The organism is Flammeovirga sp. EKP202, from assembly GCF_014534745.1.
In the GTDB taxonomy this organism is placed as follows: Bacteria; Bacteroidota; Bacteroidia; order Cytophagales; family Flammeovirgaceae; genus Flammeovirga.
In genome coordinates, this window is the sequence record NZ_JACVVP010000001.1 from 57,672 (window position 1) to 115,342 (window position 57,671).

The 57,671-nt window shown below is 34.8% G+C and carries 49 protein-coding genes (2 of these 49 cut by a window edge); 36 read left to right on the plus strand and 13 right to left on the minus strand.

Going from position 1 to position 57,671, the window contains the following annotated elements:
• From IC221_RS00260 to IC221_RS00320, 13 genes are all read left to right on the plus strand, one after another.
• Nucleotides 1–775, plus strand: the 3' portion of a protein-coding gene (locus IC221_RS00260; protein WP_188167055.1) for a M48 family metalloprotease. It extends 683 nt beyond the left edge of the window; 775 of the gene's 1,458 nt are visible here — the last part of the coding sequence; the start codon falls outside the window, past its left edge; it ends in the stop codon at nucleotides 773–775.
• A gap of 410 nt (nucleotides 776–1,185) precedes the next feature.
• The gene (locus IC221_RS00265; protein ID WP_188167056.1) at nucleotides 1,186–1,647 is read left to right on the plus strand and encodes a hypothetical protein; all 462 of its coding nucleotides are present in this window, start codon (nucleotides 1,186–1,188) and stop codon (nucleotides 1,645–1,647) included.
• Between the two features lie 62 nt (nucleotides 1,648–1,709).
• Nucleotides 1,710–2,303 carry an HdeD family acid-resistance protein gene (locus IC221_RS00270; RefSeq protein WP_188167057.1) on the plus strand — a complete coding sequence of 198 codons (594 nt, stop codon included), beginning with the start codon at nucleotides 1,710–1,712 and terminating at the stop codon, nucleotides 2,301–2,303.
• A 129-nt stretch (nucleotides 2,304–2,432) separates the two neighbouring features.
• On the plus strand, nucleotides 2,433–5,894 hold the full coding sequence (locus IC221_RS00275; RefSeq protein WP_188167058.1) for a two-component regulator propeller domain-containing protein: 3,462 nt from the start codon (nucleotides 2,433–2,435) through the stop codon (nucleotides 5,892–5,894).
• 1 nt (nucleotide 5,895) lies between these two features.
• Entirely contained in the window at nucleotides 5,896–8,544 is a 2,649-nt protein-coding gene (locus tag IC221_RS00280; protein WP_188167059.1) for a tetratricopeptide repeat protein, read from the plus strand.
• A 15-nt stretch (nucleotides 8,545–8,559) separates the two neighbouring features.
• Entirely contained in the window at nucleotides 8,560–9,219 is a 660-nt protein-coding gene (locus IC221_RS00285; protein ID WP_188167060.1) for a response regulator transcription factor, read from the plus strand.
• 42 nt (nucleotides 9,220–9,261) lie between these two features.
• Nucleotides 9,262–9,633 carry a hypothetical protein gene (locus IC221_RS00290; protein WP_188167061.1) on the plus strand — a complete coding sequence of 124 codons (372 nt, stop codon included), beginning with the start codon at nucleotides 9,262–9,264 and terminating at the stop codon, nucleotides 9,631–9,633.
• Between the two features lie 216 nt (nucleotides 9,634–9,849).
• Complete coding sequence (locus tag IC221_RS00295) at nucleotides 9,850–10,608, plus strand: hypothetical protein (RefSeq protein ID WP_188167062.1); 759 nt, start codon at nucleotides 9,850–9,852, stop codon at nucleotides 10,606–10,608.
• Between the two features lie 31 nt (nucleotides 10,609–10,639).
• Nucleotides 10,640–13,039, plus strand: a complete 2,400-nt coding sequence (locus IC221_RS00300; protein WP_223241245.1) for an arylsulfatase — start codon at nucleotides 10,640–10,642, stop codon at nucleotides 13,037–13,039.
• Nucleotides 13,040–13,214: 175 nt separating this feature from the next.
• The gene (locus IC221_RS00305; protein ID WP_188167063.1) at nucleotides 13,215–13,973 is read left to right on the plus strand and encodes a hypothetical protein; all 759 of its coding nucleotides are present in this window, start codon (nucleotides 13,215–13,217) and stop codon (nucleotides 13,971–13,973) included.
• 47 nt (nucleotides 13,974–14,020) lie between these two features.
• Nucleotides 14,021–14,695, plus strand: a complete 675-nt coding sequence (locus IC221_RS00310) for a T9SS type A sorting domain-containing protein (RefSeq protein ID WP_188167064.1) — start codon at nucleotides 14,021–14,023, stop codon at nucleotides 14,693–14,695.
• A gap of 433 nt (nucleotides 14,696–15,128) precedes the next feature.
• Entirely contained in the window at nucleotides 15,129–16,214 is a 1,086-nt protein-coding gene (locus IC221_RS00315; protein WP_188167065.1) for an ATP-binding protein, read from the plus strand.
• Nucleotides 16,214–16,645 carry a response regulator gene (locus tag IC221_RS00320; RefSeq protein ID WP_188167066.1) on the plus strand — a complete coding sequence of 144 codons (432 nt, stop codon included), beginning with the start codon at nucleotides 16,214–16,216 and terminating at the stop codon, nucleotides 16,643–16,645. Before IC221_RS00315 ends, IC221_RS00320 begins: the two co-directional genes overlap by 1 nt.
• Before the next feature lie 95 nt (nucleotides 16,646–16,740).
• On the opposite strand, the gene prfA is transcribed toward IC221_RS00320, so the two are convergent.
• The 5 genes from prfA to IC221_RS00345 all read right to left on the minus strand — a co-directional run bounded on the left by prfA (nucleotide 16,741) and on the right by IC221_RS00345 (nucleotide 25,670).
• A complete protein-coding gene (gene prfA / locus IC221_RS00325; RefSeq protein WP_188167067.1) occupies nucleotides 16,741–17,814 on the minus strand; it encodes a peptide chain release factor 1 in 1,074 nt (357 codons plus the stop codon).
• A gap of 148 nt (nucleotides 17,815–17,962) precedes the next feature.
• Complete coding sequence (locus IC221_RS00330; protein ID WP_188167068.1) at nucleotides 17,963–18,856, minus strand: toxin-antitoxin system YwqK family antitoxin; 894 nt, start codon at nucleotides 18,854–18,856, stop codon at nucleotides 17,963–17,965.
• A 14-nt stretch (nucleotides 18,857–18,870) separates the two neighbouring features.
• Entirely contained in the window at nucleotides 18,871–24,237 is a 5,367-nt protein-coding gene (locus IC221_RS00335; RefSeq protein WP_188167069.1) for a hypothetical protein, read from the minus strand.
• A 104-nt stretch (nucleotides 24,238–24,341) separates the two neighbouring features.
• A complete protein-coding gene (prmA, locus tag IC221_RS00340) occupies nucleotides 24,342–25,160 on the minus strand; it encodes a 50S ribosomal protein L11 methyltransferase (RefSeq protein ID WP_188167070.1) in 819 nt (272 codons plus the stop codon).
• Nucleotides 25,161–25,172: 12 nt separating this feature from the next.
• Nucleotides 25,173–25,670 carry a dihydrofolate reductase gene (locus IC221_RS00345; RefSeq protein WP_188167071.1) on the minus strand — a complete coding sequence of 166 codons (498 nt, stop codon included), beginning with the start codon at nucleotides 25,668–25,670 and terminating at the stop codon, nucleotides 25,173–25,175.
• Between the two features lie 599 nt (nucleotides 25,671–26,269).
• Between IC221_RS00345 and IC221_RS00350 the strand changes: the two genes are divergently transcribed.
• Nucleotides 26,270–27,085 (plus strand): hypothetical protein, encoded by an 816-nt coding sequence (locus IC221_RS00350; RefSeq protein ID WP_188167072.1) that lies wholly within the window; start codon nucleotides 26,270–26,272, stop codon nucleotides 27,083–27,085.
• Nucleotides 27,086–27,198: 113 nt separating this feature from the next.
• Here the strand turns inward: IC221_RS00350 and IC221_RS00355 are convergent, their stop codons facing one another.
• On the minus strand, nucleotides 27,199–28,986 hold the full coding sequence (locus tag IC221_RS00355; RefSeq protein ID WP_188167073.1) for a murein L,D-transpeptidase: 1,788 nt from the start codon (nucleotides 28,984–28,986) through the stop codon (nucleotides 27,199–27,201).
• A gap of 57 nt (nucleotides 28,987–29,043) precedes the next feature.
• Nucleotides 29,044–29,532, minus strand: a complete 489-nt coding sequence (locus tag IC221_RS00360; RefSeq protein ID WP_188167074.1) for a MarR family winged helix-turn-helix transcriptional regulator — start codon at nucleotides 29,530–29,532, stop codon at nucleotides 29,044–29,046.
• 300 nt (nucleotides 29,533–29,832) lie between these two features.
• Between IC221_RS00360 and IC221_RS00365 the strand changes: the two genes are divergently transcribed.
• The 5 genes from IC221_RS00365 to fmt all read left to right on the plus strand — a co-directional run bounded on the left by IC221_RS00365 (nucleotide 29,833) and on the right by fmt (nucleotide 34,531).
• Entirely contained in the window at nucleotides 29,833–30,234 is a 402-nt protein-coding gene (locus tag IC221_RS00365) for an Hsp20/alpha crystallin family protein (protein ID WP_188167075.1), read from the plus strand.
• Nucleotides 30,235–30,264: 30 nt separating this feature from the next.
• Nucleotides 30,265–30,675, plus strand: a complete 411-nt coding sequence (locus IC221_RS00370) for an Hsp20/alpha crystallin family protein (protein ID WP_188167076.1) — start codon at nucleotides 30,265–30,267, stop codon at nucleotides 30,673–30,675.
• A gap of 301 nt (nucleotides 30,676–30,976) precedes the next feature.
• Nucleotides 30,977–32,737, plus strand: a complete 1,761-nt coding sequence (locus IC221_RS00375; RefSeq protein WP_188167077.1) for an ABC transporter substrate-binding protein — start codon at nucleotides 30,977–30,979, stop codon at nucleotides 32,735–32,737.
• A 150-nt stretch (nucleotides 32,738–32,887) separates the two neighbouring features.
• Entirely contained in the window at nucleotides 32,888–33,598 is a 711-nt protein-coding gene (locus IC221_RS00380; protein ID WP_188167078.1) for an RNA methyltransferase, read from the plus strand.
• A 6-nt stretch (nucleotides 33,599–33,604) separates the two neighbouring features.
• The gene (fmt, locus tag IC221_RS00385; protein WP_188167079.1) at nucleotides 33,605–34,531 is read left to right on the plus strand and encodes a methionyl-tRNA formyltransferase; all 927 of its coding nucleotides are present in this window, start codon (nucleotides 33,605–33,607) and stop codon (nucleotides 34,529–34,531) included.
• Nucleotides 34,532–34,665: 134 nt separating this feature from the next.
• On the opposite strand, the gene IC221_RS00390 is transcribed toward fmt, so the two are convergent.
• Nucleotides 34,666–35,397 carry an SDR family oxidoreductase gene (locus tag IC221_RS00390; protein WP_188167080.1) on the minus strand — a complete coding sequence of 244 codons (732 nt, stop codon included), beginning with the start codon at nucleotides 35,395–35,397 and terminating at the stop codon, nucleotides 34,666–34,668.
• A 119-nt stretch (nucleotides 35,398–35,516) separates the two neighbouring features.
• On the opposite strand from IC221_RS00390, the gene IC221_RS00395 reads away from it, so the two are divergent.
• From IC221_RS00395 to IC221_RS00415, 5 genes are all read left to right on the plus strand, one after another.
• Entirely contained in the window at nucleotides 35,517–36,356 is an 840-nt protein-coding gene (locus tag IC221_RS00395; protein ID WP_188167081.1) for a LysR family transcriptional regulator, read from the plus strand.
• Between the two features lie 20 nt (nucleotides 36,357–36,376).
• Nucleotides 36,377–36,943 carry a Crp/Fnr family transcriptional regulator gene (locus IC221_RS00400; RefSeq protein ID WP_188167082.1) on the plus strand — a complete coding sequence of 189 codons (567 nt, stop codon included), beginning with the start codon at nucleotides 36,377–36,379 and terminating at the stop codon, nucleotides 36,941–36,943.
• Nucleotides 36,944–37,028: 85 nt separating this feature from the next.
• A complete protein-coding gene (locus IC221_RS00405) occupies nucleotides 37,029–37,502 on the plus strand; it encodes a heme-binding protein (protein WP_044210295.1) in 474 nt (157 codons plus the stop codon).
• A gap of 19 nt (nucleotides 37,503–37,521) precedes the next feature.
• Nucleotides 37,522–39,057 carry a Dabb family protein gene (locus tag IC221_RS00410; protein ID WP_188167083.1) on the plus strand — a complete coding sequence of 512 codons (1,536 nt, stop codon included), beginning with the start codon at nucleotides 37,522–37,524 and terminating at the stop codon, nucleotides 39,055–39,057.
• Complete coding sequence (locus tag IC221_RS00415; RefSeq protein ID WP_223241246.1) at nucleotides 39,041–39,763, plus strand: 3-ketoacyl-ACP reductase; 723 nt, start codon at nucleotides 39,041–39,043, stop codon at nucleotides 39,761–39,763. Before IC221_RS00410 ends, IC221_RS00415 begins: the two co-directional genes overlap by 17 nt.
• A 170-nt stretch (nucleotides 39,764–39,933) precedes the next feature.
• Here the strand turns inward: IC221_RS00415 and IC221_RS00420 are convergent, their stop codons facing one another.
• From IC221_RS00420 to IC221_RS00430, 3 genes are all read right to left on the minus strand, one after another.
• On the minus strand, nucleotides 39,934–40,899 hold the full coding sequence (locus IC221_RS00420; protein WP_188167084.1) for a hypothetical protein: 966 nt from the start codon (nucleotides 40,897–40,899) through the stop codon (nucleotides 39,934–39,936).
• Nucleotides 40,900–41,154: 255 nt separating this feature from the next.
• A complete protein-coding gene (locus IC221_RS00425; protein ID WP_188167085.1) occupies nucleotides 41,155–41,724 on the minus strand; it encodes a Pathogenesis-related transcriptional factor and ERF protein in 570 nt (189 codons plus the stop codon).
• A 248-nt stretch (nucleotides 41,725–41,972) separates the two neighbouring features.
• Entirely contained in the window at nucleotides 41,973–43,058 is a 1,086-nt protein-coding gene (locus tag IC221_RS00430) for an Ldh family oxidoreductase (protein ID WP_044210287.1), read from the minus strand.
• A gap of 223 nt (nucleotides 43,059–43,281) precedes the next feature.
• On the opposite strand from IC221_RS00430, the gene IC221_RS00435 reads away from it, so the two are divergent.
• Entirely contained in the window at nucleotides 43,282–44,259 is a 978-nt protein-coding gene (locus IC221_RS00435) for a glycosyltransferase (RefSeq protein WP_188167086.1), read from the plus strand.
• Nucleotides 44,260–44,324: 65 nt separating this feature from the next.
• On the plus strand, nucleotides 44,325–44,852 hold the full coding sequence (locus tag IC221_RS00440) for an HAD-IIIA family hydrolase (RefSeq protein WP_188167087.1): 528 nt from the start codon (nucleotides 44,325–44,327) through the stop codon (nucleotides 44,850–44,852).
• A 47-nt stretch (nucleotides 44,853–44,899) separates the two neighbouring features.
• Here the strand turns inward: IC221_RS00440 and IC221_RS00445 are convergent, their stop codons facing one another.
• Nucleotides 44,900–45,382, minus strand: a complete 483-nt coding sequence (locus IC221_RS00445) for a GAF domain-containing protein (protein WP_188167088.1) — start codon at nucleotides 45,380–45,382, stop codon at nucleotides 44,900–44,902.
• 196 nt (nucleotides 45,383–45,578) lie between these two features.
• Between IC221_RS00445 and IC221_RS00450 the strand changes: the two genes are divergently transcribed.
• From IC221_RS00450 to IC221_RS00475, 6 genes are all read left to right on the plus strand, one after another.
• Nucleotides 45,579–47,036 (plus strand): hypothetical protein, encoded by a 1,458-nt coding sequence (locus tag IC221_RS00450; protein ID WP_188167089.1) that lies wholly within the window; start codon nucleotides 45,579–45,581, stop codon nucleotides 47,034–47,036.
• Nucleotides 47,020–48,294 (plus strand): GDSL-type esterase/lipase family protein, encoded by a 1,275-nt coding sequence (locus IC221_RS00455; RefSeq protein ID WP_188167090.1) that lies wholly within the window; start codon nucleotides 47,020–47,022, stop codon nucleotides 48,292–48,294. The genes IC221_RS00450 and IC221_RS00455 overlap by 17 nt, the downstream gene beginning before the upstream one ends.
• A 427-nt stretch (nucleotides 48,295–48,721) precedes the next feature.
• Nucleotides 48,722–49,972, plus strand: a complete 1,251-nt coding sequence (locus IC221_RS00460; RefSeq protein ID WP_188167091.1) for an OmpP1/FadL family transporter — start codon at nucleotides 48,722–48,724, stop codon at nucleotides 49,970–49,972.
• 29 nt (nucleotides 49,973–50,001) lie between these two features.
• Nucleotides 50,002–51,759, plus strand: coding sequence for a hypothetical protein (locus tag IC221_RS00465; protein ID WP_188167092.1), 1,758 nt, complete (start codon nucleotides 50,002–50,004; stop codon nucleotides 51,757–51,759).
• 192 nt (nucleotides 51,760–51,951) lie between these two features.
• The gene (locus tag IC221_RS00470; RefSeq protein WP_188167093.1) at nucleotides 51,952–53,751 is read left to right on the plus strand and encodes a chloride channel protein; all 1,800 of its coding nucleotides are present in this window, start codon (nucleotides 51,952–51,954) and stop codon (nucleotides 53,749–53,751) included.
• Between the two features lie 49 nt (nucleotides 53,752–53,800).
• On the plus strand, nucleotides 53,801–54,862 hold the full coding sequence (locus IC221_RS00475) for a hypothetical protein (RefSeq protein ID WP_188167217.1): 1,062 nt from the start codon (nucleotides 53,801–53,803) through the stop codon (nucleotides 54,860–54,862).
• On the opposite strand, the gene IC221_RS00480 is transcribed toward IC221_RS00475, so the two are convergent.
• The gene (locus IC221_RS00480) at nucleotides 54,854–55,678 is read right to left on the minus strand and encodes an arylesterase (RefSeq protein WP_223241248.1); all 825 of its coding nucleotides are present in this window, start codon (nucleotides 55,676–55,678) and stop codon (nucleotides 54,854–54,856) included. The genes IC221_RS00475 and IC221_RS00480 overlap by 9 nt on opposite strands.
• Here IC221_RS00480 and IC221_RS00485 point away from each other — a divergent pair.
• The 4 genes from IC221_RS00485 to IC221_RS00500 all read left to right on the plus strand — a co-directional run.
• Complete coding sequence (locus IC221_RS00485) at nucleotides 55,655–56,077, plus strand: hypothetical protein (RefSeq protein ID WP_188167094.1); 423 nt, start codon at nucleotides 55,655–55,657, stop codon at nucleotides 56,075–56,077. The genes IC221_RS00480 and IC221_RS00485 overlap by 24 nt on opposite strands.
• A 105-nt stretch (nucleotides 56,078–56,182) precedes the next feature.
• Nucleotides 56,183–56,704 (plus strand): hypothetical protein, encoded by a 522-nt coding sequence (locus IC221_RS00490; RefSeq protein WP_188167095.1) that lies wholly within the window; start codon nucleotides 56,183–56,185, stop codon nucleotides 56,702–56,704.
• Nucleotides 56,705–56,721: 17 nt separating this feature from the next.
• The gene (locus IC221_RS00495) at nucleotides 56,722–57,465 is read left to right on the plus strand and encodes an NRDE family protein (RefSeq protein WP_188167096.1); all 744 of its coding nucleotides are present in this window, start codon (nucleotides 56,722–56,724) and stop codon (nucleotides 57,463–57,465) included.
• A gap of 103 nt (nucleotides 57,466–57,568) precedes the next feature.
• On the plus strand, nucleotides 57,569–57,671 hold the 5' portion of the coding sequence (locus IC221_RS00500; protein WP_188167097.1) for an ATP-grasp domain-containing protein. 782 nt of this gene lie beyond the right edge of the window; the window shows 103 of its 885 coding nt (coding positions 1–103); it begins with the start codon at nucleotides 57,569–57,571; its stop codon lies beyond the right edge, outside the window.

A 57,671-nucleotide genomic window follows, 5' to 3' on the forward strand; every position in this document is an offset into this window, starting at 1 on the left:
AGATAGAATCAATGCCATTGACCTTCAATCTACATTTATGGAAAAGGAACCTTCCTCTTCTTTCACAAAGAATTATTCTACTAAAATTGACGGATTACTTTTTGGGGAAAGTGTGTATAAAGGGGTGTTTGATCAGCAAACATTCTTGCACCCAATTTTTGATTTTAAAGTCACTTTTCCAGCACATTGGAATCTTGTCAATCAACCTGATTTTGTAGGTGGTTATAATCCTAATGGTAAGGAAGGAATAATAGTGACACTAGAAAAGGAAAAGGATATTATGGAAGCTGCACTTTCATTTATGGAAGAACTCTCCGAAGATGAAAAAAATGCAATGATTACTAAAGGGTATTTTGCGAATGGAGAAACGAATGGTTACCTGATGACTTTTGAAGGTGAATTAAATAAAGAGAAGAAGTATGCAAATATTGGTTGGGTATTAGTCAACAATTATGTCTACAAAATAACAAGCTTTACCTATAAACCGGACGACTCTTCCTTTGAGTATGTGGTCGAAACGTTATTGCCATTAGAGAAAAAGGATTATAGACAGATTCACACGCATAAAATAATTGCTGTGCAAGCTAAAAAAGGAGAAACACTCCAACAGCTTTGTAAAAGAAAGGACAATAAGGCAAATATAAAGCTAATTGGTATTTTGAATGATCTAGGAGTCAATGAAAGGCTTCAAGAAGGGCAATGGGTGAAAATCGTAAATGAATCTCCTTACTATACTGAAGTAGAGGTTGATCATGAGGTGGCGATCTCTAAGTAACCTACCTAATTTTTTCTTTTAGGTAATTGACGATAAAGTATAAAATTCAAAAAAAAAGAACTTTGTGATGTATCAGAGAAAAATATAGGAGGACGTAGCTCTGGTATATCAAAAGACGCTCTCAATTAGATCATGAAAATCATAATATTCATTGTGCTTTTAACAGTGGTCACTTTTATCACTAAGATCAACAAGGCACATCATCAAACAGAGACAGTAGTAATAATTATAGAAAGATAGGGAGGCTAGTATTCTCCTTATAAAAAGAAGGGGGTATTTTATCCCCTTTTTTGAGAAATGCATTTAGGTAATTTACCTAAAATCTGCGATTAGGTAACCCTGCAATATAGAAAAGCCCCTATTTCTCCACCTTTGTATTGTAGTAATAACTCTCTTAAATCATAAAAATCATGAATACTTCAATACAAAAATCACATTCTATTTTCCCATTCAATACAGCAGACCTACCCAATAAAATAGATGATATCTTACTCGAAAATGAAATTCATTTTTCTGAGAGTTTTAATAAAATAACAACGAAGAACAATGAGTTTTTTGATATCATAAAAGGCGTAGAGGAAGTTTCATTAAAAGTGATTATGCGTCATGTTTTTAATAAAATGAGATATCAGAAAATTGCTGAAGTTCAAAAAGATAATACCCTTTCGGAACGTCAAAAAGAATTAAAACTTCAAGAAAACTTATTAGATATTCATCTTCTTCAAACTGAAGTAGAGGAGATGATTGTGGAAGATCTAATTCAAATCGAAAAAATCAATATTGATACACAAGAGTACTTGACTAGTTCATTCCGATTAGGTGAGGAATTTCTCTCAAAAATGAACAACAAAGTATCTGCCATTATCAGATAAAAAATAAAAAGGAACAGCTGAACTCCTAAACAGTAGGCACAAATAATTATTCTCTCAAAATCATGAATGCTACAAAATCAAGCTCATTTCAACAATCTATTAAACATTGGTACCTTCCCCTTATTTCAGGCATATTATTTATCGCAGCAGGGATTTTAACTTTTACTTATCCCGTAGAAAGTTATGTCGCTTTGTCTGTTTTATTTAGTGTTACATTTATAATTATGGGTGTCTCAGACATCATCTTTTCAATACTGAATCGTAAGGTCATTAAAGGTTGGGGATGGCAATTATTGTTAGGATTTACGAATACCATATTGGGTATTTTCTTGATCAATAACCCTGCAATATCAATGGTTACATTACCGATGTATGTAGGTTTTACTTTCCTGATCAGAGCGATAGGAACAATTTCATTCTCTCAAGACTTAAGAAGATTTGGAGTGATCGCAAACGACCCTTTGATGTTTATGGGAGTTGTAGGTTTGATCCTTTCATTGATATTAATCTGGAACCCAGTATTTGCAGGGTTTACAATCATTACCCTTACAGGTATCACATGTATCCTTTTGGGTGTCTATCATGTTTCTCTTTCTATAAAGTTGAAGAGAGCAAAGAATTTAATAAAAGATATTAGTAAGATGGAGTTAGTATAATATATGTGGAAGATATAGGTATTGTTACTTATATCTTCCTTTTTTACTATCTTGAATATTGTAAGAACTAGGGCAAAAGACATCAGTTTTTAGGCTTAGTTCTTATTTTGGTTACTTTGTTATTACACTATGCACTGTCTAAATTTTTTATATAATACAACTAAAATACTACTCTCTCTCCTCCTAGGATTTTCAGGCATAGTGTCCGCTCAGTCTCTGAATCCACTTATTCCCATAGATGAGTATGAATTAAAAACTTGGAATAAAATATTAGAAACTCCTATCGATAGAGTTTTTGCAATAAATCAAGATGAGGAAGGATATCTATGGATTGGTTCTGATCGGGGGTTATTAAAGTTTGATGGTTCTCAAATCAAGGTGATCAATCTTAAATCTGACCCTATTATCGAAACGGAATCCATTATTTATGTAGAGTTTGATAAGAGTGGAAAACTATGGTTTGCTACTCGAAGAGGTGTGTTTTATTTGGAAGGTAACAAGGCTGTTCAGCTTTATGATAAAGACAATCAGAAGCTGAGTATGATAATGAATTTTTTCAAAGATCAGAATGGTGTAATATGGTTTGTGAGGTATGGAAAAATATATTCTATTGCCGATGGAATCTTGAAAGAACACAATTATCCTAACCCTCGACTTTTTAGGATATTTCCTGCTAATGATGGACAAATTTATACGCTGCATACCTACCTCAAAAAAGAAGAATCCATCTTCTATAAATGGGATCCAAAAACTAATAAAACACACAAACTATTTGACGAGCCTGTTGGTATGATGGCTTTCTCTATTAAAGATTTTGGAGACGATTATGTAGTTGGTGGTCTTTGGGGAGAGTTATGTTTGTATGCTCCCGGAAAAGGATTTGTAAAGCAATGGGTAGCAAAGAATAACTCAAAATCTCCCGTGCGTAGGATCTTAGTTCAAGATGATCAAACAATATGGGCTGGAGGAGTCGGCTTTTATCGTGTTCACAATGATCAAGTTTCTTCAATTTTTGAAGAAGATGGATTGACTAACAATACTATTCGTTCGGTGTTTTTGGATAAGGATAAAAACCTTTGGGTAGGGACGATGGCAGGGTTGAATTACTTTTCAAATACTGCTTTGCACCAGATGAATAAATCTGAAGAAGCCCAAAATGTAGCTTTTCAAAGACCGATAGATATCGACAATCAGATAATTTTTGGATCAAGAGAAAGTGGTCTATTTACCTTTAAGAATAATCAAATTGAAAAACTGAATGTCATTGGGGATATCGGAAACGTAATTTATGAAACGGCTATTTCTATCAATAATCACCTTCTTTTATCCACCAACAAAGGAGCATTTGAACTTCAAAAAATCGATGGAACATATCAAGTAACGAAACATTTTAAAAAAGGAGAAGTATATGATTTCTTTCAACTTTCCAACGGTGATTATATTTTTAATGATCCTACTGGGTTTTACATCGCAAAGAAAGATACATTGATAAAGGTACGAAACAGTTTTCCTGAAATTGAGACTTTGAGTCGTACATTGGGTAAAGATTGGTTAAGTACAAATTTTGGTGTTTATGTTATTGAAGGAGATTCATTGGAGTTAAGTAAATTGGATTTCGCTTTGGAAAAATATGTGGTGAGTTTGGCACAGGAAGAAGATTCTACGCTATGGGTAGGAACTTATGGAAGTGGCATTGTACACATACAAAACGATAGTACTGCCGTAAAATATGATACCCGTAATAATTTGCCTGCCAATCAGGCCGTGATGATAGCCATGTCTCCATCTCAAGGGAAGTGGTTTTATGTGGTACATTCAAGACAGCCTTATTTACAAGAGATCATTCCGGTTTCAGACCGAGATGGGCATCGTATTAATTTAGGTAAAAAGTTTCGTTGGGTTTTGCTAAAAGGAGCCTTTCATGAATTAGGGTACACTCCTCAATTCATCAATCACCAATCTGAGTTATACTTATTGACCAAACATAACCTTTATCTTTTTAGGCCTAGAGATGTGTATTATTCTCCGCCAACCTTAAGCTTACAACAGTTGGGGATCAATGGAGAAATGTTGAATACTTTTCCATCTGAAATTGAAGCTGATTTAGAACAGTTGGAATTCTATTTATCAAAATTGGACTTCTCTCAGGGAGGTACTCTTGATTTTGAATATAAGATTGAAGGATACGATAAAAACTGGATTAAAATGGGAACAAGAAGCGTTGCCTATTACAATGATATCCCTGCAGGAAAATACACCTTCAACGCAAGAATCCTGAATTCAGACAACTCATATACCTACCTTTCTAATCCTTATAATTTTGTCAAAAAGGAATTTTGGTTTAAAACTCCATTGGCAAAAGCGTGCTATGTCATTTTGTTTGGAATGTTTATCTACTTGCTCTTTCAATGGAGATTGAGGGTATTAAAAACACAAAGAAGAAGATTACAAACCAAGGTCAACGAACGTACACAAGAACTAAAGTATCTTAATGAAAACCTAGAGAATATAGTAAAGGAAAGAACAGAAGAAATTACAGAACTTAATGACAACCTTTACGAAAGTGAAGAACGTTTGAAATATGCCTTGGAAGCCACTAAAGATGGTATCTGGGATTACAATGTGTATTATGATACTTTAAAAATTAGTGATGCTTCTGCGGAAATGTTGGGTTATACACTGCAAGATTGTGATCCTCATACTGGTATATTACCCTTTATTCATCTAGATGATAGAACTTTGTGGCTTCAGACGTATGAAGAACCAAGAAAACAAAAACTGATTGATGAAATAGAAGATCAGGAATTTAGGTTTTATCATAAAAATGGAAAACTGATATGGATTTTGGTCAAAAGTAAAATTGTAGAAAGAGACCATAAGGGTGATCCGCTTCGAATAGTAGGAACTTATATTGATATCACCGAGAAAAAGAGAAAGACACAAGAAATATTAGAGGCAATTATTCGTACAGAAGACAATGAACGAAGTAGAATTTCGAAAGATATCCATGATGGTTTACAACAAACGTTGACGATCTCATCATTGAATTTTCAATCTGTAAAAAAGAATCTAAAAGGCATTTCACCTACTCTTTTGGAGAAATTTGAAACAGGATGGAACTACCTACAGAAGTCAATCACCGAAAGTAGATCCGTGGCACATAGTTTAATGCCCAAAGCCATTTCTGATTTTGGGGTTATCTCTGCATTTGAAAGCTTGATTACTGAAGTAGATAAAAGTAGTGAAGAGATAACCTTTCATTTTTTTCATAACTTTAATGGACATCAAATTAAAAACCGTCAGGTCGAAGTCACCTTGTATCGTATTTTACAAGAAGGAATCAATAATATATTTAAGTACTCTAAGGCAACTAAAGTGGATATTCAACTTAAAAATTATGACGATATCTATATGCTCACTATTGAAGATAATGGGATAGGATTTGATGTTTCAAAAGTGTTGAAAGATAATTCAGGGATTGGTTTTAAAGGAATGAAAAACCGATTAGATGCGATAGGTGGCTTTTTGGAAATAGAAAGTAGAGAGGGAAGAGGAACGACATTACTAATCGAAATCAATAAGAATTTTTAGTATGAATGATAATATGAAACAAATCTTGACAAGTATGTTGATACTATTGATTTCGAATACAATTATTGCTCAGTCAAAAGCAGATGCTTTGTGGAATAGATGGTCTGATACTGGACTCGAAGACACAGCCCGATTGGAAGCCTTATTCAAACATGGTAAAGAAATCATCAAGAAGGATACAGATAGTGTTTTTACCATAGCAGATATAGGTTATCGATTTGCTAAAGAAAGGAATTTAGTGGAGTATCAATCTGCATCATTGGTTGTCAGGGGGAAGGCATTGTACAGAAAAGGAAAGTACATAGAAGCAGAAGAAACATTTAATGAAGCAGTAGTTTTAGGAAGAGAGGCAGAAGATAGTTTGTCCGTTGCTAGAGGAATTTATGGTATTGGTTCCACTTATTATGCAAGAGGTGAATATGATACTGCTGTAGAATATTATGAGAAGAGTTATACAATATTCTTAATGCTCAACGATAAGGAACGCATGGGTGATGTGATGAACAACATTGGGATTATCTATCTCATACAGAAGGACTACGAAAATGCTGAGAAGAATCTAATCAAATGTCATGATCTATATACTGAAGCTGGAGTCCTTAAGAGTGCACCTTTAAATAACCTTGCGGTTTTGAAATCAAGAAAAGGAGATGTAAGAGGTGCGGTAGAACTTCAATTTGAAGCATTAAAAATAAACGAGAAGAAGGGGAGTGACTATTCAATAGCCTACACCTATATGAATATTGCCAACACCTACGATCAATTTAAAGACGATGAGAACTACTTAAAATACACTCAGAAAAGTTATGATATAAGAAAGAGAATAGGTGATAAAGCCGGGATGTTAAGATGCCTGTCAGGTTTTGGGATCTTCTATGACAAGAAAGAAGAATATGACAAAGCACTAGAATATTATGACAAAGCATTGTTGATTGCACAGGAATTAGACCGTAAACTTTCTGTCAGTAATCTTCTTTATAATGAAGCCATGATAAAATTAAGAACTGATCAATTAGAAGGGGTTCTAGAAATCATCAACGAGTCGTTCGAAATAAATACAAAACTGGACAATAAGAAAGGGATTGCTAACTGTTACTATGCTTACGGCATGTATTTCAAAAAGAAGACTGACTATGATAAAGCAATCTATTATATAAATAAAGCAATGCTGCTAGCAGAAGGTTTAGAAATAGAACAGACCAGAGATTTTGCAAAGGCGTTATATCAGATCTATTCTGATTTAGGACAAAGTAAACTAGCCTTGAAAAATTATGAAATCTATATTGAGACAAGAGATAGTGTACTTAATCTAGAAAACCAGCAAGATGTATTGCATCAACAATATAAGTATGAAAATGAGAAAAGGGCTCTAGCTGATAGTTTGAATTATGCAAATAAACAGCAAATTAATAAAGTAAAATTAACCCAATCCAGAAATCAAAGAACAGCCTTAATTGTCATTTTAGGATTAGTGACATTGTTTACTATTTTCGCTATCAATAGAGTTCGATTGACCAGAAAACAAAAAAGAATCATTGAAGGTCAGGTGGTTGAGTTGAATGAACTGAATGATAATTTGGAAGAAAAAGTTATTGAGAGATCTAAGGAAATTGCAGATCGAGAAGAACAGCTGAGGTATGCATTGGAAGCGTCTAACGATGGAATTTGGGATTGGAAAGTAGAAACTAATCGAATGATTTTCAGTCCTGCACTTTACACTATGTTGGGCTATGTTCCTTATGAATTTGAAGAACGACGTGAAGAAATTCAAAACCGAATTCACCCTGATGATCTTAAAAAAATGGAAGGGAGATCCTATTTGGATTTAATTCTTGAAAAAAAAGAGAAAAATTTTGTAAATGAAGCGAGGTTAAGAAGAAAAGACGAAAAATATATATGGGTACAGATCAAAGGTAAAGTAGTATCTTATGATTTGGAACAAAATCCAAGTCGGGTGGTAGGGACTTTCACTGATATTACCTCGATCAAACAAAAAGCACAGGATATTCTGAATGCTGTAATGACCACAGAAGATATAGAACGAAATAGAATATCCAAAGACATTCATGACGGCTTACAACAGACTTTGACCGTCTCCTCATTGAATTTTCAAAAGGTAAGAAAGAGTATTGCTGAACTTCCAACAGAAGTATTGGAAACATTTGAAACAGGATATGATTACCTTCAAAGGTCCATCACAGAAAGTAGAAGTGTAGCTCATAATCTAATGCCAAAAGCCATTGTAGATTTTGGTATAATCAAAGCTTTTGAAAGTTTAATCTTTGAACTGGATAAAAGTACAGATAAAATTGAATTTGAGTTCTTCCATAACTTCGGGGAACATCAAATTGAAAACCAACAGGTCAAATTAACTTTATATCGTATTCTTCAAGAAGGAATCAATAATATATTTAAGTATTCAAAGGCATCGAAAGTTGATATTCAATTGAAAAATTATGAGGATATTTATATGCTCACCATTGAGGATAATGGCGTAGGATTTGATGCAGTAAAGGTTTTGAAAGAAGAAACGGGTTTGGGATTTAAAGGTATGAAAAACCGATTGGATGCAATTAACGGCTTCTTGGAAGTGGAAAGTAGAGAGGGAAGAGGTACGACATTATTAATAGAGATAAATAAAAACTTTTAATAGATAGATTATAAAATGGGAAAGATTAAACTGTTTTTGGTTGATGATCATAAGATGATCCGTGAAGGGTTAAAAAATTTCTTGTTGGATGAAAGTGATTTTGAAATTACTGGTGAAGCAGAAAATGGTAAAGAGTGTTTGGATCAATTAGAGAAAAATAGTGATGTAGACATATTATTGACGGATGTGAATATGCCTATTATGGATGGATTAGAATTAGTTCAAAATGTAAAGGAAAAATATCCATCTATAAAAATTATAGCCTTGACGATGTTGGGGGAAAGTCAACATATCAAAAAAATGTTGGGAGAGGGAGCTATGGGCTATTTGTTGAAAAACTGTAGCGAACAAGAGTTGATAAATGGTATTCGAATGGTCAATTCTGGAGGAACGTATTATTCTCCTGAGGTGACAAACGCTATTATTAATAATATTAGAAAAGTAAAACCTCAAAAGTCCAATGTGGCTTTAGAAGTACCTTTATCTGAAAGAGAAACAGAAGTACTTCATCTGATATTAAAAGAAAAAACAAATAAAGAAATCGCTGAAGAACTTTTCATTAGTGTAAGAACTGTAGATGCTCACAAACGTAATTTGTTGGACAAAACAGGAAGCAAAAACTTGGCAGGGTTGATATTGTACGCAATTGACAGAGAATTATTCGATGATATCTAATATTTTTCTGCAAAATAGGTAATTCTCTAATTGACGAGTCCAATGGAAAGAATAGATTTGTGTGTAAACCATGAGGACATGAATTTATTAATAGGAAAAGAGAATAATCTAAATAATAAACTTGTAGAGCAAATTCATTCCTTGACACCCATCCAGAGAGTGGACTTAGAAGAAATCGTAGATAGTCAATTGACATCTGAAGGATATATTTTTGTAAATCTCCTGGATGTGAGTATTTCTTCCGCAGAAGTGTTGAGGATTGTAAGGAAAAAGTTTCCCAATGATTGTATTGTGGCAATGCACTGCTTTCAAGTGGATCATATGATCAATAAATTAATGGAGGAAGGATATCACGCTTATGTATCTATCTTAGACTTCACGGATTCTATCCATGATGTTTTTGGTGAGGTATAATACTGTAAGTTTGATATTTTTCCATTGCATGCAGACTATTGTCAGTAGTTTGTTTAGCTACTAAAGATCTCATAATATGAGGTCTTTTTTTGTGTTGTATATTTTTTGAAGCCTAATAAGCATTTTACCTAAAAAGGAATAATTGGTAATTCCCTATCCTATGAGGGAGCATTTTTCGAGAGATTTGAAATATCAAAAAACATTTAATCTCTCAACATGAAAAATCTATTTATAGTAGTATTACTACTGGTATCATCATTCTCATTTGCACAGACGGCTGAAGAAAAAGCACAAGCAAATAATCCCTTAGCCAATTTGACGGCTTTCAATCTCCAACAATATTATTCACCAAATCTTTCGGGAAATAGTGAAGCAACACAATCTTCGTATTGGATGCGATTTGCTACACCTACAGGTAGAGTATTATGGAGAGCTTCATTGCCAATCAACACTTACTCAAATCCTGAGTTAGGAATAAGCCGATCTGGACTTGGAGATTTTGACTTATTCGGTGCTTATTTAGCCGTTTCAAAACCAACACTATCAGTTGGAATAGGACCATCGGTTTCAGCTCCAACAGCTACTCACTCTTCGTTAGGTACAGGTAAGTGGACAGCAGGTGCAGCGGCAGTTGCATATGCCAGCGTATCACCTCAATTCCAAGTAGGCGGTTTAGCAATTTGGAGAACAGACGTAGGAGGAGATGCAAACAGAGACGATGTCAATTTTATGGCGATCCAGCCTTTTGCCTTCTGGCAAGTAAGTAATGGAGTGTACTTCAGAACGGCTCCAACATGGAACTTCAATCTAGAGAAAGGAGAATACAATGTACCGGTAGGTTTTGGTATTGGTAAAATTGTAAAAGTTGGTAACTCGGTATGTAACTTCTTTATCGAGCCTCAATACTCAGTATTACACTACGGTGATAACCAACCTATTTTTCAGTTGTATTCAGCATTGAACATGCAATTCTAATTTGACTAAGTATCAATTAAATAATATAAAAATGAAATTACATAATTTATTTACTGGCGTTTTCCTTTTAACTACCATGACTTTATGTGTAGGACAGGAAAAGAAAAATGATCAAAGCTTAAAACCTTCAACAGTTAATGAAACAATAGATAGAACAATTTTACCGATTCAACCTCCAAAATATCCTGCGGTGTCAGAATTGGATGCTAGAAAAGTTACAGCACCTCCTAAATTTGAAGTGAAAGCTCCTGAAGGAGCACCCAATGTGGTGGTCATCTTGATAGATGATATTGGGTTCTCTGCATCAGAACCATTTGGTGGTGCTATTGAAACACCAACTTTTGAGACATTAGCGGACAATGGATTGAAGTTTAATCGATTCCACTCTACTGCACTTTGTTCACCAACAAGAGCAGGGTTATTATCTGGAAGAAATCACCATAACGTAAATGTTGGTTCAGTAATGGAAGTTGCTACAGCCAACCATGGTAACAACGGTTTTAGACCTGATGATGCAAAATATGTGGCAGAAACACTTCGTCAAAACGGATATAATACAGCTGCATTTGGTAAATGGCACGAAACAGCTCCTTGGGAGACATCAGTTTCAGGACCGTTCTTCAGATGGCCTACAAACTCAGGATTTGATAAGTTCTATGGATTTATTGGTGGTGAGACGAACATGTGGAACCCTACAATCTATGATGGATCTGTAAGAGTTGAAGTAGAAGCAGAAGGTGAAGAGTATCACTTTACTGAGGATATGACAAATCAGGCGATCAAGTGGGTGAAATTCCAAAAAGCCATGACTCCTGACAAGCCATTTATGGTTTACTATGCACCAGGTGCAGTTCATGCTCCTCACCACGCTCCAAAAGAGTGGATTGAAAAGTATAAAGGTCAATTTGACGAAGGTTATGATGTTTTAAGACAAGAAACTTTCGAACGTCAAAAAGCATTAGGTGTAATTCCTCAAAATACTAAGATCGCACCTAAGCCAGAAGGTCTTACAGACTGGGACAAACTGAGTGACGAAGAGAAGAAGTTATTCGCTGTACAAATGGAAACATATGCTGGATTTATGGAGCACACTGACTATGAGATTGGACGTATGATCAATGCAATAGACGAAATCGGTGAATTAGACAACACACTTATCGTTTATATCATGGGTGATAATGGTTCAAGTGCAGAAGGTGGTTTAATTGGTACATTCAACGAAATGGTTTCACTAAATGCAAACAGAACTGCTGAAACAGTAGATAGTATGTTGGAATATGCAGACGAATGGGGTGGTCCAAACTCTTTCCCTCACTTTACAGCAGCTTGGGCTGTGGCAACAGACGTTCCTTTCACTTGGACAAAACAAGTAGCAGGTGACTTCGGTGGTACTCGTAATGGTATGGTAATGCACTGGCCAAATGGTTTCGAGGCAAAAGGTGAAATTCGTTCTCAATTTACTCACGTAAATGATGTAGCACCTACAATCTTAGACGCGGCTGGTTTACCAGAAGCAAAAATCATCAATGGTGTGGAACAAAAACCTATGGACGGTCAGAGTTTCCTTTATGCAGCAAGAGATGCTGGAGCACAAGAAAAACATGATACACAATATTTTGAGATGTTTGGTAACAGAGCCATCTATCACCAAGGTTGGTTAGCACGTGTGATTCACTCAGTGCCGTGGGAAGTAGCACCGGTAGCGACATTACAAAATGATGTTTGGGAGCTTTACAATACGGACGAAGACTTTGCATTAGCAAACAATTTAGCGGATCAATATCCAGAAAAATTAGAAGAGCTTAAGAAGTTATTCGACAAAGAAGCGATGGAGAACAACGTTTATCCATTAGATGATAGAAAGTATGAGCGTTTCAATGCTGCGATTGCTGGTCGTCCTGACTTAATGGGAGACCGTACTTCAATCACATTAGCAGATGGAATGACAGGTATTACCGAAAATACTTTCTTGAATGTGAAAAACACATCAAAAACAATCACTGCCAACCTTGATTTGAAAGGAAACGACAGAGGTGTAATTATCTGTCAAGGTGGTCAGTTCGGTGGATGGTCACTTTATATGAACGATGGTAAACCTACTTATACTTACAACTGGTTAGGTTTAGAGTCTACGACAATCACTTCTAAAAAATCAATTCCTGCAGGAAGTGCAGAGGTGAAAATGCAATTCGACTACGATGGTGGTGGAAATGGTAAAGGCGGACTTGTAAGATTGTATATCAATGGTGAGCAAGTAGGTCAAGGAAGAATTGAAGATACAACACCACTATTATTCTCACTAGATGAAACAGTAGATGTAGGTAGAGATGATGCTACTCAGGTAGCTTACAAAGAATTCAAAAATACAAAGGATTCTGACTTTACAGGAGTGATTAATGCTGTAACAGTCACGATCCCAGAAAGAAAATAATTGTAATAATTTTAAGAAAGGTTTAGGGGGTATCTCAGAAAAAGAGATACCCTTTTTCATGCGAATTTATTAGAATAAGCAATTTACCTACTAAGAGAAAATGGGTAAATGTCTATCGGAATGAGGTCAACTTTTCGAGAGATTTGAAATATCAAAAAACATTTAATCTCTCAACATGAAAAATCTATTTATAGTAGTATTACTACTGGTATCATCATTCTCATTTGCACAGACGGCTGAAGAAAAAGCACAAGCAAATAATCCCTTAGCCAATTTGACGGCTTTCAATCTCCAACAATATTATTCACCAAATCTTTCGGGAAATAGTGAAGCAACACAATCTTCGTATTGGATGCGATTTGCTACACCTACAGGTAGAGTATTATGGAGAGCTTCATTACCAATCAACACTTACTCAAATCCTGAGTTAGGAATAAGCCTATCTGGACTTGGAGATTTTGACTTATTCGGTGCTTATTTAGCCGTTTCAAAACCAACACTATCAGTTGGTATAGGACCATCGGTGTCAGCTCCGACAGCTACTCACTCGTCGTTAGGTACAGGTAAGTGGACAGCTGGTGCAGCGGCAGTTGCATATGCCAGCGTATCACCTCAATTCCAAGTAGGCGGTTTAGCAATTTGGCGTACTGATGTAGGAGGTGACGCGAATAGAAACGATGTGAATTTCATGGCGATCCAGCCTTTCGCCTTTTGGCAAGTTAACAATGGACTCTACTTCAGAACGGCTCCAACTTGGAATTTCAATTTAGAAAAAGGAGAATACAACGTTCCTGTAGGCTTTGGTATTGGTAAAATAGTAAAGGTCGGAAACACAGTATGCAACTTCTTTATCGAGCCTCAATATTCCGTATTACACTACGGTGATAACCAACCTATTTTTCAGTTGTACTCCGCATTAAATATGCAATTCTAATAGCCTTTTCCCTGTAATAACCTTCTTCCCTAAATCGCTCATTTATCATGAAAACCATATATTTCTTTCTATCATTATTATTAATTTCTCATTTATCATTTAGTCAAACCAATTCTGGAGGTGATGACGAAATTGATACAGGTACTCCGGAAGATATTCCTGTTGAATTGACTTATTTTGAAGCCTATTTAAAAGAAGACAAGGTGATAATGCAATGGGAAACTGCTTCAGAAAACAATGCCGCTTACTTTGCTATTCAACGTTCATCTGATAAAAAATATTGGGAAACGATAGGTAGAGTAAATGCTAGAGGAAACTCTCAATCAGTGATTGCATACAAGTTTGAAGATAATACTCCTTTGTCAGATGCTTTCTATAGACTAAAACAAGTAGATCTTGATGGAGCAAATGAAATATTTGGCCCTATTCAAATTACTTTCACTCATGCAAAAATAGAATTATGTGCTCAAGTAATGCCTAATAATGTAACGAAAGGAAAAGAGACACAAATTCAACTTTCTGGTTTGAATAAGGGAAATGATTTGAGTATTCAAATTTTTAATAACAGAGGAGAAAAGGTATGGGACGAGTATATTGAAAGTGTAAGTTCTAATTCTTATTTAAAACCGATGGAGATTTCTCGACACCATAGTGCTGGCATATATTATATTTTAATAAAATCAGGTCGAGAAGTAACAAGAGAAAGGTTATTTATTCGATAAGTTATCAAAAAATGATATCTAATCTACTCCATCCAAAGGTTTATTATCGCCTTTGGGTGGAGTATTGATGTATTTTGATATTGCTGAAATTTAATTATTAGGAGACAAATTATTTTTATTCCAAAGTGATTGAACCATTAAAGAACTCGTTTCGTTATTGGGTTGTAAAATAACAATTGAGGAGAGTAAGGTAGGGTCAAAAAGAATTATTATTTCAATATATCCAGTAACAGTACAATGTGTTATGTGGGGGTTTACTTTTGTGTAAACTGTTATGACTATTCGATCAACAAGAGAGAAAAAAATATCGAGTATTTAAATAAGAATATCTTTCACCTTTCTTATAATCTTCATGTCATAGAGTGTAAAAGTTCTAGATTATTTTAAATTGACCTCTTATGATAAACCCCAATTAACTATTATACAACCGCCTATGAAACCATCCTATAATACCACTTTATTACTTGACCATTTAAATACGGCAGTATATGTTTTACGATTGAAATCAGATGAAACATTAAATTTTGATATTGTGTATGCAAATTCGGTCAATAAAGATGTTATAGGAACTGACTTGAGGGATTTGGTAGGGACTGACTTTAAAACATCTTTTCCTGAATTATTTGAGACCCGACTTCCTTCATTGTATTACAAATCACTTAGAGAACAGCGAACAGTTAATGTAGGGGAAGTTGAATATGGAGATTGCCAAGTCAGTAAGAACACCTATGTCATTAAGGCTATTCCACTCTCACGTCAAGAAGTAATGGTGACTTGTAACAATATCACCAGATTGAAAAAAGCAGAAAGGGAGTTAATTGAAAATAATATTGTACTCAAAGAAAAAAATAGGTCTTTGGAGGAGTTTGCCTATATCACTTCTCATGACCTTCAAGAACCCTTAAATACAATCACAAGCTTTGTTGAAATTTTTAAAGATAAGTATGATGATATACTAGACGATACGGGACAGATGTGTCTCAGTTATCTAGAAAATTCAGCAATAAGAATGAGTAATATGATCAAAGGGATATTACATCATTCAAGATTAGGAACCAATGTAACCATCACACAAGTAAATCTTAATGAGACTTTGAAGGGTATTGTTGAGGATTTACAGATAATGATTAATGAAAAAAAAGCCATAATTCAGTCCGCTTCCTTACCTACACTCAACGGATGTGAAGTTGGCTTGAGATTACTGTTTCAAAATTTGATAGAGAATGCATTAAAATATCAGAGAAAAGGTAATCAACCAAAAATCATTATTAAGGCGGAACCACAAGAAAACGGTTGGCTTTTTAGCATAGAAGATAATGGAATCGGTATTCGTGAAGAGCATCAAAAGAAGATATTTCAGGTTTTTCAACGATTACATACCGACGAAAGTGTTTATAGAGGTACCGGACTTGGGCTCTCCAACTGTATGAAAATAGTGAAAGTATCTGGAGGTAAGTTATGGGTCAAATCAACTTATGGAAAAGGCAGTACTTTCTTTTTTAACCTACCAAATTTATAATGGATCAATTAGCACATATTTTATTAATCGATGATAGTGAATCAATTAATTTTTTTAATCGGTTGATCATCGAAGACTCAAAAATTACTAGAAAATGTACTTTTTTCTTAAGTGCTGAAAAGGGACTCGATTACCTTAAGCAAGAAGATAAAGAACGTTATCCTTTGCCCAATATCATATTTTTAGATATCAATATGCCAAGGATGAATGGATGGGAGTTTATTACTGAATATGATAAATTAGATATTGAAATTAGAGAACAAATCTCTTTATTTCTTTTAACCACTTCCATCAATGATGATGATCTTCAAAAAGCTAATATGCTTCCTACCGTAAAGGGCTATTTAAATAAACCCTTGTCCGTGGAAACCATAATGTCTGCTTATAATTTGAGTCTAAATGTATTACAAAGAAAGCCGCTTCAGAGTTAAAGCTATAGCGAAGCACTTTTAATAGAAAACCCTCACCTAATAAAATAGATGAGGGTTTTCTAGTTCTGTATAGATTTTTGGATGAAGTGTGCCGATTAAGCTAAACCACTGTTCTCCATTTTTTCTAAGTTGTCAGCAATACGTAAACGGTCGATGAAATCTTGTAATTCACCATCCATAACGATTGGTAAGTTGAACACCGAGTGATTGATACGGTGATCTGTTACACGACCTTGAGGGTAGTTGTACGTACGAATTTTATCCGAACGAGCACCGGAACCTACCATTGACTTACGTTCTGCACCAATCTCTTCTTGACGCTTCTTCTCTTCGATAGCGTAAAGACGAGATTTTAATTCTTTTAATGCCTTGTCGTAGTTTTTCAACTTTGACTTCTCATCCTGACACTGTACGATAATACCTGTTGGAAGGTGAGTAAGACGGATGGCAGAGTAAGTGGTGTTTACTGACTGACCACCAGGTCCAGATGAACAGAATTCGTCACGACGGATATCAGACATGTTCAATTCAATTTCCACGTCATCCATTTCTGGAAGTACCGCCACTGAAGCTACTGATGTATGGATACGTCCTTGAGATTCTGTAGCAGGAACACGTTGTACACGGTGTACACCCGCTTCATATTTCAACATACCGTAAGCATCTTCACCTTGGATGTTGGCTACGATTTTGTTGAAACCACCAGAAGTACCATCTACGAAGTCAGTAATTGATAACTTCCATTTATGTTTTTCACAGAAACGTTGGTACATACGAAGTAAATCTCCAGCGAAGATTGAAGCTTCATCACCACCAGCACCTGCTCTAATTTCAAAGATGGCGTTTTTAGAATCATTAGGATCTTTAGGGATTAAAAGCATTTTTAACTCCTCTTCGATACCTGGAATTCCTTCTTGAAGTTCGTCAAGCTCCATTTTTGCCATTTCGCGCAATTCTGGATCTTTTTCTTCTTCTAATATTTGTTTTGCCTCAGTAATACCTTCAAGCATGTTTTTGTACTCGAAGTATTTCTTGACAACTTTATCTAAATCTTTATATTCCTTATTTAATTTGGCGTATAATTTCATGTCTGAGACAGTCTCAGGCTTCACCAAATCTTCGCTTACTTGATCAAAGCGTTCTTTTATTTTCTCAAGTTTATCTAACATCTCGGATTGACTTTGCTATAATTTCTACAAATGTACGCTTTTTTAATTAAAAGAAATGTTTTAAAAAGTGCTTATGAACATTTGTTCAGTGGATTAAGTATTTGGTTTAATGCTATCTCAGTGTATAATAGATGAAATTATACCACCACTACTTACTCTTGTGGGTAACTTTTCCATTTTCATCCCATTCGTATTTTACTTTAGGGCCAGCGTAATCTTTTCTGTATACGTTATTTTTATTTCTATACTGGGTTAATTTCTTTCTTCTTTGTCGCCCCCTTCGGTCCATGGTGTCATAATATTCAGTCCAATTTCCGATTTTGTAACCGTATTTGTAACTGCCTACTACTTTTTTTCTTCCACTTTCATAAAAAGATTGATAGATACCATTGAGTTGACCATGTTGATAGGGGATTACTTCTTTAACCTTAGTTTGTTTTGAATCATAATAGGTAATTTCGGCGTCCTTTGGGAAACCCATGTAGTAATACTTCTTATCTTTTATGGTTTTATCACTACCATACCAAACCCATCTTCCTGTTAAAAGACCTTTGTAAAAATAACCTGTAGTGACGGTATCCTTTTCAACAATCTTCACATAAGAACCATGAAGTGGAATACCATATTTAGAATTGGAAGTGGATTTTCTTTCAATCTTACGTTCCTTAGGGTTATAATAATATTTCAGTGGAGCATAAGGATTGGGCTTTTCATACTCTGGTAAAACGAAGAAAAGCTCAAACACGACTTTACCTTTGTCACTTGATCGAGTATATTGTTTTTTGGTTTTAATACCCCAAAATACATTACGTTTCTTTTTCTTCTTTCTTTTTACCTGAGCTTTTTCTTCAGGGGCACCAGGGTTCAACTCGATGGTAGGAACATCCTCATCAATTGAGTCTATTGCAACCACCATTGGTTTAGGTATGCTATTTTCACCTTCTTGGTCATTTTCATTCTGACCATAAACAGTATATGAAGACATTCCTATTAAGCAAATTAATAAGAATGCTGATTGAATAAGATAAAAAAGTCTTGTCATCTTTCTAGTATAATTTAGAAATCATCTCCATCATCTTCCTCTTCCGCTGGAATACTATCAAGACTATCTTCCTCTTCCTCATCTTCTGCTGATTTGTCATCCACACCTTCGAAATCATTACCGAAATCACTCTCTTGTTCAATTGCTGAATTGAGATCTAAATCATATTTAGAAGGAATTTCAGAACCATCTTTGTAGGTATTATAGTACCATTCTAAGAATGCAAAGGTCTGTTTTGCTTCACCAGGAGAAACGTCACTTTGTTTCTTAATGTCTTCCATGAAAGCCTTGTTAGAGCTAAATATACTTAATTCTCCTTTATCTTGTCTTATATGATACCAAATTCCTGTTGGTCCCTCTAGGAATATATTAATAAGCCTATCATTAGGTTTACGGTCTCCGTCTTGATCACCTTCTTCTTCTTTCGGGATTTCAATAAAACCAGTCACCACGGTATTAATATCATCACCAAAAGCAGAAAGTAGTTTGACTTGCTCTCCCTTTGAATGGAAAGCTGCGTTGTTACTGTTCCAAACCATTGGGTTGTCCAAAATGACAATATAGTTGTTCAGTAACCTTGCAATGTCGTAGCCATTCAAGTAGTTTTTAAATTGATTTTCATTGAATAACGGAACAATTTGATGGTTTAATGCTCCTAAGCTATCAATTTCGTAATCTTCTGGAAGTACTCTTGGTGCATCTTCTTTATTGGAACGCATATCATTAAGAATATATGCGGCAACTTTAGAAGATAATCGAGGTCCAACTGCAAAAGAAGCATTCATTGTTAGTTCATCAATTTCATGCATTGCAACCCCTTCAGCTGAAGTAATAATAGTTGGTACTTTTTCTTTAGGGTTTGGCTTTAGTAAATCTACTTTACCCCTAAAATTGATTTCATTACGTTGATGATCAAAACTAAACCAATTACCTGCCATTGAAGCAAAGAACTCTTCTTCGCCATTAGCAACTTCATCGAAATACCTTTTAGGTTTAATATTGAAAATACCCTTGTTACTTGTTCCATCTAAAGACTCAAACTTCAATAAACCTTCCACATTAAAGATTTTTCGATGTTCTTTTCTGTATCCATCAGGACGTTCAATGAAACTATTGTATACATATCCATTTTTTTCGTCATAGAAAAGACCCGTAATTAATGGACGATTTTCTTCTACCGAAATTAAATTTTGATCTACAATTACATGTGCTGTAGAGTCTGTATTGTCATCATCATTTGTAGATTCATACTTAAACCATTGTGTGGATTGACCAGGAATATGTAATCGAGCACTACCATCTTTAAAACGGGCTACTTTTTTATTTTCCACTAAGCCGATCTTACCATAGTATTGTAAACCTCCGACAAATAATAAAGGATCATCTTCTGAAATTTTTCCGTAAGCTCTATTTTGTATTGTATTATCATCAAGATCATTATTGTAGAATTCCTTTGCGATAATTCTGTCTATCATGATCAGTTTTGTCTCACCAAGTTCATTTTTATAATTATACTTACCTGTAGCGTTGATTTCTTTTCTTGAAATAAGCTCTACGTTGGCGTCGTATACAGTATGAAGTTTTGTATATCTACTTAAAATAATTTTAGCATTGGTCAAAGGCTCAATCGTGGCTCCATTACTGATTTTTACGGTTTGATTGCTGGAGTCAGGAATAATATCAAGATTATTAACCCTTATCTTGTCAACATTATAGATATTTAATTTACTCGAAGCTAAGTCGTAATTCGCCGAATCACCTTCAATTAGCAAGGAGTCTTGAGTGAGTTCATTTGATATAAACTTACCTTTTTGACCATTACCAGCAGACATGAAGATCTTTTTCGCTTCAATATCCCAAAGTGCTTCTTTAATTGAGGTTTGGAAATTAACGGCAGGGAAAGTAAGTGATGACCTACTACCACTGCTATTTTCTGTACGGATCAGTACTTTATTATCAATGACATTTCTAGCAACTCTAATATCATTACCATGCATTGATGGGCTTCCTTCAATATTAGATTTAATATCAAAAGTGGAGTGCCTACTGATATAACCATCTTTCTGAAACCTGAAATTTTGAGATCTATTATTTGATTCTGAGGTTTCTACTTCTCCCTCTCCAAAGATTTTTGTTGGAAGTAAGGCGAGGTTCCCAGAAAATTTAGTGTCGTCATTATAAATCGTAAAAGGTTCTTCATGTGATCCTTTAAAAGCCATACTATCTTTAAATACATACCATTTCATCTTGTAGGTATGCATATCTACTCTTGGGTGAATGTCAGACTCAATGATACCCTTTGTACCTTTTGTAGTCACAGAATCTGAGTAGAAAATAAAATCTTCCGATTTGAATTCACTACTTAGGTATTCTAACTCTCCTTCTCCTCGAATACCTTTATGACTCAAAGAAAAGTCGCCATCAAAATGACCTTTACCAGACAGTCTAGGACCGAATTCAGTCTTTTTCTCTTTGACATAAATAGGCCATCCTTTTGAACTTCCCCAAGGGGCATTGTGATTGGTGTTTCTTTTTAAACCAAAAATACCTGTAGAGGGGTCCATGACCACACTGTCTATGAATGAAGGGAATATTCCTCCTGTATTTAAGACACCATTGAAAGCAACGTCACTATGTTCTTGTGATGCGTCAACTGTAAATGTGTCAAGTTCAAAGACAATTCTTTTGTCATAGGCACCATTTAGAATTGTAGGTCTGTCGTAATATATTTTTCCGCCTTTGCTTGAACTATCCGATGTTGCGTTGAATGAAGGGTAACCATTAATGCTTAATAAACCACTTTTATTGAATGACTTATTGATATAAAGTGTACCTCCTGAGTCAACAAGAGGGTTTGGAGCTTCTTTTAACTTACCGGTAAGACTGTCTTTTACTATAAAGTTGATAGAATCCACTTCTGTTAGTTGTATTAGGAAACTATCATAATCGAAAGTAAATTCGTTACCTCTGAAAATGTAAGTACCTGCAATAAATTGCCCACCAAATGTAAGTTGTCGCTCTTTTGCAATCGTTAAGCCGGCACTATCCGGAGTAACAGATACATTGAGAGAATCAGAGATAGGGAAGTAAGGTACTTTTTTGAGAATCAATTTAGAGCTATCATCTAAGGAAAGAGTAGCGTTGGCACTTCCATCTTCAGGAAGCAAGGCTGCAATACTCAAATTATCAAAATCTCTGTCATAAAGTGCTTTCTCTTGTCTTGCACTTAAGCTTTCGAAATTCATCCTTGAAGTCATTGACCTTCTTCTTCTTTCACTTGATGCATAAAAATATCGATCAAGATATCTGTAGGCTTTATCATTAAGTTTTACGATTCTTGAGTAAGGGTCATAATCAATAAGTCCATCAATGGCCATTGACCTTAAACTCTCATCAAACTGCTCGTCGTTGATATTAAGTTCTTTGGCAAGTGCTCCAGCATCAAAACATTTTCGTCTATGTGATCTCGAATGATTTACAAGAATCATTAATGGATGGAACTTTTTCATTCCTTGAATTCTGGATACAAATCCAGGATGGAAAAAATCTTCTGATTCAACAATTAGCGGAACGATCTTTTGTCCTCCTATAATTTTAAAATCTAGAGAGTCTTCTTGGATATCCCATTCGATTGCGTCAGCATAAACATTTACATCTTGGGCACTTAATGTAAAAGGATTAAATCTAAAGATATCAGTGGTTTTTCGGAAATACACTTTTTTGGTGCTATCTCCAATACTGAGATAGGTATTGACTGAAGGATGTTCAATAGTGTCATCTTCAGCATAAAAAATATCTACCTTACTTGATTTTGTTCGTATCATTTTACCTTCATCATTGACCCTAACACCTTTGTCAGATCTCAAAGTGAAAAGAGCAGCACTATCATTTTTTACGGTGATAGTTGTAGGAGCTCCAGAAATAGCTTTGGAAACGGTATGCATACCTTTTATCGCAAATCCGCCCTTTAGTTCAATTTCTTCAGGAAGGTTTTTCCAATGTAAATTGTTGTTATAGCTTATAAATTGAGGATAGATCGCCTTTTCAGGAAATTTGTTGAAGTGGCCACTTTTGTAAGTAAATGCACCAATCGCAATCGTATCCAAATAATGGCTAAAGTACATTTCTGCATGGTCTGCTTCAATGTAAGCCACTCTTGTATCAAAACTAAAGTGAGGTAATTCGCACCAAGCAGAATCTTTTGAGAAGTTGACATTTTCCCAAAAGAAACGCCCTCCCTGACAAACAATTGTATCAGATTTGAAGAGGAATGTACCTACAGTATGTTCAAGTAATGCTGTGTCAAATTTGGTGGTAATAAGAAGGTCAGCCTCAGAAATATGAAGCATAGGTCCTTCTAATGGAGGCATTTCTGTTATGCCAGGATCATAATTTTGAATTTCAGAAGGTTGATCGTTACAATCTTCAGAGAAAGCATATGTATCAGCTTCTACACCATTGTCTCTCCCGTCACTGCTTCCTTCTCCATAAACTTCGATATTACTGTCATCTCCATTCCATGAATCTCCCCAATCCGATGCACCGTCATCAGAGCTCCAATTGCTGCTACTGTCATCGCCCCAGTCTACGCTACCGCTGTCCCATGAGTCGTCACCTCCACTATCATCGCCCCAATCTACACTTCCATTGTCTTCCCATGAGGAACTTTCATCGCCAGAGGAGTCGTCTCCCCATTCGGAGGAGCCAGAAGTATCTTCTTGAGCGACATCTTCACCTGATTGAAACCAATCTTCTTTAGGTGTTTCCTTTGTTGCTTCTGTATTTATATCTACGACCATATTATCACTCACATAACCTTCAGCGGCCAATTCGTGCGTGAATTCATACTCTCCACCATTTACTTTGATGGTTGTATATTTTGATTTTTCAATCAGTCTTTTCTCTAAAAATAGTCTTGATTTATAGAAGAAGTTATGGGTGATCTTTGGGGTATAGGAAATAAGGCAAGTATCTGCTATTTCTAAGAATCGAGTAAACTGACCATTATTATGACCTGCAGAGTCTAAAAATGCCATAACACAGCCGTAGTACAAAGCCGCATGTTTTCTATAAGTAATGCGGTTTTTGTGCATACGCTTAGTACTTTTATAAATCCATTTCTTTTGATTTTCCTGAATTACATTGTTTTGCCAATGCGATTCAAAATCAAGCATAATGGTATCACTTCCTAATCGGACACCTTTCTGTAAATACAAATTGAGATCTACTAAAAAGCTATCATATTCTGTAAAAGGATGATAGTATTTTTGGATTAGGGAATCTGATTTTGCATTATTTTCAGACTGTGCCCAAAGCGTTGTAGAGTAAAAACTCAATAAGAAGAGTAGAGGTAGTAATTTATATTGAAGCTTTGAAAACATAAGTTCAAAAGACGGATTTAAAAATAAAAGAGGCTGTAATAGACACTTTTGATCAATTACAGCCTACTAATAAGCTTGTTTCGCAAAAAATACTCCAAAAAGTATTAATTCTCAAATACGGCACTTACCCAATTATCTTTCTCTAAATGTGAAAGGTAAGTAAGACCTACTGAATTTGCTTTTTCAGTAATTATTGGAAGATCTTCTGTGTAAAAACCACTTAATAATAGTTTCCCGCCTTTTGTAATTAGTTTTTGATAAGTAGGCATTTCTTCCAATAATACATTTCTATTGATATTAGCTAACACGATTTCGTATTCATCTAGCTTTTCCATTTCGTGTACTGTTCCTACAGTCACTCTTAAATCCACATTATTAAGAGCAGCATTTTCTAGAGCGTTTTCACAAGACCAATCCTCAATGTCACAAGCATCTACTTGTTTTGCCTCTAGTAATTTAGCCATTACTGCTAAAATTCCAGTGCCACATCCTAAGTCTGCCACATTTTTACCCTTGTGGTCAATCGTCAGTTGGTTTCTTAGCATCAAAGTAGTGGTAGCATGATGTCCAGTACCAAATGACATTTTTGGAGTGATGACAATTTCGTATTTGTATTGAGGGTTAGAAGGGTGGAAAGAAGCTCTAATCTGAAGTTCATCGCTTATCTCTACAGGGTCATAATGACTTTCCCATAGTTTATTCCAGTTTTGCTTTTCTTGCTCTTCAACGGTGTAAGTTATCTGTTCTTCAAAGAAGGCTAAGGCTTCTTTGACTTCATTTTCATTGTAAAGGCCCTTCTCTATGGAAGCTTCAAAACCATGGTCATTTTCAAGAAATGCATCAAACCCAACATTTCCCAATACCGCTTGAAGAACTTCACTTAGCTCTTCATTGCATTTCACATTAATGACGATGTAATTCATGGAATTATTTTATTATTTATTACGGATATAATTTACAAAAGAATAAGCATACGGAGACGTCAAATTTTTTGGGTATTCAAACCTTGAAATTTCTGACCATTGAGTAGGTAGAATATCAGGGAAGAAAGTATCACCAACAAATTGATCGTGTATTTCTGTGATATAAAGCTTATCTGCAATTTTCATTGCCTCTTCATAAATTTTTCCACCACCGATAATAAATACCTCTTGTTCGCCTCTTTCTCTCGCTATTTCTATGGCGTCGGCTAAACTATTGGTTAATTGGCCTCCGTCATAAGTTTGGAAGTCAGGGTTCCTAGAAATGACAATATTTACTCTGTTAGGTAAACACTTACCGATAGATTCATGCGTTTTTCTACCCATGATCACCGTATGGTTAGAAGTCACTTTTTTAAAGTATTTTAAATCAGCAGGAATATGCCAAATCAGCTGATTATCTTTTCCTATCACATTATTAGTAGCTTTTGCTACAATGATGGATATTTTCATATTTTATATATTTATTAAAATTTGTCGAGCCTCTTTTTTAATGGGCAATTCTTTTTTTATTGAGTAAATAAAGAAACATCTGAACTGAGCGAAACAAAATTAAAATTTTTATTCTATGATTCCCAAGTAAAAAGAAATATAACCATAATAAATGATCACATTTTTATTAGGAATACTACTAAAAGTACAATTGAGTAAACTTCTTTATTTTCTATATTGATACAAATCTAAACTACAACTTTTTTAGCTACTGTGATAATGTTAGGTGATAAATTTTAGAAGTAGTCTTATTGGATTAAAATAAGACCTGTAAAAATGAGGTGTGATCTGATAAAGAGGTTCTTGATCTCAATTTTTTAAAACAATTACACTAACAAAAATTTACTTTTATGATTAAGTTTGTTATATTCTAATAAGATTAGTGAAGTGAAGGATAAATTGGATTTTACTTTACTATTTAAGCAGCAGTACTTATCTGATTATTTTTTGATAGGTCCTGCCTTCATTACTCTCTTAACTTGTAGGAGTCACTTATAGAATGTAAATTACTATAGTAAACCCTTATCTTATTTATCTGAACGAAATTAAATTAGCTAGACTTGAAGAATATAATCATCTCTTTAATATTTATCTGTATTACCCCGTTATCTGTTTTTGCTCAATTTCCAGTAGAGGAGGAAGATGAATATTATGAAAAAGAATGGGCTCTAGGTATTATGATGAATACTTATGGAGGAACTATTGGTGGTGCCTCTGTACGTTTCTCTAAGAAATTCTTTTACGAGCATAAAATTGAAGAGTCACTAGGTGTAAACAGTGGTAAAACAAAAGTCACTAGAGGAAGAGTAGGAGAAATTAAGAACGAAAGAAAATACCATTCGTTAAGTATCGAATTCTTGAATATCAAACACCCGAAAGAGCAAAGAAGACAGACTTTCACTGGTGAGGGGGTTGTTTATGGAAAAAGGAACAGACTCTATGCTATCCGACCGATGTTTGGTAAGGAATGGATCATTTTTAAAAAAGCAAGAAAACAAGGAGTCCAAGTAAATGTAATTGTAAACGCAGGTCCTTCTATTGGTTTAGTAACGCCTTATCTCCTAAAGTATAAAAATGATGATGGAGAAATAGTTACTGAACAGCTGACATATGATCAATTTAATACTATAGGTCCTAGAATAGAGGGTACGGGATCTTTTGCTGAAAGTCTTTCCCAAGCAAGTGTAATAGCAGGTCTAGCATTTAAAACCTCACTTTCTTTTGAATTTGGTGTAAACAAAAGAAGTATTACAGGTATAGAGGCTGGAATTATGGCGGATATCTACACTAAGGAGGTGGAGATTATGGCATCAGCAGATAATCGTAGTTATTATTCAGCAATGTTCTTGACTTTCTTTTTTGGAGGTAGAAAGTAACACTGCGATATACACATTATAAAGTAATAAGGTCTAACATTTCAAAAATGTTAGACCTTATTTTTATCATATGATATGTTGATTTTTAAATGCTTTGAAAACAATTTGACGCTTTAGTAAAGTGACTTGTCAAGTTCTTTCAATACCCTTTTGTCTCTAGAATAAATGTCATCATAAAAGTGTACAGCAACATCGGGACCTAGCATTGCCGTAAAATACAGCAAATATACTGTAGGCCTTTCCATTAAAATCACTCTTTTTAATTCGCCCGTTTTAACAATTTCTTCAATTTTTTCTAAAGTGTAACCTTGTTCTTTAAGGAGTTGTTCACCAAGTTTCAAAGGTTCATGCACTCTTATACAACCATGACTAAAGGCTCTTGAATTTCTTTTGAACAAATACCTGGAAGGTGTGTCATGAAGATAAATAGAATACTTATTAGGAAAGATAAATTTGATATATCCTAAAGCATTGCCAGGGCCTGAACCTTGCACAATATAGTAAGGAAAGCTTTTCTGCTTGATAGATTTCCAATCTACAGAATACGGATCCACCTCGTTATTGGATCTATCGTATAATTTCATATTCTGCTTTTTCAAGTAACCTGCATCTTTTTTCAGTTTTGGAAGCATTTCTTTACTCGCAATACTATAGGGCACATTCCAAGTAGGGTTAATATCAATATAACTCATCTTTGCTTTGAAAACTGGCGTTTGATGATAAGGTTTACCAACCACTACATTTGTTTTATAATACCATTGTTCACCTTTATGAAGATACAAGGTAAAATCAGCGATGTTGACAAAAATGAAATTATCATCATCTTCATGATTAATCCATCGAGCTCTTTCTAGATTCACTCTGAGTGTGTTAATCCTATTAGCAATAGGGACATTTAATGCTTTTAGGGTCGCTTTTCCTACTTTACCGTCTTGCTCTAATCCATACATTTTTTGAAATGCAATGATAGATTGTTTTAAATTATCATTATAGATTGTAGATGTAGTGTCTAGAAGAGGAATTGAAACATAGGAAGAGTCTAAAATAGGAGAAGGATTAAATGGAATCATCGATGTAACCGTGTCAATGACCGGCTGACTTGATGGAGCATTAACAATAGCTATTCCTTCTTGTTGAGATCTAAAAGTTGTATCTACTTTAAGTACCGTGGAATCAATTGGAATTAAATTGCCTGTAATGGCTAACCTTTTTCTTAACTCCGGAATAAATTGGTTATTATCACCTAATTCGATGGCTTCAATTTTATGAAGTTTAGCATAGCCTCCGTTGGCTTCAATTTCTCTGAAGTTTCTCAGTGAAGTTTTCAAACCATTATAGAGGAGGTTGTGAGGTTTGATGGCCGCTGTTGCTTCAAGAATCATTTCTTTTTCGATAGGAGCCAAAAAGAGATTGATTCTATCTTCTGTAAATTCCTTGGTGTCAAAATTCCAAGTAGAGGAAATTGTTTCTGGTTGTACTTTCCCCCAAATCAAATGTGAGCTAAGCAGAATGCCGGCATCTGTCATCACAATATCATAAAGTGCTTTTTCTTCTTCTGTAAGTGAAGGTTTATTTTTGAGTTCTATGATTTTTGCCAAATGATAATGCTCAGGTGTTAGCCCGTCATTGTAACTATCATTAATGACAAAAATAAGATCTTCAATATTTTTTTTGGAACTCCAAATGGGTTGGTAATTTCTTTTCTCATAAATAAGTGGCATTAAACTGTCAGAAAAGATTTTGATACCATAAGAATGGTTTCCAGTGTTAAGTAATTGAAGAACGGTTTTTATATCGGAAGTCTGTTGCGAAAAAAGTGTATTGGAAAATAGAATAGAGATAAAAAATACTATTGTACCAATACACTTTTGCCAACAAACAAGAGTATTAGTTTGTTGCATATTTTTGAAAGTAACCTTTCAGTTTTTAAGAGCTTGTTTTAGTTAGGTTGTGGAGCTTTATTCTCCTTTTTGTTCTTCGAGAATATTTTCATCATATTTCATGATATTCTCTAAACATTTTGTTAGTAGGTCTGCAGCTTGTTCCACTTCTTCCAATGGAATTCCCTTAGTGATAGAAAGAATAGCTTCTTCAGCAATTCCTACGACTTGTTCCTTAAGGTCTCTTGCTTTTCTTGTTAGATAAATAAGCTTTGATCTTTTATCATTAGGATTAGGAACTCTTGTCACCAAGTTGTTCTTCTCCATGTTATCGACCAAACTTGTGATACTAGCTCTATTTTTTAATAGAAATGTAGCAAACTCTTGTTGAGCTCGTCCATCTTTGTCCCATAGCATTACAAGCACATCCCATTGTTCTCTCGAAATAGGTAAACCTTCACGTTCAAAAGCACGCCCCAAAGTATAGTTTCCTAACCTAGATACCTGTGCTATGATTTTAGTTAGACGTCTTCTTTTCTCAACATCTTCGCTCATTAATGTGCTCATAGATATGAATTTGAATTGATAAGTAATTAAATGTCCTGTAATGTAATTAATTGTTTGTGTTTAATCAAAAATAAAAAGCGAAAATTATGATTGAGTACTGGCACACCTAAGTAGAGACTTAACCACTTTATTTTACTCGTTTTGTCATGCTGGTAAATTAAAACAAGACAATTTGTCGTTAAAATATAATATTCCGTTAAACAAAAATGTCATATTGGCATATTTATTCACTTGGTACACCTCTTGTCTATAAGCAAACTGTAAATTTGATATTCAATTTAAAATTAAAATAATAAAATCATGAGTATTACAACCTATAGACCATCAGCAAGAAGATCATTCGTTTCAAACGTAATTAATGCAGTTGAAAAAAGTAGACAATCATTTGTACCTGTGAATATTAAGGAGGATGAAGCTGCATTTTATTTAGAATTAGTAGTTCCAGGTTATAAAAAAGAGTTTTTCTCAATCGATGTTGAAAATAATAGATTGAATATTAACTATAAGCAGCCTAAGGAAGAGAATAAAGTGGAGGAGAAATTCTTGGTGAATGCCTATCAAGTGAGTGATTTTGAGAAAGCATTTAGAATCACTGATTTAATTAAAGTTGAGGCTTTAGAAGCTAAATTTGATGCAGGTATTTTAACAGTAACTTTACCAAAAAGTGAAGAGAAAAAGCCTGTTAAAATTGAAGTAAGATAATTAACCATAATCAAAAACATATTTAGAAAAATGAAACATTCGTTGACAGATTACCCAACAACTTTTATTTCATCACTTATGAGTGACGTTGTGAATGTATTAGATACAGTTAACCCATTAGATGCTCAAGTTCCGATGAATGTAAAAGAGTATGCAGAAGGTTTTACAGTGGAGATTGTCATTCCAGGTATTAAGAAGGAAGATGTAGAGATCGCTATAGAACAAAACAAATTAGTGGTCACTTACAAGCATACTGAAATAGAACAAGAAGGAGTTAAATATTTGAAGAGAGAATTTGTGGGTAAAGATTTCAAAAGATCATTTACGCTACCTAACAATATAAATGTGGAAGGAATTAACGCATCGTATGACGATGGAATTTTATCTGTTGTTCTTCCAAAAAATGCTCCTGCAGAAAAGAAAACAATTGAAATAAGCTAGTCAATAATAAATAATAGTCGTTATCAGATTTCGGATTCTTACTGTGGTGAGTAAGACGGATTCGAGAGAGATAGTTTTAGAGTTCCTTTTTTTAGCCAATCTCATATTTTGAGATTGGCTTTTTCGTTTTAAAATTATACTTCCTCAAGGTCTATTACCTATTATTTATACCAAAGTGTTTTTAATCATTAGCGATTTTGTAACTTGCAACTGATTTTGATTTTTGAAAGATATTTTTCTTAGTATCAAAGCATATTCTAAATTTTTATCTCAGTTTAAATAAGAAGAAGATCATTTTTTTATGAGATACTTTTACACGTTAATCTTAACTTTTTTATTTTCTATGAATGCCTTTGCTCAAGGCGGAAAAACAGAAGTTGAGAAATACACTTACGGGAAACAATTAATAGACCAAGGAAAGTACCAACCTGCTATTGTAGTATTGCAAGACATGATGAGTTTGAAAGGAGCAACATTGCAGCCTTACGCTCTTACATTGATTGGATACGCTTATTATCAGGAAGGAAAATTTGCTGAAGCCCAAAATAATTTAAATAAAGCAATTACAACTTATGCTGATTGGGACGAAAAAGAGCAAGCTAGATATCTTTTAGGGAGTTCTTATTTAAAGACTAAAAAGTATAATGAGAGTTTAAAGTTGTCGAGTGAAATCACTGATGCTCATCTCCAAAAAGAGTATAGTGCAATGATTTATCAAGAATTGAGTACACTTTCTGTAGAAGAGTTGAAGCCAATTTGTGAAGCGAATGATAATGAAGAACTTGCTACTTTGCTGTTCCATAAGCTTTTACAACAGCCGAAAGAAGAAAGAGACGAAGCTTTATTAAATAAGCTTTCTACCAATTTGGGAATCGAAATCAATAAGCATGTTGTTCGAAAATCAGAGAAAAAAGATAAATATACGGTAGCTGTTGTTTTACCTTTCTTTACAGAAACTACTGACGGAGATGCTTTAAGAGTTAAAAACGAATTTGTTTATAATATCTACCAAGGCATTTTAATCGCTCAAGAGTATTTGGTAAAGAGAGAGGTGAACATAGACATCGTGGCTTATGATACCAAAAGAGATACTACTCATTTGAAAGGGTTATTGGAAGACCCAAAAATGATGAACGTTGATCTTATTGTTGGGCCGTTGTATGCAGATATGTTGCCATTGGTAAAGAAGTTCTCTAATGAAACGGGGATTCCGATGGTCAATCCAATTTCAAATAATAGTGCAGTTATTGAAAATACTTCTAATGCCTTTATCGCTTCATCTACACCAGAGACAATTGGTAAAAGTTTAGGAAAGAGACTAAGAGCACAAGAGTTAGTAGCTTTAGAGCAATATCCAGAAGATGATTCTCTAAGAATTCAAGCAGATACGGTACAGACATATGTTGTATTTGGACATTCAACGAAAGAAAAACAGATGGCCGCAGCCTTCAAAGAAGCGTATGAGGCAGAAGGTGGTAAAATTGCAGCTTATCAGGAGTTTGATCCGGTAGATGGATTTACATTACTACAAGAAATGTTTGACCCGTTGGCGTATGATGACTCTTTGGAAGTAGTAAAAGATTCAACTGCTCATGTATTTATTGCAGTTACGAATGAAGTAGAGGCATTAAGTACGGTAAGTGCATTATTGTCATTAGGGACAGTAGCATCTGCTTACGTACCTCAAGAGTGGTTGAAGTACAAGCAATTGAGCTATTCTCAAATGGAGACGGCACAGATCAATATTCTATATCCTAATTGGTTTGACGATGATTCATTCAGAGCCAAAACATTTATCGCTGAATATCAAGAGAAGTTTAATAATCAACCTTCAAGCTTTGTTTATGATGGTTTTGAAACTCTATTTACTTTTGGGTTGATATTGAACGAATATGGAAATGGTTTTGTACAAGATTTAAAAGCAAGTGATCAATTCAGAAAAGGTTATCTGACACCTGCTTACAATTATAAAGATGCTCAAGACAATCAATACGTACCGATTATTCAATTTGTAGATGGTGATTTGAAAAATACGACACCAATTGAAGAAAAGGTAAACTAAGATTGTAAAGATTAAGATAAGAATAAGCAGTTATACAATTAAAATCCAAAACTTCAGATTTTAATTGTATAACTGCTTAAAGCTGTCTGTAAAGCTGATTTTCACTTTACGGACAGCTTTCATAGTTTTAGAAATAATAGAAGAAGAGAAATGCCTTACGCGAATGATGATGATTTCAAGTTTTTTAAAACAGAAGCTTTTAAAAAATATGCTGAAGAAGAAGGTTTAGTAGATTACTTGAAAACATTTATAACAGAAAAGAAATTAGAAGGAATAGAAAAGGTACTTTCTCAAAGAACAAATCATTTTACAGTATTGTTGGAGGAGGTTTTTAAACTTCAAAACGTAGGAGCGATCATAAGAACTTGTGATTGTTTTGGTTTACAAAACCTTCATTTGATTGAGACAGATACAAAGTTTAAGGTTTCATTAAAAACAACAATGGGCTCTGCGAAATGGGTAGATGTCAACACATATGATTCTACCAAAGGAGCCATGCAGACATTAAAATCGAAAGGATATAAATTGGTAGCTACTACACCACATACAGATCTATCTATTGACGATTTGCCAGTGGATGAACCTTTAGCATTGATGTTTGGTAATGAAAGAGAGGGGATTTCTGATGAAGCTTTTGAAATGGCTGATTATAAAGTGAAAATACCAATGTATGGTTTTGCAGAAAGCTTTAATATATCAGTGAGTGCTGCATTGAGTTTGCACACGCTCAGTACAAAGCTTAGAAAACTACCAGAAAGTGAGTGGAAGTTGACTCCAGAAGAGAGAAAATTAATAGAAGCCGCATGGGTGTGTAAATCATTAGATCGTCATGAAACCATTGCGAAGACTTTTAAAAAATAAGATACGATGAATAAAGACTTGAAAATTGTTTTTATGGGAACGCCTGATTTCGCAGTTCCTTCATTAAGAATTTTAGTAGAGAATAATTACAATGTAGTTGGTGTGATTACTGCACCTGATAAACCTTCAGGTAGAGGTAGAAAACTACATATGTCTCCGGTGAAAGAATATGCTTTGGAGGCAGGGTTAAATATTCTTCAGCCTACCAATCTAAAAAATGAAGAGTTTCAAGCGGAATTAAAAGCATTGGAAGTTGATCTTCAAATTGTAGTTGCCTTTAGAATGCTTCCTGAGTCAGTTTGGGATATGCCTCGTATTGGTACATTCAATTTACACGGTTCATTATTGCCGGATTATAGAGGAGCAGCTCCTATCAACTGGGCGATCATCAATGGTGAAAAAGTAACAGGTGTAACGACTTTCTTCTTACAACATGAGATTGACACTGGAGATGTTATTATGCGTGAAGAAGAGCCTATTCTTGAAGAAGATACCGTAGGAGATGTGTATATGAGATTAATGGAGAAAGGTGCTGGTACAGTCTTGAAAACAGTAAAGTTGATTGAGGAAGGAAACTACGCAACAACTCCTCAAGAAATTGTTGGTGAACCGAAACACGCTCCTAAGATCTTTAAGGAAACTTGTAAAGTTGATTTCACTCAACCTACGGAAAAAGTATATAATTTTATAAGAGGATTATCTCCTTATCCAGCAGCTTGGACTGAAATTGAGGGTAAAACCTATAAGCTTTTCAAGGTGTCGAAAGTGATGGATACAGAGGTAGAAGCGAATGATAAAGGGTATGCTACTGATAATAAGAACTATTTCTATATTAAAACAGCTGATGGTTTTATTTCAGTAGATGAATGGCAAATGCAAGGTAAGAAAAGGATGCCTGTTAAAGCATTCTTACTTGGAACGAAATTCGAATAAAAAGAAAATCCCGATCAATTCAATGGTCGGGATTTTTTGATTTATGCCAGTAAAAGAATTCCAATATTTTTAAGTACTACAATACTAGAGTTTATTGAAGTAGCACTTTTAAAGTTTGTAGAACAAATAGTCTTCTACGGCTGTTGCTTTGTCGCTGCAAGAACAATTTCCCTTACATTCACCCCTTGAGGCTGATTGAACGCATACCAAATCGCATTGGCAATATCCTCAGCTTTTAGGATACTTCCCATTTCTTCTTTCCAAGCTTCATAACCATCCTTTATTTCTTGATTGCTCGTATGAGAAAGCAATTCAGTTTCTACAGCTCCAGGAGCAATAGTTACCATTCTTACATTGTCCAATGCTGCTTCTTCTCTAGCATTTTCTGTGATAGCATGTACGCCGAATTTTGTACCACAATAAGCAGCATGATTACCGAAAGTTTTTCTACCTGCAATTGAGCTGATGTTGATAATTGTACCTCCTTTTCTTTCTCTCATTTGAGGTAAAACGATCTGCATACCGTTCAATACTCCCATGATGTTTACATCAAACATTTTTTTCCATTCCTGAGGATCTTGAACCGCAATATCTCCTAAGAGCATCATTCCTGCGTTGTTGACAATAGCTTCAGTTAGACCAAATTGCTCTTCAGCTTCAGTTACGGCAGTTTTGAAAGTATCATAGTCAGTGACATCTACTTTTTTAATCAAAGTATTTGGCAAGTTCAACGCTTCCATTTTTTCGACTCTTCTTCCTAAAAGTAAGAGTGGAAACCCATTGTCAGAAAAGAGTTGAGCAGTGGCGGCACCAATTCCAGAACTAGCACCAGTAATAACGATCAGACCTTTTTTTGTTGATTCCATAATGAGAAGTATTAGATTTATTTATGATTAAATGTGTCTATTATTTGTTGATACAAAGGTGTTTATTCTCTTTTTATCATCAAAATACTATTTTTGTATCGTTATTATAACTATTTATTATGGATGAGAGATTACTCCGTTTTTTTGTGGCGGTATATGAAGAAAAAAATATATCAAGAGCAGCTGAAAAGTGCTTTGTGTCACAACCCAATATATCCAATGGAATCAAGTCATTGGAAGAATTACTAGGGAAAGACCTGTTTGTTCGCCATAAAAAAGGAGTCACTATCAAAGAGGAAGGCCATCAGTTGTATCCAATTGCTAAAAGAATATTGGGAGAACTAAATGAGATTCCTGAATTATTTAAGCATAAAGATTTTAAGCAAAAAGTTGTTCTCGGTATCGCTGACAGTTTACCGCAATCCTTGAAAAAAGAATTTTATTTAGCCATCAATAAAGAAGTAAATACTATAGAGTGGGACATCAGAGCAATTGGTAGAGATTGTGAATTAAATTTGTTAGTCAGAGAATGGAAATTTGATGACCACCTATTCTTGCCTTTATGGAAAGAAGATTACGTTTTGTGTATTCCCAATCAACACCCTTTAAGTCATAAGGAAGAGATCGAAATTACGGATTTACAAGGAGAACCGTTTATTCATTGTCCACCATGTGAAGCCCACCAACAAAGTTTATCAATCCTTAATGATTTAGGAGGCAAATGGAAAACTGTAGCCAATTGTGCGACCAAGAATGATGTACTTACTTTGTTGATTGCCGGTTTGGGTATAACTTTTCTTCCAGAGTCTTTTGTAAAAGAATGGGAGGGATTTCAGATCAAAAAGTATAAAGGACCAATTTCTTATAGAGAAGTAGGTTTGTCTTATCCCAAAGACAGTTTAAGAAACCCAGCTGTTGCTCAAATCATTCAACTATTTTCAAATAATGAATTACTCTGAAAGTCAAATAAACAGACAAAATGAACGAACTTTTAAAGCAAAATATTAATAAGCATGTACAGTTTTCAGCCTCTGAATTAGAAGAATTTTGTAAGTATTTTCAGCTCAAAACCTTCAAGAAAAAAGAACACCTTTTGAAACAGGGTGATGTTTGTAAGTTTGAAGGATTTGTACTGAATGGTTGTTTTCGAATTTTTACTTTAGATCAAAAAGGAAGTGACAATACACTGTATTTTGCAGCAAGAGATTGGTGGTTGATGGATAATGATAGTTTTATGCATCAAAACCCTTCCCACTTGAACATGCAAGCTTTGGAAGATAGTGAAGTACTCATGATCAACAGAACTGATAAATTGATGCTTTATGAAAAATTACCGATCGTCGAGAAGCTTTTTAGAGTGATGTCTCAAAAAGCGTTGGTGGCTTGGCAACGCCGATTGATCAGAAATCATTGTGAAACAGCAAAAGAACGTTATCAAAACTTTTTATCTACTTACCCTAGTATTGCCTCAAAAATCACCGATAAACAAATGGCAAGTTACCTTGGGATCACACATGAGTTTTTAAGTAAGATCAAAAAACAATAATTTTTACAAAGAGTTGAACTAGTTCAATTTTTTTCTGAAAACAGTTTGTGAATTTTGTATTTGAATTCACAAATACGTTTTTAAGATGTACAAACTATTATTTTTTATAACTATCACTCTTTTCAGTTCAAACTTCACTTATGCTCAAAATGCATATGATATCACTGATGAAGAGGCGTTGAGGATTATTCTAGCAGCCAAACAAAAAGCAAAGGAATCCAATGTTTTAGTCAATATTGCAGTAACGGATGCAGGGGCTAACCTGAAGGCGTTTATCCGTATGGATGAATCTTATTTGGGGAGCATTGATGTAGCGATTAAAAAAGCCAAAACTGCCAGATATTTCAATATTGATACTGGAGATTTGGGAGAGTTAACGCAGCCGGGAGGTATTATTTATAATATTGAACATTCCAATGGAGGTTTGATAACTTTTCCAGGAGGCATTCCAATCAGAAATAAGGATAATGTAATTATTGGAGCTATTGGTGTAAGTGGCGGAACGATTGAGCAGGATAGAGCTATTGCGATTGCAGGAGCAAATACTATTTTGCAGTAAACATTAGAAAAACTATACTATGAAATTTTTATTCAACTACTTTTTTATTGTCTTTTTATTCCAAACTGCCTATGCTCAAGAGGATAGTTTGAGGTTAGTAAGACAAGATTTTAAAGGGATTTCAGCAAAAAATACAGTAACAGTTACTTCCTATAAAAAAGGAGATAAAGACTTTGTATATGTTGGAGGTTTTGGAAACATTGATGTCTTTGAACTAAACTCAGAAGGGCAATTAACTCCTATCAGTAACCATGAATTGCACAAACAAAAGGGACCTGCAAGGGGAATGGTAGCAGATAATATTCGTGGAACGGATTTTCTTTTTGTTGCCAATAAATATGGAAACGCTGTAGAAACATTTAAAATCTTAGAAAGCGGGTCTATCGAAAGAGTGGCAATCACTGAAGATACTGATGAAACGTTTATTGGAGTAGCGATCACACTACAGGTGGTTCATATGAAAAAAGCATCTTACCTTTTTGTTGGTGGATTAGAAGAAACTCCAGGTTTGAGTTGCTATAAGATTCAAAACGATGGTAAACTTTCTCATGTACAATCATTGAAAGATAATGATGTTGTGCATACAGATGGTATCATTGGAATGTTTACGCATCAAATCAACGGTAAAACCTATTTATATACAGGGGGTTTTCAGGACAATGGCATCAGTAGTTTTAGAGTTTATGAAAATGGAACATTTAAAAACATCAATAACATTAGTGATAATGAAACTAATCGTTATTTGACAGGAACTTACCCTGTAACTGGAGTTCAGTTGGGGGAAAACTATTATATAATTGCCGGACACCGACACCATAAATATTATAAGCGTAAGGGCTTTATTAAGAACACCGATTTTGTATATCACGGTGATGGTGTGACAGTATTTAAAATTGATAAAAAAGGAGCGTTAGTACCTCATTTTGTATTAAAAGATACTGAAAATACACGACTTAAAGGGCAGACAAGAATTGAAGTAGTTTCAACGAGTGATCATGAAGCGATCTTGGCAATTGGAACAAGAGATGATGAAAGTATTCAACTTTGTCAACTTAATCAGGAGGGTATTTTAAAACCTATCAATTATTTAGAAACAGGTTTTTCTATCTATTATGGTTTAAGAGCACATGAGCTAAATAATCAACAATTTTTGATTGCAGGATCTTTCCGATTTGACCTTGGAAAGGTGGTGACTTACAAGATAGCTCCTAATGTAAAGAGAGAAAATCAGCAGATTAAACATATTGTAAGTTTGAAATTCAAAGAAGGTACACCGCAAGATCAAATTGATTTAGCACTGAAAACATTCGAGGATTTAAAGACACATATTCCAGCTATCACACATCTTGAATGGGGATTAAATGACAGTACAGAAGGCATGAGTAAAGGTTTTACACACTGTTTTACATTGATATTTGATGATGAGTCTGCAAGAGAAATCTATTTATTTCACAAAGCTCATTTGGAATTGGTGAAAATAGTAGGCCCTATCATAGATGATGTATTTGTAATTGATTATTGGACAGAAAAACAAAATTATGAGCTTGAAAAATAAAAAAGCCATTATCACTGGCGGAGGAAGAGGTTTAGGGAAAGCAACTGCAATTGCATTGGCTAAAGAGGGAATTGATGTTGGAATTACAGGCAGAAATGAAGAAGTCTTAAAAGCGACGACAAAAGAATTACAGGCGTTAGGAGTGAATGCAACTTATGCAGTTTTTGATGTTTCAGTTTACGAAGAAGTAAAAACGAATATCAAAAAATTGATTGAAGCGTTAGGCACCGTAGACATTCTTGTCAACAATGCAGGAATAGCAAGTATCGGTTCATTTAACGAAATGGAAGTTTCAGAATGGGAGAGAACCATTCAAACCAACGTAATGGGCTTGTACTATGTCACCAAAGAAGTACTTCCCTATTTAATTGAAAAAAATGAAGGAGATATCTTCAATGTGGCATCAACGGCAGGGTTGAACGGCAATGCGAATATATCAGCTTATTCGGCTTCTAAGTTTGCAGTAATAGGACTTTCTGAATCCTTAATGAAAGAAGTAAGGAAAAATAATATCCGAGTAATTACTCTTACACCGAGTACAATTGAAACAGATATGACAAAAGACTTGGGAATGATAGCCGGAGAGGATTCAGAAGAGCGAGTTTTACAACCAGAAGATTTTGCAGAATTGATTTCATCAGCGTTAAAACTACCAAGAAGAGCAATGCTAAAAAGTGCGGCATTATGGTCAACTAACCCAGGTTAGTCACCAATTTTTGAATAGTTTTTAAGGAGTGCTTCTTAGGTTTGTTAAGTTGATCGATTTCTTTACCCTGCGACGTTATAGCCTACAAAGAACACTCCTTTTTTAGCATAAAAAAGCCCCGAAAAATGACTAAAAAAGCTTTTCTCGGGGTGTTTGTTGTTCAGTTGATATTATCTTAATAAACGAACTACAGGGTAAATCATCGCTGCAGTTCCGTTAGTGATAAACTTTCTAATATTCTGACGAGCTTCGTTTACATCATCTATTTTTGGAAGTTCCACTGGAGACATTCTAAGAAGCTTATCAGACACTTCTGTAAATACACTTGTGGTAGCTTCTTTTGCATTAATTGCTGTTGATGAAATGGTATCAACAGGTTCATTGACAAGTTCCTTAGAAGTACTAAATACTTTTGATGAAGTATCTTTAATAAAACGGTGTGATTCATCTACTAAGCTATCCGCTTGAGAAGTAACACTGTCAATCGTTTCATATGTTTTCTCATAGGCCATATCCTTGAAGGTCTTACCATTGCTCACCAAAGATGTCACAACCTCTTGCGTGTTGATAAAAGTACTTTCTACTAACTCCTTCGTACTTGATAATACTTTTTTAGTCGTTTCCTCAACACTATCTATAGCAGCATCAGATAAGCTTTTTGCTTCAGTAATCAATCTTCCAGCAGCATCTTCTGTCTGATCAAAAATTGCAGAGGCTTTTTCATTGGCAGTAGTGGCTGAAGATTTAGAGAAAGTTGAAGCTTCCTTAATGACTTCATGTGATTTTAGTACAGTCTTTTCTAAAACTTCCTCAACTTTAGAGTCCGCTTTATCAGTGGCTTCAATGACTTTTTCCTGACCAGTATGAATGGTTTCTTTTGCCTTTTCTTCTACTTTTTCTTGGGCATCCTCTACCATTTTTGTAGCGGTAGAAATCCCTTCATTTACTGTTTCTGTAATTTTTTCAACAACATCAGAGGCCGTTGTTTGAACCGTTTCGTTCACTTTTTCTTCCGTTTCTGGAGGTGTTACATTTTCTGTTGCGGAAGTAGTTTCTTTTTTCGCTGTAGTGGAAGCCTTACTAGCGGTGCGGCTAGTGGTACTACGGGTAGAGGGCTTTTTTCTTTGCTGTGCCATAGTATTTATGAGGTTATTATCAATAATTCTTTTTTTAAGAAAAAATGGACATATCAAGTGTTATTTTTTCATTCATATAGTAAATATACATATGAATGATTGTTTATTCACTATTTTTTGAAAAAATTATGATGCTAATGAATTGACAAAGAGACTTTTGATTAGTATTGCGTTTTGATTGTTCTTCTATAAAAAAGTACTCAGAAGAAATGCATTGTATCATTTTTCCTGAGTACTTATTGGAATTCTTATTTTCTAGTTAGAAGCAACAACATTCGGGTTGTGCTCTTCTTCGAAATTATTCAAACTCTTCGTTTTACCGAAAAGCTCTTTTGATTTATTATTATAAGCCTCAGCTGCGCTTTCAGCAGAAGGGAACAAACCAAGGTCATATCTTTCTCCTTTAGAGTAAAGTACCGCACGGTAAGTCTTTTTACTCACTTTCACTACACCTCTGTAGCCTGTTTTGTTATGATGGTGTTTTTGATTTCTTCTTAATTCAGCCATAGTAGCCCAACCAAGGTTCTTCTCTCTACAATCCAGAGGATTTCCATTCATAATTCTTACGAATAATCTTCTCTCTGAGTCATGTTTTGGTACAAACTTCTCAGCGACTAACTTATGAAGGTAAATGGTAACATTCTTATATCCTCCATTAGGTTTTGGAAAGTTTTTTTGAAAGAATACGTATCCACTAGCGTGTAAACGTAGATTTTCTAAAAGATTTAATTGTTTGTAATACTCGTTGTTTTCAATGAACTCATAAGCCGCACTAGATAATAGTACATGCTCATCAGCATTCTTAAGCTTGATCTTGTAAAGCATTTTCTTAATTGGTTTTAGATAGTAAGTAATTTAATTTAAGATAGTATGTACAGTAAAATCACGTAAGCACACTAACTTATTTTGTTAAGTGTTTTTATCTAGAATGAAGTATGGTGCTATGACAAATGACTTTGTTATAGCTTTAGCAAGTTGTAAATGTTTTAGTATCTAATGGTTTTTAGCATTTCTAGAATCAGTACTCCACCAAAATGAGTTGAAAGTAATTTTGATGAAGTACTAAGTTCCGTTTAAATTGATAGACTAAATTTACTACCAACTTCTTCTAAGTCTTTTATAACAGGAGACAACAAAGGAATACCCTCTGTTAATCTTTCATGTTCAATTTCTCTTTCTGGATCACCCGGAATCAGCACTCTTTCCTGCCCTTCAACTGTTTCAGCACTTTTGAAGCGTCTGATCCAGTTATCCATATGTGATTTAAATTCCTCTTTAGGTCTAAATCCATCTACTCTCATGGCACCAAAGAAATGTCCTAATCCTTCTCCAACAGGATCTTCAGGCAATGGTAAGAAGCTTACAAAAGGAGGAGCCCATGGGCCATATCCAGCACCTGATAATACAGAAGATAAAATATCAACCATACTTCCAAGGCAATATCCTTTGTGGCTACTTCTAATTCTATCACCGCCTAATGGCAATAATGCACCACCATTTTTCAATTCACCAGCATTCGTAGATGACAATCCTTCTTTATCTTGGATCCAGCCTACAGGAGCATCTTCTTGTTTTCTCTGAAGAATTTCCAACTTTCCGTTAGCGGCTGTTGTTGTAGCAAAATCCGCAACATAAGGAGGCTCTTCTCCAGCAGGAATTGCCATAGCAATTGGGTTGGTACCTAATAATCTTTCTTTAGAGAAAGTAGGTGCCACCAATGGGCTAGCATTGGTCATAGACATACCAATCATGTCATGTTCCAAAGCCATCATAGCATGATATCCTGCAATACCGTAGTGGTTTGAGTTTTTAACTGATACCCAACCCGTACCTACGTTTTCAGCTTTATCAATAGCAATTTGCATTGCTTGTGGAGCCACCACTAAACCTAATCCAGCATCACCATCTACAGTAGCTGTACTTGGTGTTTCATGGATTATTTTAATATTGGGGGTAGGGTTGATTCTCCCTGCTTCCCATAGTCTTACATATCCAATCAAACGAGCAACGCCGTGTGAGTCCACACCTCTTAAATCAGCAGATAATAAAACATTAGCAGCTAAATCCGCATCCTTCTCAGGGCAGCCCATTGCTAGAAAAACGTTTTTACTAAAAGTAAGAAGAGTTTTGTAGGGAACTAAATTAATTGCCGTTGTCATGTATTAGTATTTTTATAAGTAGAACTATTAGTCTAGTTTAATTAAGTACAAACGTAATGTAGAATTTTTGATACCTTGTATTTTGAAAAACTTGATTTTCTACTTTTGGTATTATTTTAATTACTTACAAATTTACCAACTTTAGATAAACCTACAAATAGCTTAAAATGCTATATGGTTCAAATTTTAACATGTTTAGTAAATTGATTTTGAAGAGATGAAGGTGAGTATACTTATTGCTGCTAGAAATGAGGGAGTTACGATTAGATCTTGCCTTGAAAGTTTAATTTCTCAAAATGTTAATAACAATGTATGTGTTGATATTTTAATAGGTAACGATGCTTCAGAAGATAATACTGAAGAGATTATTGCTGAATTTGAAAAGAAATTTGACAACATTAATGTATTTAATGTTCCTCAAAATAGAGCTTTGAAAGGAAAGGTCAATGTACTTGATTATTTAAGCTTACAAACTGAAGCAGAGTACTTTCTTTTTGCTGATGCAGATGTTGTTTATCCTTCGACATGGGTGCAAAACATGCTCAATTCACTAATTTCTGCAGACATTGTGACTGGTGTGACAATTGTTGAAGAAGGAAACTATTGGTCTAATTATCAAAGGTTGGATTGGATGTTAGCCTTAAAGTTGATTCAAATTTTAGCGGAAATAGGTATACCAATCACGGCTATGGGAAACAATTTAGGGATTAGAAAGTCCATGTTTGATAAAGTGGGCGGAATGAGAAATATTCCTTTTTCAGTAGCAGAAGATTTTGCATTATTCAGAGAAGTAGTGAATAAAGGAGGAACGTTTAAACAGCTTTTTTCCAGTGAAGTTTTAGCCGTAACTCAGCCTGTTGTTACTTTTAGTAATTGGTTACATCAACGCTGGAGGTGGATGCAAGGAGCAAAAAAGATACAGTTTTCTCTTAAAATACTGAATTACCTCAATATCATTTTTTATCCTTTATTAATACTTTTAGGTGTGTTTTTTAACGAATTATTGTGGTTAATCCCTGTTTTTTATCTTGTTAAATCAGTAACAGTGATTGCAATACAGCGAGAATTGAAGTTGAAAATACAATGGAAAGCGAGTTTCTTATTTGATATAATGCATCTCGTTACCTACAATTCATTACTCCTGTATGGTATCAGAGAACCCAAGGTACATTGGAAAGGAAGGGTTTATAAATCTGAATAGATGACAATTTATATCTGTATTCTCTTAACTTTGCGGAAATTATTTCATTTCTATACTTAATTAAGATGAAAAAGAATAAGTGCGTATTCTTGGATAGAGACGGAGTCTTGAATAAAGACTATGTGGATTATGCTTACACTTTAGAAAAGTTTGAGGTGCTTCCAGGAGTTGCAGAAGCTTTGCAAAAGTTAAAAGATGCCGGTTTTAAGTTAGTGATCTTAACAAATCAATCTGGTATTGTAAAAGGAATCTATAAGAAAGAAGATGTATATATCTGTCATGATGCATTGCAGAAAGAATGTAACAATGCTATTGATGACATGTTCTACGCACCTTTACATGAAAAATGGTCCAATTCATTGAGTCGTAAGCCAGGTACTTTGATGTTCGAAAGAGCTATTTACAAGTACGATGCAGACATGGAAAACACTTGGATGATTGGAGACAAGGAAAGAGATTTAATCCCTGCTGAAAAGGTAGGAATCAAATATAGAATTCAAGTTGACAACCCAATGGTAGAAAATTCTGTAGCAACACATTACGCTAAGAATTTACTTGAGGCTGTTGATAAGATCATTTTAACTGATCAATAAAAATAAGGGCGTTGCTGATGTAACGCCCTTATTTTTTTACCAGATACTTACCACTTTGTGGCAAGGTAGTGGCACAATTCTTCAATATATTTTTGATCTACATCATCAAACGTAGCCAATTGATCACTATCAATATCCAAAACAGCAACGACTTCATCGTTGACGATAACAGGGGCCACAATTTCAGACTTGGAAGCAGAACTACAAGCAATGTGTCCCGGAAAAGCTTCAACATCATCGACTACATATGTTTTTGCTTCAGCCCAAGTAGTGCCACAAACTCCTTTTCCTTTTTTAATTCTTGTACAGGCAATTGGTCCTTGGAATGGTCCCAATACTAATTCATTATTTTTAACCAAGTAGAACCCAATCCATAAGTGGTCAAAAGCTTCTTTAAGCACCGCACAAGTATTGGATAAATTGGCGATTAAGTCTGTTTCAATAGAAGTCAGTCCTTTAATTTGAGGAAGAATACTTTCGTACAGTTCCGTCTTATTACCGTTGTCCGGTAAGAATAATTCTTCTGCCATGATTTATGTATTTATTGAGGTGAGTATGTCTAATTTTCGAAAGAAGAAAATGAAAACGCAAAATTACAGTATTGAGGACAGATAAAAAACTTTCGTTGAATTATGACTATCACTGTATTGTACATTTATATTTTTTATACATTTATAGTTGAATTTTTCATAGAATAAATACTGAAAGTAACCTCAACGCGAAAGAATGAAAATTACTCCTTTAAAGATAATTCAGATATTAGTATATGTAGCTTTAATGCTAGGTTTGGTATTGATGATGTCTCCAGAAGAAATTGAGATTTTTGGGACAACGATTCGTATTCCTTCCACTGAAGATGTTTTACCCGAAAGCATGATTGCAGAAAAAGAAAAGGAGGAAGTGGAAGTCGAAGAGTATGAAGAGGACGATTCCATGACAGTGGATATGGAAAGTATTTCAGATGAATCATCATGGACACCTGTTGAAGAAAAACCACTAAAAGTAAGAACTCCCAAGGGAGCCGTAGCAATTGAATATCCTGAAAATAATCCTCATTGTTTAGATCATTTTTTTAAGGGGTTAACTTCTATTTCAGAAGAAGGAAAATTGATAAGAGTTTTACATTATGGCGATTCTCAATTGGAAGGAGATAGAATGACGGAACAGCTGAGAAGAAATCTACAAGAGCAGTTTGGTGGTTGCGGCGTTGGTTTAGTACCAGTGATGGAACAAAAAAATAGAAGAACGACATTAGCCCAAACTTACTCTGATAACTGGGAACAGTTTTTATGTTTTGGACCAAAGAAATACAGAGGTAAACATAATGATTATGGTTTCTTTGGAAAGTATTATTCTTATGAAGGGACAGAGGCACAGTTGTCTTTTGAGCCAGCTCCTTATTCAAAAAGCACACATAAACAATTTGAACTGTTTAATATTTACTTAAGAAATACAGTAGCCGATGTAGAACTGGGGTATAGCATGAATGGTGTAGAAGGCAGTACCATAGGAATTGAAGCTGATTCTGAAAGCAAAAAAATAAAATTACCAATATCAGGAGCACTAGGGACATTGGAGGTCTCTTTTACAGCAGATGCATCACCTGAGGTGTATGGAGTAAGCTTTGATTGTAATACAGGTATTGCAGTCGATAATATTCCAATGAGAGGATCATCAGGAACAGATTTTACAAAAGTGAGTCGTAAACACTTTAAAACTTTACTTTCAACGCTAAATTCTGAACTTTTAATCTTACAATTTGGTGTAAATGTAGTACCGCAAGAGGTCAAGAATTATAAGTTTTATGAGCGTTTGTTAGTCAAACAACTAAAATACTTTAAAGAAGTGGCACCAGAGATGAGTATTCTAATTGTGGGAGTGTCAGATATGGCTCGAAAAGAAGGAGGGAAAATGGAATCTTATCCTAACATTGATGCTATTAGAGCGGCAGAGAGAAGAGCAGCAAAACAAGCAGGAGTAGCTTATTGGGACTTATACTTGGCCATGGGCGGAAAAAACTCGATTGTGAAATGGGCTGATAAAAAGCCAGCCTGGGCAGGTAAAGATTACACGCACTTTACAAGAAAGGGAGCGAATCACATCGGTGATATGTTGTATAATGAGTTAGTTAGGGAGTATCAGCGTTACAAAAACAGAAATAATTCCAATGGAATCACAAAATAGAAAACGGCCGTGGAAGCGGTATATTTTTTTTAGTGTAAAAGCCGTTTTTACGCTATTATTTCTATGTGGACATTCAGCTCCTACCGCAGTTACTTCAACAAAGAAACCTTTTGAAGTATACGATTTTATAAGAATGGATTTAAACACCATTCAAGTTTTCAATGATTCTACTTTATTAGACTCCTTTTTTGATAAGCTATCAGAATTAGAAGAAGGAAATCAAAAGCAAGTTGAGGTTTTACATATTGGGGATTCACATATACAAGCTGATTTTTTCTCAGGATGGGTGAGAGAAAAGTTTTATGAAGATGCACGATTCCCAATGCTCAGTAGAGGATTTTTCTTTCCCTATAAAGCCGCAAAAACAAACAATCCTTATAATTTTTCAGTATCTAAAATAGGCGAATGGGAAGGAAAAAGAGCTTCGATCAGTTATCATAAGAGTAATTGGGGGGTAGCTGCAATTTCAGCTCGAACCACAGAGTCATTTGCAGCACTTACCATCAATGTCGGGATTGATTCGTTGCATCCTTATCAAGGAAATAAAATTGAAGTCTACTATCCAACCGATGATATAACACAGTTCACGCCTGTGGTAATGCCGTTGGAACCCGCAAAATTGATCAAAAAAGAAGTCGTAAATGGAAAAGTCACTTTCCTTTTTGATCAGCCGATTTCAAAATTTAGGTTTTCTTTTGAAAAAGAAAATGCATCACAAAATAAATTTATATTAAGAGGTTTTGGTGTCTATGATCAACATCAAGGTGGCCTTTCTTATAGTTCATCTGGTGTAAACGGTGCTAAGGTCACTTCTTATTTAAGATGTAAGGCGATTCAAGAAGATATTCTAGCGATTCATCCTGATTTATTAATTATTTCATTAGGAACTAACGACGCTTTTCACTCTCCATTTAATAAAAATGCTTTTGTTGAAAAGTACACAAAGTTGATTCAAGATATCAGAAAATCAATTCCAGATTTACCAATCATACTTACCACACCTGGAGATAATTTTAGGAAGTCGAAATATCTCAATCGAGATAATGCAGTTGCGACAAAGGCCATGTATCAAATTGCCGAGACCAATAATGTAGCTATTTGGGATTTCTATCATGTTATGGGAGGGCTTTCTTCAATAGAACAATGGAGTGCTCTTTCAATGACTTCAAAAGACAGAGTACACTTAAGTCGAATCGGTTATCAATACCAAGGAGAGTTATTTTATAGGGCATTAATGAATTATTATAATACGTATTAAATTAATGCGTATATATAACTTCGTTAAATATAAAATGAATATTCATTCATTTACCTTTATTAAAATAATTCAATTATTATATTCTTTCCTCTTTTTATTATAAAACAAAACATAGGCGGTTTACATTAAATTCATATTTAGCAAGTGTTAAATGTTATGAATGAATATTCATTTGTAGTTAAACGTAATAATTACAAATATTATGTTGCATTTTTTTTATAACAAATGTGAATATATCTATTAAAACAACTATAAGTGTTAAATATACGTGGTATTTTTTATGAATTGTTTGCACTTTGCGGAGAGTAAACCTATAATTGTTCAGAAAAATTTGTTATGCATACATAACATTTGTTCATCTGATTGTAATATCGAAGACAACACTTAGTCTGGAAATTATCAATTTTTATAAAATCTATTTTACTTAATGAAACTTAGAAATTTACTGTTATCATTGGCAGCAGTATGCATTGCTCAAGCATCTTTTGCTAATGGCTTCCAGGTGCTTTTACAAGGTACAAAGCAAACTGGACGTGGTAATGTTGGCGTGGGCTATGGCCCCGACGCATCAAGCTTATTTTTTAATCCGGGAGCGCTCTCGTTTTTAGAAAGTACTCAAATCCAAGTAGGGTTTAGTCCAGTAATGTCAAATATTTCATACAGAGGTCTTGAAGGATCACAGAAATACCAATCTACTTCACCAATGGGAACGCCTTTTCATGCATATGGTGTGTATAGACCGTCAGCAGAGTCTCCTTGGGCGTTTGGTTTAGGGATTTTCACTCCTTTTGGATCAACAGTAACATATGATCATGACTGGACAGGTAGATACTCTTTACAAGAAATTTCATTGCAGTCTATTTATATTCAGCCTACAGTTTCTTACAGAATCGGTGAAAAAGTATCAGTAGGTGCAGGTCTAGATATCGTGACGGGTAGTGTTGTTTTCCAAAAATCAAACACAGCTCCAGGTGGAGATATCAATTCAAAAATTGAAGGTAACACTTTACAATATGCATTTAATGTAGGTGTTTTTGCTCAGTTAAATGAAAAATTATCCCTTGGTGTGAACTACCGTTCGGGAGTTGACATGAAAGTAGAAGGCGGAGATGCCACATTCAATGTACCAAACGCATACATTGCTGGAGTACTTGGAATGGCAGAAGGTGTAAACACGGATAAATTCAATGCTACATTGCCTTTACCTCAAACTATAGCAATTGGTGTAGGTTATAAAGTGACTGACAAGTTAGCTTTAGCTTTAGACTTTAACTATGTAGGTTGGAGTGTATATGAGGCATTAGAGGTTGAATTTGAAGAATTCTCAGCAAATAACATCAGTTTTGATAGAAATTGGCAAGACTCATACATTATCAATTTTGGAGCTGAATACAACGCATTGGACGATTTAGTAGTTAGAGCAGGTATTTACTATGACACTACGCCTGTTAGAGATGGTTATATGACACCAGAGTCACCAGATGCTAACACAATAGGTTTAACTGTGGGTGCAAGTTATAACATTGGTGATCATTTTTCTATTGATGCCGCTTTCCTTTACAATACAAAAGAGCAAAGAGAGAACGTAATTCCTGACGGTGTGAATACAGGAGCTCTTAATGGAGTTTATAAAGCATCAGCGATGATTCCTAGTATTGCAGTGAACTATAAATTCTAATTACTAATCCAATCAATTTTTTAAGAAACATGACATTTAAAAGATATAGATCATTAATTACTGCAGGGGTATTTGCTGTACTGATGGCTTGTAAGCCGGAAGTAGATGACTTTTCTCCTTCAGGTGGTTCTCATAATGGAACTGCAATTGATTACACTACCTATGTAGCACTTGGTAATTCATTAACAGCAGGTGTTTCAGATGGTGCATGGCTTTCATCTTCTCAGGTAAATGCCTATCCTCAACTTATCGCCAATAGTTTACAACAAGCAGGTTTAGGAGCTTCAGGTTTTAATCAACCTTTGATCTCCCATTCAGGAAATGAATATTTTGGACAGCCACTTATTTTGACTAACGAAGGTCCTTGTTTCACTTGTACACAACCTGTTGTTCCTACATCTAACATTTATGCAGAGCATGGAGGTTTTCACAACATGGCTGTTTCTGGAATGAAGGCAATTGAGGTAAACAATCCTGCATTAGCTGCAGGCTTGTATGGGTATTTTGCTAGTCAGCCAGGTGTATCTACAGTATTGACAGATGTAATTGCACTTGATCCAACATTTTATACAATGTGGTTGGGGGCAAACGATGTACTTGGTTACGCACAGTCTGGAGGAGCATTAGGTAGCGAAGCAATTACTCCACAAGAGGATTATGAAGCAGCGATTTCATTAGTTTTAGATGCAATGGATGACAAAGGTGCTAAAGGTGCGATCTTAAATATTCCAGATATTACTGAGGCTGCATTATTTAATTTTATTGCATCAGATTTAGAGGGTGTTTTACAATTAGCAGGTCAAGAATTATCAGAACCGGTTTTAGGTCTTGTAAACGGTTTTATGGATGAAGCAATTGGAGGTGTTAAGAATCCTACAATTACTGAATTGGTAACACCAAGCATTGATATTGGAAATGGAACAATGATCAATGCAGTGGCAGGAATTGTAGCACAGATTCAGGGTAGTGTAGGAGACCCTACATATGTACCAAAAGCAGCGGAGATTGCAACAGCAATTGTTTATGCAGGTGCTTATGCTGAAGCCATTGAAGGTGGAGCAAATGACGAAATGGCTCAGGCAATAGCTAATGCCTATGTTGCAAGTGCTGAAGGACAAGCTGCTATCAGCCTTTTAGTAGGTATTGGAATTGATGCATCATGGGCAACTTCATCAGTAGAAGAAGCTATTGCATCTTCTGATACATATATGAAGTCAAATGGTAGCTACCCTGTATTTACGATGGAATCGAATCAAATGCCAGTATATGACGAAACATCTCCAACTCAAATGAGACAAACAGCAGTGGGTAGTAAGTTCACGCTTTTAGCTCAAGGTAAAGTGTCGGCTCTTGTAAACGTGATTACAGGTGGAGGAAGTCTTCCAGATGATTTAAAAGAGGTATTACCAGTTCCAACTGCAGGCGAAGCATTATTGGCGGATGATGTAAAAAAAGTACAAGATGCTGTAGAAGGATATAATACCTTCTTAAAGGAGCAAGCAGATGCAAGAGGTTTAGCTTATGTAGATACTAAATCAATTATGAGTGAAGCAGCACAAACTGGGATCATTATTGATGGAGTAACCTATACTACAGCTTATTTAAGTGGTAACTTATTCTCTTTAGATGGAGCTCATTTAACGCAAAGAGGATATGCAATCATTGGTAATCTTACAATTCAAGCGATCAATGCAAAATACAATGCTAGAATCCCTCAAATTCAACAAAATGATTTCCCTGTTGTAGAAACAACGCCTGTTACGCCAGCACCAGCAGGATCTAACTAGAATAAAAAACTCAATTATAGGTAAGCCACCTTTCTTTTATTAAGAGAGGTGGCTTTTTTTGTCTAGTATTTTTGTAAGTTTACTCCTTGAAAGTTGTGCGAATCACTGAAATAGTTCCAAAACCTATTATTTTTGTGTCAACATAAGCAATCTCATTTTCACAAACCAACAGCAAAATACTTTAATAGTTAAATGGCAAAACACAAAATAGTCGAAAAGTTATTAAACTTAAGAAGAGTTCACCTCTCCGATAGGAATTTTATTCTTATTGTTAGTAGTATGGTGGGGATAGCTTCAGGTTTAGCGGCTGTTCTATTAAAGCTGTCTGTGCATCATATTCATGAGCATCTAACGCATTATAGTTTTGGAGATAATTGGGGATTATTATTATTTCCAATTATTGGTTTGATTATCACGACTTTAATTGCAAAATCACTTTACAAAGAGAGTAGTGTTGGGCATGCCATTACGGATATCCTTCATGACATTTTTAAGAATAATAGTAACATTGGGAAAAGTAAAATGTATTCCAGATTTGTTACTTCTATGTTCACTGTAGGTTTTGGTGGTTCAGTAGGACTAGAGTCTCCGATTGTATTGACAGGAGGTGCGATAGGTTCCAATATGGCTCAATCCTTTCTTCTGGATTATAAGACCAAGACGTTGATGATTGGTTGTGGTACCGCTGGTGTTATCTCAGCGATATTCAATGCACCAGTTACAGGGTTGATATTTAGTATAGAAGTGATTTTGACAGGTGTATCTGTTGCGAACTTTGTACCTTTATTAATTTCATCTGTAAGTGCAGCAATTGTATCTTCATTAATTGTAGGTGAAGAAGTACTATTCTCCTTTAAAATCACAGATGACTTTCAGGCTCAAAACATTCCTTTCTTTATCATATTAGGTATTTTGGCAGGGCTAATGTCTATCTATTTTAATCAGACATTGCACCAAATGGAGCACTTGATGGAGGAAAAATTTCCAAATAGATATAGAAGAGCACTATTTGGTGGTATTCTATTATCAGTGACTATTTTTATTTTCCCTCCTATTTATGGTGAAGGTTATGAGTCAATCAAAGCATTATTAAACGGTCAAGAACATCACCTTTTACAGAGAGCAGAATTATTTGAAAGCATTATTCCTAATACAAAAGCTTGGTTATTCTTAGCTTATATCATTATGATTTTATTTGCTAAAGTAATTGCAGCCTCTCTAACACTTTCATCTGGGGGTAGTGGTGGTACATTTGGTCCCGCCTTAGTAATTGGAGGATTAACAGGTTTTGCTTTTGCTCGATTAGTAAATCTTTTAGGCTTTGCCAATCTTCATGAATCCCATTTTATTCTGGTAGGAATGAGCGGTGTTTTATGTGGAGTCGTTTATGCACCATTGACAGCTATTTTCTTAATTGCTGAAATTACGGGTGGATATACGCTATTTGTACCTTTGATGTTGGTTTCAGCTATCGCTTATACTACTGTAAGTGTTGTTAATCCAGATGCACCACACGTAAGTACATTAAAGGCAAGGGGTGACTATTTAAAAGGAGATAGAGATATGCAGGTCTTGGACCGCTTGAATATTAATAAACTTATTGAAACGAACTTTGTTACTGTACAAGTAAGAGGGTATTTGAGTGACTTGGTAAAAGCCATTAGTGTCAGTCAAAGGTCTGTTTTTCCAGTGGTTGATAAAGAAGGGAAGCTTAGGGGAATAATAACTCTTGATCAGGTAAGAGAAATCATGTTCGATCAAGAGCAACAGGAAAAAGTGAAAATTGCGAATGTCATGATGCAGCCACCTAGTATTGTTTATTATGGTGAAAGAATGCAGAGTGTGATGCAAAAATTTGAAAAAGAAGACGCTTGGAATTTACCAGTAATAGATCAAGACAAAAAATATGTAGGTATGGTCTCCAAATCTAGAATATTTAGTGTCTATAGAAAGCAACTTCAAAGATTGAATAAAGAATGGGTAGGTAATTAATCAACAGCAATTGATTGATTAACCATGTAATTCTAAAGAAAAAATAGTGATGAGCGAGTTTGAATTATATCTAACAAAAAAACGAATAGATCATAAAATTTTTAAGGAATCTGAGCCAGAAAGATACCAGGAATGGGAATCGCTGTTTATGATGGTACATCCTAAAAGTTTTACACAGCAAAAGCTATTTTTAATCAATCAAATTAGAAGAAGGTATTGGCTAGCAGAGGCAGTTAAGGTTGAAACTCCTAAGCCAAAACCAAAGGCAGCTCCAATTAAAAAAGTGGTGAAAGAGGAAGTGCCTTCTGATGAAACTACAGCAAAACCTAAACCTAAGTTTAGACCTAAGGTAAAACCAAAAGCGACATCATCATCGAACTCAGAGGAAGAAACCAAAGAGGTTAAAAAAGTTGCTAGACCTGTTGTCAAAAGAAAATCAACAGCGGAAGGTGAAGTTACTCCCCCTAAAAAAGCAGCTCGTCTAGTGATGAAGAAAAAGTCACCAGAAGAAGAGGTTCCATCTAAGCCTGCACGTCCGGTCTTTAAGCGTAAACCGGCATCAGAGAATACAGAAAGTTCTGATGAAGCGACTCCAAAAAAGGCAGCTCGTCCAGTGATGAAGAAAAAGTCATCGGAAGAAGAGGTTCCATCTAAGCCTGCACGCCCGGTCTTTAAGCGTAAACCGGCATCAGAGAGTACAGAAAGTTCTGATGAAGGGACACCTAAAAAAGCAGCTCGTCCGGTGATGAAGAAAAAATCATCGGAAGAAGAGGTTCCATCTAAACCTGCACGTCCTGTCTTTAAGCGTAAACCGGCATCAGAGAGTACAGAAAGTTCTGATGAAGCGACACCAAAAAAAGCAGCTCGTCCAGTGATGAAGAAAAAATCATCGGAAGAAGATTTTCCATCTAAACCTGCACGTCCGGTCTTTAAGCGTAAATCGGCATCAGAAAGTGCTAAGCCTGAAGCTACACCAGAATCAGAATCAACGGAACCTAAAAAAGTAAGGCCAGTAATGAAAAAGGAGCCTGAAGCAGAAAATACTACTGAAGCTCCTAAGAAAAGAGTTAGACCTGTTTTTAAACCTAAAAAGAAAGACGACTCAGAGTAAAGGTTTTAATGCTTTTATTACATTTTTTGCTAAAATTTTAGCCCCTTCTTCGTTGGGGTGAATACCATCTTCTTGATTTAAGGAAGGTTCACCTGCTACATTTTCAAGTAAAAAATGAAGAAGGAATGTATTTTTATTACTTGAAACAGTAGGATATATTTTTTGAAAAGCATCAAAATAGTCTTTTCCCATATTGGGAGGAGGAACTATACCCGCTAAAAGAATTTTACAATCCGGATTACTTGCTCTTACCTTATCAATAATACTTTCCAGGTTTTGCTGACTATTTTCGGGTGAAATACCTCTAAGAGCATCATTACCTCCTAGTGCCAAAACAAAAATATCAGGTTTATTTTGGCCTAAAATCCAATCAACTCTTTCATTTCCACCCGCCGTTGTTTCTCCACTTAACCCGGCATTAATGCAATGGTAATTGATGTCTAAGCTATCAAATTCTCTTTGAATAACAGAAGGGAAAGCAGCTTCTTTTTCTAGCCCATATCCTGCTGTAAGACTATTTCCAAAAAAAATAATGTTCTTTCTGTTTACTTCAGGGCTAGAATCTTTTTGTACTTCAACTTTTACAGTTTTTGAATTTTCTTGCTTCTGATCAGTTGAATTACAACTTAAAAACAAAGCGTACATTAAAAAATGGAAGATTAAAAATGTGTTTAATTTCATGATTTCTTGCAGATGTATTTTCAGTAAAAGTAATGATGAGTTTCTAGAAGAATAAACTCTTAAATTACAATTAGCTATTTGACCTTTAAACCTAATTTTATTTCCAATACAATGCAAAAAGATTTTAAAATCCATAAAGTATTGTCGTATTGGGCACTTCGAATTGTACCTTCTGTAATCTTACTTCAATCTTTACTTTACAAATTCGGAGATGATGCCGAGTCCGTTTATATTTTTACAATTACAGGCTTAGGAGACGACATACGTTTGTTAATGGCTGTATTTGAATTTATCGCAGCATTTTTTCTAGTTTACCCTCCATTGTCTAAGGAAGGGGCAAGGCTTTCGGTTGCTATCACTTCTTTCTTGCTGATGGTTCATCTATTTATTGTTGGGGTAGATTTACCCGTAGAAGGTGGATATTCGGAAGGATTGCAATTATTTGGTATGACCTTAGTCGCTTTTTTAACTTCGTTGTTGGTTTTAGAGCAAGAAGTAGAAGGGCAAAGAACATATAAGAAACAGTTGACTTAAAATAAACTTACGCTTAATAAAATATTTTCATGAATCTTTATAATTTTAAGCTGTTTTATTATTTTTAAATGAGACAGCTAATTTTTTGCTCTTAATTTTTAATCCATGAAAAATACTGTAATTCAATCTGCTGTAGAGCTATCAGACCAACTTTGTAATTTATTACCCCAATTATTAGAAGAACAATATATAGCTCCATTAGCTCTATTCAACGGTTCATCTATCGGTCAACATACTAGACATATTATAGAATTTTATCAATGTCTTCAAGCAAGTTTTCAAAAAGAAGTTTCCGTTTGTTATGAAGAACGAAAAAGAGATCTTGCTATTGAATGTAACCTAAAAGAGGCAATTCTCAGTATAAAAGAGACCGCTAAATGGTTGAAAACGATTCATGAACCTTTTTATAGCATGAATTTGGTGGTAAAGGACTATCAAAATAATGACATGAATGAATGGAGTACTCCAACAACTTTAGCAAGAGAAGTACATCATTGTAATGAACATGCTGTTCATCATTTAGCAATTATAAAAATAGGTCTTCAACATTATTTTCCAACCATTGTTATTGGTGAGCAAGTTGGAGTAGCAAAATCTACTACAGCTTTTCAAAAACAACAATCTTAGGAATAGAATCTTTATTTATGTGTACACTCAGCTACGTTCCAATTTCATCTTCTTCCTATATTTTTACATCTAATAGAGATGAAAGAAAAAGTAGGACTTCAGCTTTTGCTCCGACAATCCATAAAGAAAATGGTGTTAAATTTTTAGCTCCAATTGATGGTGAAGCCTTAGGTACTTGGCTTGGAGCTACTGAACAAGGAAGGGTAGTTTGTTTATTGAATGGGGAGTTTGAAATACATATACCTACACCTCCATATAAACACAGTAGAGGCAAGGTGGTTATGGATGCTTTAACAGCACCAATTATATCTGATTACCTTGAAAATTATGACTTTGATAATATTGAGCCATTTACTTTAATTGTTGTTGAAAATAGAGGTACTATTGAGCTTCTTCAGTTTGTGTGGGATGGATCTGAAAAACATTTTTCAAGATTAGATAGTAATGTCCCACATATTTGGTCTTCATCTACTTTATATACTCCTCAACAAAAGGAAAAAAGAACAGCAAAATTTATGCTTTGGCTGAATGAAAAAAGCAGATTACCTAAGGAGATATTACAAGTACACGAAGCGATTAATGCGGGGGGTAAATTGGGTTTGTCGATGCTAAGGCCTCAATATTGTACAGTAAGTTGTACACAATTAGAGGTAGATGCTATGTCAGTAAATATGTTTTACCACGACAGACTTACACAGGAAAAAGATCAACTCAAGTTGCCATTTACTATAATTAATTATGAATCTCAAACCGGACTTTAGACATAGAATATTGAAGTGGGAATTCTGGCCCTTTTATATTTTTTATATTCCAGTCTACTTTTTTTACTTTTTTCTCTCTATACTCTCTAAGTCATTTAGCTTTATGACTTTAGTAAACCCTGGGATGAAGTATGGCGGATTTTTTAATTATTCAAAATTCAATGCATTAAAGCAAATACCAGAGGAATATTTACCGAAATCTCATT

What these genes read in the sequence shown, in the direction of transcription:
- IC221_RS00490 (WP_188167095.1), top strand. Translation starts at nt 56,183, where the DNA reads ATGAAAAATACTGTAATTCAATCTGCTGTAGAGCTATCAGACCAACTT.
- IC221_RS00460 (WP_188167091.1), top strand. Translation starts at nt 48,722, where the DNA reads ATGAAACTTAGAAATTTACTGTTATCATTGGCAGCAGTATGCATTGCT.
- fmt (WP_188167079.1), top strand. Translation starts at nt 33,605, where the DNA reads ATGAATAAAGACTTGAAAATTGTTTTTATGGGAACGCCTGATTTCGCA.
- IC221_RS00405 (WP_044210295.1), top strand. Translation starts at nt 37,029, where the DNA reads ATGTACAAACTATTATTTTTTATAACTATCACTCTTTTCAGTTCAAAC.
- IC221_RS00295 (WP_188167062.1), top strand. Translation starts at nt 9,850, where the DNA reads ATGAAAAATCTATTTATAGTAGTATTACTACTGGTATCATCATTCTCA.
- IC221_RS00360 (WP_188167074.1), bottom strand. Translation starts at nt 29,532, where the DNA reads ATGAGCACATTAATGAGCGAAGATGTTGAGAAAAGAAGACGTCTAACT.
- IC221_RS00450 (WP_188167089.1), top strand. Translation starts at nt 45,579, where the DNA reads ATGAAAATTACTCCTTTAAAGATAATTCAGATATTAGTATATGTAGCT.
- IC221_RS00440 (WP_188167087.1), top strand. Translation starts at nt 44,325, where the DNA reads ATGAAAAAGAATAAGTGCGTATTCTTGGATAGAGACGGAGTCTTGAAT.
- IC221_RS00285 (WP_188167060.1), top strand. Translation starts at nt 8,560, where the DNA reads ATGGGAAAGATTAAACTGTTTTTGGTTGATGATCATAAGATGATCCGT.
- prmA (WP_188167070.1), bottom strand. Translation starts at nt 25,160, where the DNA reads ATGAATTACATCGTCATTAATGTGAAATGCAATGAAGAGCTAAGTGAA.
- IC221_RS00495 (WP_188167096.1), top strand. Translation starts at nt 56,722, where the DNA reads ATGTGTACACTCAGCTACGTTCCAATTTCATCTTCTTCCTATATTTTT.
- IC221_RS00300 (WP_223241245.1), top strand. Translation starts at nt 10,640, where the DNA reads ATGAAATTACATAATTTATTTACTGGCGTTTTCCTTTTAACTACCATG.
- IC221_RS00395 (WP_188167081.1), top strand. Translation starts at nt 35,517, where the DNA reads ATGGATGAGAGATTACTCCGTTTTTTTGTGGCGGTATATGAAGAAAAA.
- IC221_RS00375 (WP_188167077.1), top strand. Translation starts at nt 30,977, where the DNA reads ATGAGATACTTTTACACGTTAATCTTAACTTTTTTATTTTCTATGAAT.
- IC221_RS00465 (WP_188167092.1), top strand. Translation starts at nt 50,002, where the DNA reads ATGACATTTAAAAGATATAGATCATTAATTACTGCAGGGGTATTTGCT.
- IC221_RS00470 (WP_188167093.1), top strand. Translation starts at nt 51,952, where the DNA reads ATGGCAAAACACAAAATAGTCGAAAAGTTATTAAACTTAAGAAGAGTT.
- IC221_RS00380 (WP_188167078.1), top strand. Translation starts at nt 32,888, where the DNA reads ATGCCTTACGCGAATGATGATGATTTCAAGTTTTTTAAAACAGAAGCT.
- IC221_RS00475 (WP_188167217.1), top strand. Translation starts at nt 53,801, where the DNA reads ATGAGCGAGTTTGAATTATATCTAACAAAAAAACGAATAGATCATAAA.
- IC221_RS00415 (WP_223241246.1), top strand. Translation starts at nt 39,041, where the DNA reads ATGAGCTTGAAAAATAAAAAAGCCATTATCACTGGCGGAGGAAGAGGT.
- IC221_RS00400 (WP_188167082.1), top strand. Translation starts at nt 36,377, where the DNA reads ATGAACGAACTTTTAAAGCAAAATATTAATAAGCATGTACAGTTTTCA.
- IC221_RS00270 (WP_188167057.1), top strand. Translation starts at nt 1,710, where the DNA reads ATGAATGCTACAAAATCAAGCTCATTTCAACAATCTATTAAACATTGG.
- IC221_RS00370 (WP_188167076.1), top strand. Translation starts at nt 30,265, where the DNA reads ATGAAACATTCGTTGACAGATTACCCAACAACTTTTATTTCATCACTT.
- IC221_RS00335 (WP_188167069.1), bottom strand. Translation starts at nt 24,237, where the DNA reads ATGTTTTCAAAGCTTCAATATAAATTACTACCTCTACTCTTCTTATTG.
- IC221_RS00310 (WP_188167064.1), top strand. Translation starts at nt 14,021, where the DNA reads ATGAAAACCATATATTTCTTTCTATCATTATTATTAATTTCTCATTTA.
- IC221_RS00320 (WP_188167066.1), top strand. Translation starts at nt 16,214, where the DNA reads ATGGATCAATTAGCACATATTTTATTAATCGATGATAGTGAATCAATT.
- IC221_RS00485 (WP_188167094.1), top strand. Translation starts at nt 55,655, where the DNA reads ATGCAAAAAGATTTTAAAATCCATAAAGTATTGTCGTATTGGGCACTT.
- IC221_RS00390 (WP_188167080.1), bottom strand. Translation starts at nt 35,397, where the DNA reads ATGGAATCAACAAAAAAAGGTCTGATCGTTATTACTGGTGCTAGTTCT.
- IC221_RS00330 (WP_188167068.1), bottom strand. Translation starts at nt 18,856, where the DNA reads ATGACAAGACTTTTTTATCTTATTCAATCAGCATTCTTATTAATTTGC.
- IC221_RS00410 (WP_188167083.1), top strand. Translation starts at nt 37,522, where the DNA reads ATGAAATTTTTATTCAACTACTTTTTTATTGTCTTTTTATTCCAAACT.
- IC221_RS00445 (WP_188167088.1), bottom strand. Translation starts at nt 45,382, where the DNA reads ATGGCAGAAGAATTATTCTTACCGGACAACGGTAATAAGACGGAACTG.
- IC221_RS00480 (WP_223241248.1), bottom strand. Translation starts at nt 55,678, where the DNA reads ATGGATTTTAAAATCTTTTTGCATTGTATTGGAAATAAAATTAGGTTT.
- IC221_RS00315 (WP_188167065.1), top strand. Translation starts at nt 15,129, where the DNA reads ATGAAACCATCCTATAATACCACTTTATTACTTGACCATTTAAATACG.
- IC221_RS00305 (WP_188167063.1), top strand. Translation starts at nt 13,215, where the DNA reads ATGAAAAATCTATTTATAGTAGTATTACTACTGGTATCATCATTCTCA.
- IC221_RS00430 (WP_044210287.1), bottom strand. Translation starts at nt 43,058, where the DNA reads ATGACAACGGCAATTAATTTAGTTCCCTACAAAACTCTTCTTACTTTT.
- IC221_RS00425 (WP_188167085.1), bottom strand. Translation starts at nt 41,724, where the DNA reads ATGCTTTACAAGATCAAGCTTAAGAATGCTGATGAGCATGTACTATTA.
- IC221_RS00280 (WP_188167059.1), top strand. Translation starts at nt 5,896, where the DNA reads ATGAATGATAATATGAAACAAATCTTGACAAGTATGTTGATACTATTG.
- IC221_RS00275 (WP_188167058.1), top strand. Translation starts at nt 2,433, where the DNA reads ATGCACTGTCTAAATTTTTTATATAATACAACTAAAATACTACTCTCT.
- IC221_RS00345 (WP_188167071.1), bottom strand. Translation starts at nt 25,670, where the DNA reads ATGAAAATATCCATCATTGTAGCAAAAGCTACTAATAATGTGATAGGA.
- IC221_RS00290 (WP_188167061.1), top strand. Translation starts at nt 9,262, where the DNA reads ATGGAAAGAATAGATTTGTGTGTAAACCATGAGGACATGAATTTATTA.
- IC221_RS00365 (WP_188167075.1), top strand. Translation starts at nt 29,833, where the DNA reads ATGAGTATTACAACCTATAGACCATCAGCAAGAAGATCATTCGTTTCA.
- IC221_RS00265 (WP_188167056.1), top strand. Translation starts at nt 1,186, where the DNA reads ATGAATACTTCAATACAAAAATCACATTCTATTTTCCCATTCAATACA.
- IC221_RS00420 (WP_188167084.1), bottom strand. Translation starts at nt 40,899, where the DNA reads ATGGCACAGCAAAGAAAAAAGCCCTCTACCCGTAGTACCACTAGCCGC.
- IC221_RS00455 (WP_188167090.1), top strand. Translation starts at nt 47,020, where the DNA reads ATGGAATCACAAAATAGAAAACGGCCGTGGAAGCGGTATATTTTTTTT.
- prfA (WP_188167067.1), bottom strand. Translation starts at nt 17,814, where the DNA reads ATGTTAGATAAACTTGAGAAAATAAAAGAACGCTTTGATCAAGTAAGC.
- IC221_RS00355 (WP_188167073.1), bottom strand. Translation starts at nt 28,986, where the DNA reads ATGCAACAAACTAATACTCTTGTTTGTTGGCAAAAGTGTATTGGTACA.